The sequence below is a fragment of the Legionella sp. ST3F1 genome, from assembly GCF_048553315.1.
Taxonomy (GTDB): domain Bacteria; phylum Pseudomonadota; class Gammaproteobacteria; order Legionellales; family Legionellaceae; genus Tatlockia; species Tatlockia donaldsonii.
In genome coordinates, this window is the sequence record NZ_JBLZIO010000023.1 from 1 (window position 1) to 57,671 (window position 57,671).

The window sequence follows — 57,671 nt, forward strand, 5'->3', positions numbered from 1 at the left end:
AGCGTAATCAGGGTTATCCTTTCTAACATTAAACTACTCAATTGGTTTAAGCATCAGCCGATTTTTGGATAATCGCCCACTACACTCATAGATTGAGATAAATCAACCTTGATTGCGCTTCGCTCCATCAAGGCTACACCAGCTAAACCTACTCAACGCTATCATCACCAAAACTCATTCTCCCTTCAGTTTTCAGTCAATCCCATGCTGTTTAGTGAAAAACCTACATGAACCGGGGTCAATCCCTTGACCCCGGTGTGTTGCAAAAACACGTTTTAAAGTGTCAATTTATAGAGTTATTCCCAGATAACTTATTACAAGGCAATTTGCATCATTACAGCAGGGTAGCCTCGTTGTGCCCACAAACGACTTAGCTACGCAAACACCTGAAATTGAATTTACAAGCCTATATGAAAATGCCAGAATACCTCCTCAATCACCATCTGACTTTATTGAAGTACGCTATGGAAATCGCATTTTTTGTTAGTAGTGTCGGTGATACCAATCTAGCTTTAAAAACCATTGATGTCCTAACGCCGAAGGGGCAAGGAATTACTCTTATTTCATTGACCAAGGCAGCACAACAACAAGTTAGCAGCACCAAAATTCCACCCTCGGTAAAAACAATAGCGCTTCCTGAGCTTCTCCAATTGGATAATTTTGTTGAAGGGCGATTAACTCAAGAACAGCTCGATAGGATTGTGAGCCACCTGCAAAAACAGGAAGTCGATTATGCCTATATAGGGGTACCCTCTGTCGACAATGAAATACCCTTTCAATTGGCTGAATCGGTCAATATGCCCGTACTCATGGCTTACGAATTTATGTTTAAACCGGATAACCACTGTTTATGGAAACAGGTTCCCACTTTAAGTACCCGCTCCAATGTTAAATGGGCCCTCCCTTTGGATATTGCCAAAGACGATTTTCAAGTTCCGAGCAATCGATTGTTTGTTACTGGGCATTTAAGCATTGATAATGCCTATGCCACATCAAACACTTCCAGTAGCAAAACTCCACAAGAAATCAGAGAAATTTTAGACGTATCGAAAGACCAATCATTGGCTTTTATCAGCAGTACTACCCAGCCAGTAGCAATCGATGCAGCCTTTTTTGATTGCTTATTAAAAGAGTTAAAATGCCATCCAACTATGCAAGTGCGTCTTGGCCTTCATCCGGGTATACAAGATTTGGACGCTTATTTACAAAAGATCCTTGCAATCTATAAAAAGCATCCTGAGATAGCAGCTCAATTTAAAATTATTTTACCCGATAATATTGCGAGTCGAATTCAAGTCCCCGGGTTGACCATTGGGAATCCTGAATACCAAGCAGCCTTTCTAAGAGTTAATGTGACAGGCTCAGAAGCGGCGTCAGCTGCAGGACGCATCGCGCAAGCGGTGCCTGGTGCACTGCTCAATCAGGCTGTCCTGGAGGGTAAACCAACTTATTCACATTTGGGTAAGCCCTATTTACCACAAAAGTATTTCTCAAATTCCATCGCCTCCTTTTTTACCGCCAAAGTCCAGCCGCCTCGTTTAAAAAAGGATCTTGGATTAGATGAAAGAACAGCGCCTGAAATATATGCCGATATCATTATGCAAAAATAATTAGAAGGCTCGCGGGCGCGAGCCACCTAATTGGTATTTCCAGTTAGAGGGCTATTGGTAAATGCTTGTTTAGAGTCGTACATCTCAAGAAGCCGTTGCAATGCATGAGCAAGATTTAAAACAGCATCCTAAAAATGTTTAGACATTGTACGCTTTGGCTAACGTGTTACGACAAGGAGGAAAGAGCAAAGAAGCGGCTCAGCTCCAAGAGGGATGAATGAAGCATGGAAACAGCCTGCATACTTTTTTATGCTCGAAAATTACTCATTGTGCAATGTTTAATTCGACCAGTTAATTGCTGATATGCTATAGTTCGCTCCAATTTGGGTTGATGGTATTAATCGCTTTTTATGATAAGTACTTGGGATGCGCCTTTCCTTTATTTAAAAGAACCATCTACCTCCTTTTTTTCTATGCAGGAGGTGTCGAGTTACCTATGGAGCTCCTTAGAATCAGGGGTTATCCGAGACGCCAGCCTTAATTTTCTTAAAGCTGTACAGCAGGGATGGGCTTATAACAATCCTTATGAAAAAAACATTGCCGACATACTCGAGAACTCGAATAATTCTGCTGAGCAAAGACAGACCAACTATTTTTGGCGCAGTAAAAAAGCGCATCTTTCTTTAGAAACTTTTGCAGCGCTGGATGGTATTGGCAACTGGGAACAGCAGGCTCGTCTTATTAGCATTCTCCTCGACGTAATCTATAAAAACGTTCTAAATGGCCTAACTCTTGGCATCGACTTTCGCGAAGTATTTCTTGTTACTGAGGGGGGAACACCGCCGCCTCACTTTCGTCCTGGTATCGATGAGTGTGTGACAAGCGTAGCTGACTATAAAAAAAGAACAGAACGACTTCCTTACCAAGTAGCAAAAGCTATTTTTGAGAAGTTTAAACCACTCCCAGCCAACAAAGGGCAAACACACGATCACTTAAATCAAACCATTGTTGACCATTATTCAAGTGGTTTTCATTCCCCTAACAAGAAGCAAGGATATATTAATTACACTACCCCTTTAAAAGATTATTGTTATTTCAATTCAGCGCTAAGCGGTTACATTCATTTTTCCCTTCAGAGTAGTCATGATAATGCCCCTCCAGTTATAGCGCTTGCTAACCCTGCGGGTGCCAATGAGTTACTACCTTTCTTGCAACGCTGTACGACCTACGATATTCGTGAAATAACCATTGTACTTAAGGGAGACCAATATAAAGAGCAGGCTGAGCGTCAACAAGTTTTTGAAAAAACGTTAGAAGCGGTGAAAAACAGTAAATGTCAGACCTTGGTACAAGTCGTTTTAATTACCAAAGACAATATCGATGCTAATCTGCTTGCCCTAAGGCCCATTGCGCAAGACAAAACAGCACTCTTTCAATCTTTACCCCAAGAAGCGGGCTATTATTTATCGTCCAGCCATATTGCATCGGCGACTTATAGAAACATTCAGGCGTCAAGCACAGAGTCCGGAAAATGGTTTAAAGCGCTTAATAATTATAAGCAAAAATACGAAAAAGAGTCGAACAAGCAGGTTCAACCAGGGGCCTATATCCTTGCCCGCGAGGCAAGTGCAAATACACGTAAGTCGAAGACGCTTAGCCGGGAACAACTCAAATCCAAGGTTCGCTTATCACTGACACATCAAGAATCCGTCGCCCAAACGCAAGCCGTCAATGAGCAAGTGCAGGAAACCCACTCACAAGCCGTCAATGAACAGGTGCAAGAAACCCACTCACAAGCCGTTCATCAAGAATTAGATGAATCGATGGCGTTCTCTTCAACATTTAATTCTTCATGGGATTTAAAAGTTAATTTAGATGGTTTCTGTAAACGACTGGCGTCTTTTGCAAAAAGCACTCTACCACATTTAATAGAGCAAGAGGAGTCATTTAAACAAGCGGGCTACCTTACCGAATTTTATCTCAAACACCATAGTCGCCGTCATTTTTATGAACAACTCGCCAACGATGAGAACTTTCGTTTACGCATAGCTGCCAAATTTTTTGGTACCGCATTGATAGAGCCTGACAGCCAATCTGACGCCATCCCCAGGATTAAATTGCCTCGCTATGCTGTAGATAATATGGAAGAATACGTCGCTTCAGCATTGCTATATCACGCTGAATCCACTCTTGATGGGTACCTCGCAGCAGATTGTCAAGTTAAGGAAAGTTATTTTTTTGGCCGCACAATTTACGCCATTAAACTAAAGCCAAATGACAAATACCTTCCTGTAAACCCACCGCTTGTTTTCCCCAAATTATTGTATAATTCCCAGTCACCGTCGGGTATCGCAGATGACCCGTTATTACCATCCTATCCAGCCTTGCTAGCTGAAGAGGACATAGCCTCTCTCAGGGATGAGCAAAAGCTCGAACTCATCGGTTGTGCAGAACGCTTGCTGAAGATTTTTCACCCCCATCCTCCCTTGAGTGAAGTTGAGATCCAGGATCTGGAAGAGCAATTACTCGTTTTAACACGTTTTTATTTCCCAAATCATAAGGAAGAAATCGAACGTTTAGAACAGTTTATTGCGAGCTTTGCAGTACACAATGAAGACAACTTAAAAATCCTTCTACAGATTATTATTCGCAAGCATAAGCAAGGCTTGGAATGCTTTTTTAAATTATTGTCATTTTTGGAAGAGCGCTCCCTATTACCCTATTTTTATAAAGTACATTTTCAATATGCAACAGACATTTCCTCGGTCGAACAACTTATTGCAAACGGCTCTTATGCCATTTTTCTAAAATTGGCAGCAGAAACCCCTGTAGGAAAATCACCACTAACCTGGCCCGCTTTTCAAACTCTCGGCCATCATCTACTGATATATACGGCACAAAATAATATTAGCTTTGATCGGGTCACACTGCACAAGTTAGAAGGTTTGTGGAAACGTCTTTATATAAAATTTATGGCCTACACGGGAAATGAAGAGGAAGCGCAAAAACTATTAGCCCTTCTTGCAAAACAGTTAATCAGTGAAAACGGTTTATCCATTGCTCCTTTCACAACTATTCAAACCTTTTTCATCGGCTTGGAGAATTTACTTGACCACGCAATGGCCAAGCACGTTTTAAAAGAACAGATTGACGAAATCAAAGGAGTGTCCCTATTACCCATGGACGCTCCTTACGCCTATACCTGGAACGGTTTTCAAGTGATTTCCGGTGAAATGAATATTCATTCTGCGGCAATTCATCCAATAACAAAAACCTACGCCGTTTCGAAGACTGAATTATTAGACGCTATTGTGAGCCACCAACCCGGTGAGCAGTACCTTAAAGTAGCGGTGTTTCGCTACCTCGGAACCCAACCTTTGCGAGAAAACCTTGTTTTTTATCGCAAATTGCAACAAGTAATGACCCAAAATGCGGTAGACGATAAGGCTATTTATATTGCAGAGCTATTATGTGCCTACTATGTTGCAACAACCACAGGAGGTCATTATCGCAGCAATATTGAACCAGCAAAATTCTCTGCAAACTTTATAAATTTTTTGCGAGACAATGGTTTTGATAAACGATTATCTTCAATACACATTGCTGCCTGCATCCATGAATTTTCTTTACATTTAAGTGAAGCGCAATCGAATGAGATAAATGGTGTTCAGAGTTTATGGAGTATTTGGCGAGACGATCAGGTGTCTGCATTTAGGATAGCTAATACGCCAATCCCGGAAATCTTTTTAAGAAAATTTCCTGCAAAAAAACTAGGGTATTTTTTATTAACTCAGAAAGAAAATCTGGAAAAATCCCTGGGCGCACTGGAGGACTCCAGCCGCATTGTACATTCCCTAATCGATGCCTGGCTCAGCGAGTTAGACATTTCTGAAACATACCGACCCTTGATTGGGCCTTGCCTAAAAGCGTTATATCCAAAAATGGATATGAAAATTTTGCTACGTGACATCAATAAAATTACAAGCCTTTTACATGCGCTAAGCGCCATTGCAAATAACAATCCTAACCATTTAATTTTTCTTGCGTTTGATCAATTTCTGGAAATAAATTCCAATGTGGATGCGTTCTTATCATTGGCTGAACTGACTGCTGTCGAACTGACAAAGCACCAAGGACAACTAGCTAAAAGTAGGCTAACGACGAATTTTTTACTCGCCCTTAGAAAAAAGCCGCTGCTTTATGGCGCATTACCCCAGGCACAGAACTTAGTAAGCCTTCTTCTGGAGACTTGTTTAAGTATCGATGCCAAAGTGAATCCAGCATCCTTTTTCAATCTTATGGAAACCTTGTTGCCGCTTGGCTTGGAAGAAGCGCAGCAAATATTCACTGCACTTATCCCCTTGGTTAGTAATGAGGAAGGCCTCGATTTTCTAAATGCCCACCCATATCTAAGCGCTAACCAGCTAAACGATATCACTCAGTTTCTCAAAAAGGCTAAACCTGCTTCGTTAGCCCTGAAAGTGCTCGATGGACTTTATCAACAAAATCCTGCCCATGAGCTTACTGAACTAATAAAATTCCTGGAAAAAAAGCCTGAAGATGAAATTCACTCCTTACTGATACTTGGCCATGCTATTTCCCAGCAAACAAAACAACCTTTGCTCACTGAATTGCAAAAACTGGCAGAACAACATCCGCGCGGCTTAAAATATTTAGCGCGGCTGCATAAATCACAATTAGTGAATGCTGAAGAAATGTTGGAACTATTGGCCAAGCCTTCTTTGGAACAAGCCATAGCAGTGTTTCACCGCGCGAAATATAAAGAGAACCTGCAAAGATATCAGTATGATCCCGCCGCTGTAAGAGCAAAAATTGCGCAAATAAAACTCAAGTCTCATGAAACCGATGAACCGCTGCCGTTAAGCGACGAACAACAAGAACTGCTGTGGCGTGACTACCAGCTCGTTATGTCGTATATGGCAGAAAAACCGCTTAAGTTAAATATTAATGGGGTTCTTAAAGAGCTTACCATTAATGACTTGAATGACACGGAATTCCAACATTTATTCAAAGCATTACAAGATCAAATCAGCAAGGGAATAAACGTTCATCGTAATCAGTTACTGTTGGTTGCCTTGAGTGCCGAAGCGATTTATCGCACCACCTACAAATTTCCACGCGATACTCAAATCTTAACCTTGCTGCAACGCATACATTCTCCCAATAATATTATTCATGAAGTTAAAACGGGAGAAGGTAAAAGTATTATTGCTGCCATGCATGCTGTTTTATTGGTGGGGTTAGGTAAAACAGTCGATGTTGTCACTGAAAATAATGAATTGGCAAAAAATGCGCTGGAAAAATTTTCATCCTGTTATCACTATTTAGGGATCCCTCATGGGGAAACTATTATCACCGCACAAAGTGCGCATGCTAAATACACTGCTAACGGGATTAATTATTCTACCGCATCGAATCTTTCTTTATTCCGCATGCGGATGGCATTGGCAAAGAAAGTCCTGCCTAATAATCCCGCGTTGGTTGCTGATGAGATCGATGCTGCTTTAACCTCTACAGTGCTATTTCGCCTGGCTGCGTCGTTAGATCCTTTATTAAATGATACGGAGTCCTGGACTCAACTTTATAAATTGCTACTTGAATTTGTCAAAGAAAAAGATATCTACCTTAATAATCCCTGCGCTGAAACAGATGATATTGCTAATTTAAGAAATTATTTTATTGCCAAAAATCCTCGTAGTACCTTTGTCAATTTTACCCAAAAAATTTCCGATGAGTTATTAGACGCCATCATTGAATCCGCTACCATAACTCATGAACTAGAGGAAAAAGAAGACTTCTTTACAGTAAAAATAAAAGAGAAAAGTGACGTACATTCTTATGCAGCGCCTATTGTTAGTAGCAGGCCTGATCCCCATGTTAGCTATTCTGATTATATACAACAGCTTTTGCATACCCTGCTTAATAATAAAGCTCCGCCACCAGCCCATCCATTTATCATAGAACCGAGTATAGAAACAATTATTGTTAATGCAGCCAAAATTTTCTTTGATTATTATCGTTTACATGGCGGCCCTATAGTCGGCTTAACAGCAACTTCCGGTCCTCGTGTCGATCGCACTGAATTTTATGAGCAGCAGGGGTTAGTGGCTTACCGTTATCCAACTTTTTATCCCGATCAGTCAGAGGACCTGGGATTAATCACTGCGTTTGGAACAGAAGATCATCTTAATAAAACGTTTGAATGGCTTACACAGCGTAAACAAAAAAACCCGGCGCAACCGATTTTATTAATTACGCGCTCCCCCCAAGCGACTGATCAGTTCCGGGATTTCATAGCAAGGAATACTGACTGGAAAGTACAAAGCTATCATGGTTATGAAGAAACAGGGAAATCAGAAGAAAATGTAATCTATACAGCCGGGCTGGATTATTTTCTGACTGCAGCGAACCAAAGTCTGGCTCGCGGCGCCGATGTGGATCCCGAGAATGAAAATGGCATATTGGTCGTTAATGCCTGTACCGATTTGACGCCGAGTGAATTAGAACAAATTCAAGGCAGAGCAGCACGCAATGGAAAAAAGGGACAGTACATTTCCATCATTGATGCGCAAAGCATAGGCCAACCTTCGGACTCCCCAGAGACATTGGCGGCAGCTTTTAAGAATCATCAACTACAGATTAGCGTTAAGCAACACCAAGAACGCGCAAAAATGCGTTTATTAGAAGAAGCACGTTATTTAATGGTTGACCAACTGCTCCAATGTCGACAAAACGCCGATAAAATTTTGGCACCTCAATTTGGGGAAGACCATTCTATCGTTGACTATCAACAATTACTGCACGCATTAAGTAGCTTGAACCGCAATGCTGAAAAGCATTATGCAGAACTGTTAGAACGCCATCCCGTAATAGACGGCGATGTGGCTAATGAATTTTTAGAAGCCAGAGCCAGAGATTATCAGCAAGTGCTGGATTGCTGGCTGCCGGAAAATAGAATTAGTGATATAGAATTCGTTGAGCCCTCCGTCCCTCTCAACACATTGCCAACCCTGGTACCTCAATTACCAGGGGCAACGGTCGATCAACTCCGAATTTTTGCTGATCTTTTCCACCGCAAATGGAAACAGGACGGCCATCAGGTAACCCAACAAAATTTCGATACCTTGGATCAATTCGTTGAGATTTTCGATCCCTATTTTAAAAAGGAACTCAGTCTCAAAGAAACGATTGGCTCTGTTTTAGATGAAAAAGGGCTTCTCAGTGAGGAGCAAGTTGAGGCTCAAATAGTTCTTATTAAAACCAGCCTGAATGAAATGTTAGAGTTTGCGCAAACGATTCCCGTTATTGGCCGCTTTGTCCCTGACGAGCGGATAAAAACCTTTGTTGCCGACTATCTTAATAAAACTAAAATCCAAATTCGCGAGAAAAAATGGGATGAAGTCAGTCTGCCAACAATCGATCTTTCTACGATAACGAGCTGGTTTTCAGGCATCAGCAGCACACTCACGGCGGGTTCTTTATTTATGGGTATTATAGGGGGACCAATACCCTTTATTGTTAATCGTCTTATTGTACCCACGGTTTTTGGATGGATAAAAAATGCTCTTAAACGACGATTTGCCGATTCAGAATGGCTTGTTGCACAAATACTTGTTGGGCTTGATGACATTAGCAAGGACTTATCGGAAACGGTTAATGCGCTTGTTTCCCTGGCCAATGAAGACGATATTAAAGTAGGCCAACTCATCGATAAAGTTGGGCCTCTAACAAAAAATAAAGCACTTCTATTGGCCTTATCAAAATATTTAGAGCTAACTGGCAGGCCAGAATACATTCCATGGGTACAAGCAATCCCTGGTATATGGCCGGTATTGGAAAATTATCGTGACTCTAAAGTTGATGCCTTACTCAACGTAAATACCTTAATGGTAATCTTACAACATGCCTCCCATTCAGAACTCGTTTTGAACGCGTTAGAAGATAGTCCTTATAAGTCAAGCCTGCAAAGGATAACTCAATTAAACCCTATCTTCATAAACCAACTTGGCAGCTTGGCCCTTCCTGATTTGATGAATTTGCTGAAATTAAGTGCCCATCCTAATTTCTTTGCTTTGTTGGAGAAACTCCCCGCAGAAACCACCTTAGTGCAATTACAGCAATGGCTTGAAGCAACGCCAGAAAAACTTCCTGTAGAAACGGAGGAAGCGCTTAACGAGTTACGACACTATCAAACAAACCATGAACGGCTTTCTGAAGAAAATAAACATAACCTGCTTAAGTTGCGTCAAACATATCACTTAACTTTAGATAAATTTAAACTTGGTTTGGAAAAATTAAAACCCAGGTTTAAAGAGAAGACCCCTGCACCTGTGCAGGAAATTAAGGTTGACCCGCCAACTTTCCATGCGGCTCTCTATATTGGATTTAAATATACCGCCGTATTAACCATTGCAGCAACTTCTATCATTTACAGTGCTTTGTATCTATCTGCCATAGCTACCTTTGGATGTTTCATCATTGCTGGGTGGCTAACATTTCCTTATTTTAAAGATCTGTTTTCTACCAGCCAGCAACCAACGCTTCCATTAGAGGCAAGCAAGTTGGAAGAGATTCTATTTCTTTCCTTTGAGGAAAATCCGTTAACAGCAGATCTCCCTACTCCATCCGCCGGATTAATTCCTAATGAAATAGTCAGTAAGGAAGAGCAAGGATCAGCCGGTGAAGCACAGGTATCAGCGGGCGAGACCTTAGCGAGTATTGTCGATTCAAATGGATTACAAACACTTGTAGAAACAACGACATTAGTAAAAACACATCCTCGTAAAGAGTTGTCAGCAGGCACCTCTACCCCACTCGCCGTCTGGATTCCTGATGGAATACCCGAGAAGGAAGAACGAGTGGCAACCAGTGAAAAACATCCTCCTATCGGAAATTTAAAATGCGGCTTTTTTAACCCCTTTCAAAACTTGGCCATGCGTCCCATAAGCAGTGAAAATGCACCGCCTATTCCAGTAGTTCCATAAAAATAAAGTAACGTTTTAGCTGAGCTACCCTTGTGCTCTACGCTCTGTCAGAGCTAACATAGTCCCTATCACAACCAGAGAGATTCTCAAATGAAAAAAATAGCTTCTTTGCTAGTCAGTTTATTGTTAATAACAGAAATGATGTCTGCACACGCAGAAACAGCGATTATTAAAACCTCTGTAGGGACTATTACCTGTGAATTATTTACCAAAGAAGCACCCAATACCGTAGCAAATTTTGTCGGCTTGGCAACGGGAACAAAGGAATTTAAAGATGCAAAGACAGGTGAGATGGTTAAACGCCCTTTTTACAATGGGTTAACTTTTCACCGCGTCATTAGTGGTTTTATGATTCAAGGTGGTGATCCTCTTGGCAATGGCACCGGCGGACCCGGCTATCAATTTGATAATGAAAATACAGAGGCTAGTTTTGACAAGCCTGGTGTACTTGCGATGGCTAACGCAGGACCCAATACAAACGGCAGCCAATTTTTTATTACCGTAGCACCAACACCTGACTTAAAAGGCAATTACAACGTGTTTGGTCAGGTCATTTCGGGACAAGACGTTGCTGATAAGATTAGCAAGGTACCAACCGATTATCAAAATAAACCTGTAACACCAGTGGTTATTGAAAGTGTTAGCATTCAAGAATAATAAAAATCAGAAGACCACTGTATTATCCAGAGATAAAACAATTCAAGATCTTGCCTTTATGCTATAAATCAATGGAGTCTGGCTCCATTGATTTATAGTGGCCTTTCAACCCTGTTATGAATCAAGCAATTTTTCAACCATTGCAAGAATTTCATCAAGAGAAAGATGCTGGGTGCTGTTCTCTATGGCAATAAAGTTATGCTGCGATATCGACAACATATCACTGAAATCTTTATCACTCGTACAGTCAATTGGTAACAGGTAGTAATTATTTTTTAATTCGCTGTTTAAAAGATTATTCAGGTGCCCTGCCCCCACAATCATGATATTAGCCTCTTTAAGCGCTGTCACGTCGCTAATCCAGCTTGCTTCACGGACTTCAATACCGAATTCCTGCTCTGGGATTTCGTGATAGGGATAAGGGGATAATTGGTTTTTATAGTGTAAGTTACCCTCGAGATCTTGCACATGCATAGCAAGATTCTCCTGAGCAAAAACCATGAGCCGCTTTATTTCATTAACTTGAGCATCCCAACCGTATTTTTCATGATAGATATTAATTGTTTCAACTGATAAATGTTTAATCCCCCTATTGGAAGCAATTAGCAGGATGATTGTATGCAGTAAAAAAGATTCCTTCGAGCCGTGTATTTCAGTCAATAGTATTAATAGCGGTTTATTCACCTCTAATGCTTGCCGCTCAGCCTGTTCAATCACTGGTTTAATTTCCTGGTAGATGCTCTGCAAGGTTGTTACCTCGAGGGGTGGCAGGAATAATTTTACATAATCCTTTTTGACTGCTTGATAGAGGCTGTTGTCAATTTCGTTATCAGCTAAATTTTTTTTTATAAAACCCGCAATCTCTTCCGCCGGGATTTTTAGATAAGAACCGTCATTATTCAACACTGTTAATTCTGGTAAAGCATATTTAAGAGTAAATACGCAGTTGATGAGTTTTCTTTTTTCAGAATTGTTTAAATATCTATAAGCCGTCCAGGCCTGATTTTCTTCGAATTTAAAAGGATCATATAACCCTTCATGAAAACAGGTTTTACGATCATGCAATGTATAGGTTTCAGGATTTAAGTGCTTTCCTGGAGTGCCAACAACCTCATATTTGCCTCTTAAATCAAGACGAAACTTTGTATTCCCAACGTTATTACTCACAAACTCTTCAGCCACAAGATCAATAATTTTAATTGTTTTTGCAGCATTTACGAAATGAGTGAACTCCTCAGAATTTATACCACCAAAAGGTTGAAAATAACTTTGTATATCTCTAGACAGCAGTAATTTTTTAACGAGTATTTCTTTAATGTCATACCAAATATTGTTAATTAAAATTTGATCATTTCTATACGGTTCTTTCTTTCTTCTTAAAAATTCCAGTGCAACATTCTTGGTAAGAAAGAATAAAATCATAAGGCATTTTGCAGTTTTGTTCGCTGTTATTTCCTTGATCTCGTCTTCATTTAACTCATGCATACCCGCAGCTCGTTTATTCGCCGCTTTTACAAAATTTTCAATCGTGGCGATAGTTTCATGAGTACACTTCGCTTCCTGAGCAATCCCTGTGAGCTGCTCCAAATCAGTATTCCTAAGTCTATTCATACTCGACATCCTTATAAGTCTCGATCAACGAAGATAGGACTTGATTGATTCATCAAGAGTGATGCAATTTTATAGATTTCCAACAAACTAAGTGGGCTTTAATTCATTGTCAATTTGATTGTGATCTAAAGGGGATTGCAACACCACTTCCGTGAATGGATCTTCCGCATTTGCCAAATTATAGGCAAGTAATGGCGGAGCTTCGTGCTGATGTAGCTCTACAAACTTTTGTGCTTTAGTATCAGAAATATATCTACCACCAGGGCCAGCATCATTGCGATAAGAAAAATACTCGCTGTTTGGTATTTGTTTATTAGCTGTCGGTGTAACACCTTTCGCTATTCCATGCTCTCGTAGTTCATTTTCAATTCTCTGCATGATATCGATCCATGCATCAGTATTAATATGCTTATGTTGAAATTGATAAATTGTAAATTGTTTCCCCGATACCTTCTCGATGGGTTTACTCTTTAAAACATCAGGAGCAAGAATTTTGGCGGACATTTTATTTTCCATCAGGATAGGATAAATAATTGCCCACGCGGCGGAAATTTGACCTGGATCAACAGAAACATGTAATTTCCACCCCGTTTCAACCTTTTTTCCAGCAAATATGGAACGTTTCGCAGCCACCGCCAGCCTGTTCTTTCCATTATTATGGTCAGGACTACATTTGAAATAAATGTAACTCTCCAAGGAGTAAAGAAAATAGTTATCGATCTTTTTTCCAATATTGTCTGGCAGATTTTCGTAGAGGAACGGATCTTGGTGAGGCGTTTGTTCTTTATGGAAAAATGCTGGGGTAGAGGTAGAGGCTTCAAGGTTAACTGAACCAGTGCTAGAGCTTGCCAGCTCTTTTAAATTTCTAACAGCTTTTCTCTTGCTCAATAATGGCTTATTGCCAGAGCTGACCTTAGTCGTTCCCATGCTGGCTTATCTTTTTAATAGTATATCCACTAAGTATAAATAATGATCAGATTACATTCAATGGTTGTTCAGCATAACGCATAGAATCACTGGAAATCGCTCTGATGTGGTTTTGATTTAAAGGTTTATGGCTTGAGCTTCTCGAATGCAGGCTCAGCTTATCTGCACCTATCGCTCCTGCGTACCAGGCAAAAATAATTCAATATGAACTCCAATGGAACATTGCGAACACAAATCGAGCTGATTATAATATATACTGTTTTCCCATTTATTGGACTCATCTATGGCCAGAGAAAAAATACCAGGTTTCTTTCATCCCGGTTCCAAGCAGCCGACGCTTATTCTAAGTAATTACATTCATTACGATGGTATAGGGGATTTTAGCCATCTGTTGGATATCATGGAAGCATTGATGCCTTTAGCTGCAAAGCTAGGTATTAAAATCGTACCGCTGGTGATCTGCCTGACTGAGAGGAAGCAAACAGTAATTGATAAAATTGCGGAGCGGTGTCCTGGTTTACGGCCTTTTATCTTTACTGCAGACACTATCAGTCCTCCTGAATTGCCAACCCTGTTCGCGGAATTTGTAGGCAATAATATAAAACTTCAAAACAAGCTTCGCCGGGCATTAAGTATTTTCCAAATTGCTACTGCGACAACCAAAGAACAAAAAGATCTGCTATTAAAATTTTGCCAACCAGGCATTCCTGTTGTGAATATCAGCGAACAGTGTGGATTACGGACTAGTGCCCAGTTTAGCGCTATTAGCCCGATTGATGAGCGAGATTACGCTACTCCCAATTTAAAAAATATTAATGATCGATGGATGGGTTTGGAGAAACAAACTTACTGCTACGGAGTGAAAATCAAAGCACCACTTTCCATGAGTAAAGCAGACGCTATCCAGGCTTTAGAAAATACAGATTTTAAACGGGCATTGTTGGGACATGGGGATTCCCAGGAAGCCCCTTCTGAAGAAACCATCACAGAATTTCTGCGTGGCAATCAGCTAATACCAGCTTATTTACAATCAAAAATAAGTATTATGAAGTTTATATTTTTCTGCCTTGAACAACCAACGCTAGCTGGCCAAGGCGATATCACTTTCTATATTAATAATTATGAAAATTTATTTACACCGCGGGGTAATCCGTGGCAAAAAGTTGAAGCCAGTGCCCTTATAGAAATGCAAGAGGAGGGAGCCAGACTCCCAAGCTTTGAATCGTTTTTAATTAACGCCTCTTATAATCCTAAATTCAAGAATTTATGTTTTTCTAACTTAATAGATTTAGGTTTTACGAGTATGGAGATAAATTTGAATGGCAAGAGTCGGACAATTGTTTTAAATTCAGATGAGCTTGCTCCTAAAAGAACAGTTAGAATTTTGACCGATTTTAAATTAAACGATCATGATTATGATCATTTATTCCATATTGCCAATTCGGTAGTTGGCGTCTCTGGAGATAATACGCTTGAAAAAGCGCTTTCCCATGAGAAATTACCTGTCCTGCAATCAGAAAATAAATATCCATTCGAAAGGAGTATGCGGGCCTTGGGTCAACTGGCCCATGATTATCTCCCTGATGTTTCAGCAGCAGTTCAAGAAGATTTAGAGCGCTTTTTTGGCAGAAAAAATATGCGATTTGACCACGCTTCCCATTGGTCGGAACTCCTGGCAGTGGATATCCCTACTTTATTAGCCCATTGGCAAAGAGCCACCCCCGAATTACGACTTAAAAATAATATCTACACTCATTTGGATCATATCTTCTACGAAGCTCTTTTGCATATGTCTGCAGCGACAGGAGACATCACCCTGCTGCATGGAATTTATGAGCAGTTCCCTGACATTGATTTTACTATCCCTAATAAACACGGTAAGACAGTCGAGATCATAGCAACAGAAAATGGTCATGAGGGTTATCTGCAGGAACTAGAGCACCTGGCTGGTGTACAGAGCGGAAAACTTATGGAAATGAGTAAGAGAAAGTAGCAGTATAGACTGAAGAGCTGGGGACATGTCTCGCAGGTATTAAATATAATCTGACTGTGATTGTATTGATTTCGGGCTAACCTTATTCATATCCGGGATTTGGTTTTAGGTAGAAAACATGAAAAAGGGAATTAAAAAGCTTACTCTTCTATTCTTTCTCATCGCACCCGGTTTTTTATTTGCCAATGATTGTCCTTGTTGTGAAGACGAAATCAGTCAATGTTATTCCGTTCCGAAAAAAGCAACGAATATCCATATTGAAATAAAGTTTCATCAAACTTCAATGACAGCCCGTTTATTTGCAATTGAAATGTGTGGAAAACCGTCCGAAATTTCGGGGAATAATCCAACAATAGCTGGAAGAATAACAACAGGGAAATTGAAGTTGGTTCTCTGTGATGGGACTAAATTAGCTTCAATGTTTGTGTTGGAGATTAAAAATGATTACAAGAGCCATTGCATCGTTACAGACGCAATTTATTGCCAGGATAACCCTACTCCAGCACCCTATCGGTCTTCGTAAGACAATCTATTTAAAAAATTAACATCCCTTAACCTATTTTTGAAGTCTTTTTAGAATCCTGTGATGACGCCACAAGATCGCTGACGAATGAATGATTCTTTGATTGCACCACCAAATGAATCTATAGTTAACTAACAAACATTTTTTGATCATAAAATACAATTTTTAACATAATCAGCCGGTTAAAAATCAAATGAGGTTACGATGGAAAGCAAGCGAGAGATCGACGAAGAAAGATATATTATTCCGAATAAGTTACACGCGGTTTGGCTTGGTAAAGTTCTCGATAAAGAAGATCGATCTAATATTCTTGCCTGGAGCTCAAAAAACAAAGATTACGAAAGCAATTTATGGATAGATTCATCAACGTATGCTCCGGAGGCTAAACCCGAACTCATGGAGCTGCTAAGCTGGGCTAAAAAGAATAACATTAAGCTCTGTGATGTTAATCCCAATCCGCCGTGGAAAATTAAACATGCCAATTACATTCGTCGCCCTGATGTCTATGAAAGAATGATCTACAGACCGTATTACGATGATGAGATCGCAGGCCAGTATCCGAATTTTGCGGCAGCCTCTGATATGTTAAGAGCAACCATTTTGGATACTGATGGCGGAGTCTATTACGATGCGCGCGATATGCCGCCAGGTAAACCTTTACCCAAACTATTTAAGGCCAAAAATGATTTCTTATTTCATAGTTATCTGGGTACTTATAACAATGATTTGTTAGCGGCTGCTCCAGGTTCAGTCGACCTTCATAATTACATGGAATCAATAAAAGAAAATTATAGGCGTTTGTATAAAGGTTCGCCTCCGTTACTCGAAGCACACCGTAATCCTAATCGAGAAGCTGTTAGCTCAGGATTTAGTGCACGAAGAAGTTCTACTATCAACGTATCGGGTCCCCTGGCACTGGTAAATTCCCTCAAGAAAGCTTATCGAGACTGGACAGATGCCTTACATCTTTGTAGCTTTCCTCAAGCGTATTATACTCAACCTCCTACTCAGGACGTCAGTTGGTTTGACCCTAACTTACTAGAAGATGAGAGGCATATACTCATTATTTTCGGCAATTCTATTAAAGACCACCTGGCAGATAATTTTCTTAAGACTAAAATTCAATCCTTATCCAACCAACCCATGTTTCAAAACTCAGCATTGAAAAAAGCATTAACACAGCTTCAGCAAGGCTTATTGGCTTTTGATAGTTCTCAGATGACACTCACTGAGCTTTATAAAACCTGTATCTCTGATATAGAACGCAGTAAACACTATCAAGAATTAAGCCCCAAAGACAAGGCACTGTTCGAAGATATATCGGGGACTATAGGAAGGTGTATGGTGTCTGCCAGCAAGTTCATTGAATTGGGTAAACATAAGCAACTGGATGCAAAAACAGTCTTTGAAATGCTCAGCCGAATTGGCCCTCACGCCAAAGTAGATATGTCACAACGCGTCGATCTGAGCCAATTTATAACTGATGTACTATTAACAGAAGATGGTAATCCGAATTTAACAGCACTCGACGGATACGGTATTAAGTATACTCCTCCAGAACAGGAGCCGAACCAGACTACCATTTCTAACATCTAGCTGGTTGACTCTAATTAGGATTGATACCGCATTTTCTCAGATTACTTTCTGAGAACCACAGCCCCAGCAATACAAGCACCTACGGCCGCTACCCCGAGTACTAGCGCAGGTTTGAAGAAACTGAAATGATTTGGTTTTTGCTCCGCTCTCTGTGCTTGGAGCTCTTGCAGCATCGTTGGGCCATTGGGCGGGCTTGCGTTCACAACAACGCCTTTTCGCGCTTTAATGGTAACCTTAGAAAATGGAATATTGTCTTTTGTTACTTCCAAGGTGTAATCACCGGGTGGGACATTGGGAAAAGCAACGCCGCCATCCAGTGAAGTCGCTTCAAGTGTTCTAATAAAGGGGTTGGTTTTATGGATAACAGGGAATATACCAAAATAAAAAGGCTTTCTATTGACATCCGGTGATAAAGTGACTTTAACGCCTTCAACACCTTGTGGAATATCATCCAGCGTGGTGTTTGGAGGTGTAATGGTTGCAGCAATCTGGCAAGCTTGTGGATCTTCAGTCACACCCATGGCGAAAGAAAGGAAGGTATAAGCCAGGTTTGAAGGGACCTGAAATGAAATGTTCTTTAAATAATTTTCATTATTTATCCCCTCTGGCGGGGGTATCAACGTTGCTGTTTGTGTCGTCCTATAGCCAGACCAGAAAGACCCTGGCTTCTCAAAACGCAAAGTAATGGCCTCCCCAACAGGCCATTCAAAGGGCCCGAATCGTCCATTCGCATCCGTCTTAAATGTTATCGCTTCATTTTCAACAACAGTAATCGTTGCATCTGCGATAGGTTCACCGGAGATAAATGAACGGGCAAACCCAGAGATTAGGACAGTACTCATCATAATTCCTTTTAAAATGATATTGAAATCAATACGGTTAGGTATTATTTACACTGTAAATATTTCCACCGAAAATGTAAATCATAGACCCGAATACGAACCCGGGGATCACAACTCAACCAGCATTCATCCTCATTTTTTTGAATGATTAAAAAAATTTATCTGTGTTATTTTTTGATACAATCAACTCCTGATAAGATCGCTATGTTTTGAAAGAAACCTGTCAGTACTTGCGTAATTAGCCCTCAAAAGCGCTCTCAAAATCTGCTGAATCAACTTTTTAATCAGGAGTTTACAACTTGAATTCTTCATTTTATTTTAAAAAAAATACTCAACTTATTATTAATACAGCTATTTTCTTATTTTTATTAAGTCTATCCGCTGTTGCAAAACCCCCGCATGACTTTCAGCAAGCCAAGCGTCAAGCTACAGCGATTTTTGATTCTCACCGTGAAACACTCTATTGTGGCTGCACTTACAATCAGCAACATCAAATTGATCTGGCAAGTTGTCATATGAAGGCAGCACAGACCCATAAACGTGCTGCTCGTGTTGAATGGGAGCACATGATGCCAGCTGAAAATTTTGGCAAGCAATTCAAATGTTGGCGAGAAGCCCTCTGCAGCAAAGATGGTAAGCCTTATAAAGGACGACGATGTTGCGAAAAGATAGATCCTGATTTTAAGCAAGCCGAAGCCGAACTCTATAACTTGTGGCCAGCTGAAGGAGTTGTCAATCAGGCGCGTTCTAATTATCGCTACGCTGAACTGGCAGGCAATGCCGATTTTTTAGGCTGCTCTTTTAAAATTGATAGAAAATTACGTCAAGTAGAGCCCGATGATCACATTAAAGGAGTCGTAGCGCGTGCTAATTTATTCATGTCTGATAAATACAACATCAAACTCAGTGCTGCGCAAAGACAATTATTTGAAATATGGGATAAGCGTTTTCCTCCCGATGCCTGGGAAAAACAATGGGCATCGAAGGTGGCTACCATTGAAGGGTATTCAAATCCCTATATTCAAGTCTGGACGAGAGTAACAGCATAGATCCTAATGCTGTAAGATTCCCTGAGAGGCCATCGCGTGTTGGCCTCAACTTAATCTAAAACCGAGTTGCTTAAAGTTGAAGACCTAAAGTCATGGTAATATCATTATTATTTGGCATCATATCTCTTGCTACTGATTTAACTGCCTTTAAAGATTCAGATTCAACAAGTTGAAAGAATAAATGCTCCTTACCTACAGTAGCATAGATTTTATTAGCAAAGGTTTTAAGTAAATTTTGGATATAATCATTCCAACCAAGATCATTTTCCAAAATTGGTCTGGCAATTCTGATCGCGCTCACACATTCTGCTTGAAAATCTATTTCCATTTTAATGCTAAATTCTTCTCTAGATAACTTATCTCTGTATAGGTCTCGGCTTGATTCCAATTTCTCTAATAAGCGATGGGCTTCTTTATGTGCTCTAGCATAATAATACTGATTTACAGTAGTCAATTTTATTCTTAGTTCTGCTAAAGCCTGATCAATAGGAGCTAATCTAGTAGTCACCTCTAATTTCTTTTGGTCTTCCAAATAATTAACAACAGATTGACTCTCATATTTTCTTGCAAATTCAAGGAGTTCAAAAATAGCTTTATTAGGTAGTCCCTCTGCCTGTGGTAATTGAAAACATTGGGTTACCAAGCCCAAATCAGACGTCGAAATAACAGATTTCATCAATTCGACAAATTGCTCACTCTCTAAAGGCTTATCAACCTTTTGAATACCAAGTAATAATTGTTTTAAAAAATGAATACTCTTTTGTCTTGCCTGAATTAGCGCTTGATTTAAGAAATCATCATCATTTAAAGCAACTGTTATACTGTCTTGCACACTCCCCACAAAACCCCAACTATCTTTTATCCGCGTCCTGTTCATTTCCAGCATGGCACAGGCAACCTGGTTAGCTAAAAAACTTAATCCCTGAACGCCTTTTCCTTTTTTAGAGCCAGCCTTAAGACCACTTAAAGTTGGAACAAGAGGTAACTGTACACCACTAAAATCAGATACAACATCCCAAAACATATATCGCACAAGAGGTGGTCTGGAGGGATCTTTGGATAGTTCAAAACAATAATGCTCGCTATCATCAACAGAATTTAATATGCTAATTGGTAAACCAAATGTTATACCCAATGCATATTCAACAATAATTTTTTCAAACATTTTTTGAACAAAATCTTTGGCTTTAAACTGCTCTTGCATAGCAACAAAATTGGGGGCTTTACCAATAACCTTGGTATCCCCTTTGACATTGTAAATTGCAAGAGACTCTTCTTGGCAAAGACTTTCAAAATCTTTTGTTAAAAGGACGTTTACAGTATAAGAAGGTTTTTCTGGTTCACTAATTTCTAAACGAACAATTTCAAAGCGTTGTGTCTTTAGCCCTAACTCGCTCATTTGATCGAGCAGCATTTTTTCGCATTGAATTAAGGCATTCCAATTTTCTTCGCTACTCCATTTGTGGGGGATAAAAAAACATTGATCTTGGCCTGGCAGTTTATACACATTTTTTTCAGAACCACCGCCAACTCTCACGCAGCCTGAGCGTTTAAAAGTCTGGTTATTGAAGGTCAATGTAACATCACCCTCTTTTTGATAAAAACGACGTAACCATTCTCTCATTGATCGCCTCAAAAAAGTTTATATATCCAAAAATTTGAATAATTATAAAGATAAAAACTTAATGTTTACTTAAGAATCCGACAAATTTTTGCTTGTTATTGTTATGTAGATAAAAATGGAAGTATCAAAAATCTGTGTGTGGGTTATAATTTTGGTATAGTGCGCATAGTTGGATAGCTGCCTTATTTCCTTTTATCAGCTCGTAAACTACATTTGTATCCAGTAATAAATATATTATCAAATTCCTCAGGCCGATGCATTTTTTACTTAATTTTGGAACTTCAAAATCAATATCCACAGCACCGTGCATAGCCAGTAAATCGATAATAGTTTCTTTGGTTTCAGTAAGCTTTAAATAATCTTCTATTGCATAAAGTGCATGGGCAAGATGCCTCCTATCAGTAATAAAAACCAGTCCGTTTGCGGTGTTTTTTGCTCGCATCTTGATTAAATTCACAGCCTGAAAAGGTACTAATAGTCATATTAACACCTCATAATGTAGTAACTTACCTACATAGCCAAAGAGTAGGTACATTTTTACAAAAATAAGAAAGCTAGTGTCTAAATTTACGCTCTCATGACGACGAAACCCATCAATAACAAATATTTCAATGCTTTCCCGCAAACACGGAGCGGCATCACTTAAAAAACTTCACTGTTTTTAAATACTTTATCAATCGCTATTAAGCTTTCCAGCAAAGGTTTTATTTTGTCCAATGGCCAGCTATTTGGCCCGTCGCTAAGTGCTTGATCAGGGTTCGGATGAGTTTCCATAAAAATACCGGCAATCCCTGCGGCGACAGCTGCTCTGGCTAATACAGGGACAAATTCGCGTTGCCCGCCTGATACGCCATTATTGCCCCCAGGTAGCTGAACAGAATGGGTAGCATCATAGACCACCGGACAGGCTGTTTCACGCATAATCTGTAAGGAGCGCATGTCAGAAACTAAATTGTTGTAACCAAAACTTACGCCGCGTTCACAAACCATAATCTGTTCATTCCCCGTGGCCTTGGCTTTGGCAACAACATGTTTCATATCCCAGGGAGATAAAAACTGCCCTTTCTTGATATTCACAGGCTTATTCATTGCAGCCACTTTTTGAATAAAATTGGTCTGACGGCATAAAAATGCGGGGGTTTGTAATACATCGACGACACTGGCAACCTCTAACAAGGGGGTATCTTCATGAACGTCAGTCAATACAGGCACACCTATCTGTTGTTTGACCTTTTCTAAAATCAATAAACCTTTCTCAAATCCAGGTCCACGATAACTGTTCATTGACGAACGATTTGCTTTGTCGAAAGAGGATTTATAAATAAAAGGCAATTTTAACTGCCGGCATATTTCTTTCAAATAGCCAGCTGTTTCCAAAGCCAATGCTTCACTTTCAATGACGCACGGGCCTGCTATCAGAAATAAAGGAGAATCAATACCTACTTCAAAATCACATAATTTCATGCTTTTTCCTTTTGTCCGTGATAACTACGTGCTGCTAAAATAAACTGCTGGAAAAGTGGATGGCCATCTCGCGGTGTAGAGGTAAATTCCGGATGAAACTGACAAGCTACAAACCAAGGGTGATCATGCAGCTCAATCATTTCAACCAAGGTATTATCCGCAGAGCGTCCCGAAATCGTTAACCCATTTTCAACCAACGCATCAACAAATTGATTATTAACTTCATAGCGATGCCGATGTCGTTCAACAATTTGTGGCTTGTTGTAAATTTTATAGGCCTGGGAATTCGCATCAAGTTGGCACATCTGAGCACCTAACCGCATGGTACCACCCAGATCCGTATTTTCATCACGTAGCTTGATACTACCATCTTCTGCCATCCACTCAGTAATCAAGCCAATAACAGGATAAGGTGTCGTTTTATCGAATTCAGTCGAGTTGGCTCCTTTAAGCCCTACGACATTACGAGCATATTCAATAACCGCTGTTTGCATACCTAAACAAATACCGAGGAAAGGAATTTTTTCTTCGCGCGCGTATTGTACTGTTCTGATTTTTCCTTCAATGCCTCGTTCACCAAAACCGCCAGGTATTAAAATAGCGTCGGCAGAAGTAAGCAATTCAGTACCATGCTTTTCTATTAATTCAGCATCGATATAAACAATTTCCACTTTTGTTTGCGTATGAATGCCTGCATGCAGCAAGGCCTCATTAATCGACTTATAGGCATCATTTAACTCAGTATATTTACCCACCATAGCCACTTTGACCGTCATTGTCTGGATAGCTTGTGCGTCAACGACTCGTTGCCACTCATGTAAATCAGCCGGCTTAAGAGTCAGGCCTAATTTTTTCACCACAATCTCATCCAAACCTTGGTCATGCAGAATCATGGGAATTTGGTAAATACTCTTGGCATCTTCTAAGGAAATAACCCCTTCTTTTTCCACGTTGGTAAATAGCGCAATTTTTGCTCTGTCACTTAAAGAAAGAGGTTTCTCAGAACGACAGATCAAAATATCGGGTTGAATACCAATGGAGCGTAATTCTTTTACTGAATGTTGGGTTGGTTTCGTTTTTGTTTCACCTGAGGTAGCGATATAAGGAACTAAAGTCAGATGAATAAACAAAGAGCGCTGTGAACCAAGCTCAATTCGCATTTGACGAATGGCTTCAAGAAAAGGTAAGGATTCAATATCTCCAACAGTCCCACCAATTTCAATCATTGCCACATCAAAGTTGTCAGCACCTTGTTTGATAGAACGCTTAATTTCGTTAGTAATGTGAGGAATGACTTGTACTGTTCCGCCTAAATAGTCACCCCGACGTTCTTTTTTGATCACTGTTTCGTAAATTTTTCCGGAAGTGAAATTATTACGCTTGGTCATGGTAGTACGCACAAAACGTTCATAATGACCCAAGTCAAGATCTGTTTCGGCGCCATCGTGAGTCACAAACACTTCACCATGCTGAAAAGGGCTCATAGTCCCAGGATCAACATTAATGTAAGGATCGAGTTTAATAAGCGTGACTGTTAAACCACGTGCTTCGAGAATAGCTGCTAATGAGGCTGCAGCAATACCTTTACCCAGCGAAGAAACTACACCGCCGGTAATGAAAATATAATTTGTCATAGATGACCCCGTTTGGAATGCCGAAACCGCCGCACAAGCGGAATAAATAAGATCGCATGTAAACGGGATTTAATTTTAACAAAAGAAGAACAGAAATAACACAGATTTCCTCATCAAAATAAAATCCCTTATTTTGATAAGGAAAATCTTAATACTTTATCCTTATTACATTTCGCTAGCAGTTTAAAATCCCGGATTACAGCCTTCGGCTTTCATCCAGGCTTGTATCTTGTACCCAAGTGTCAATAGCCCACCATAGCCTGGGTGCAGGCGCAGCCGAAACCCAGGATTCAAGTTAGCAGCAAAGCACAGAAATCAATCCATAAGCACCAAGATAGTAGAAATATAAACAGTCCTACTTGGTCAAAGTATCTAGCTGATGTAAGATCTTATACATCGCAATCGCACAATCGACTGCCTCTACCCCTTTATGGCCATGTTTACCGCCAAGACGATCCCAGGCTTGCTCATCATTGTCTGTAGTCAAAACACCAAAAATGACAGGGACATTGTAATCCAAAGCCACACGCTGGCAGCCATTGCTGACTTGCTCGCAAACATAATCATAATGGCTGGTTTCACCGCGGATAACAGCACCTTGGGCAATGATCACATCCACTTGTTTTTGCATTGCCAAGCGTTTAACAACAATAGGAATCTCCACTGCGCCAGGTACTTCCACCACAATAATGTCTTTCGCTTCAAAGCCACATTCATTTAATCTTTGCAAAGCACCACGTTTCAATTCTTCTGTCACCTCGCGGTTAAAGGAGCTCACAACCAGTGCGATGGGAAAAGATTTTATCGAGCCAGAGGTTTCAGCAGTAATGTGTTTCATAAGCATCCCTATTCAACTGTCAATAAATGACCAAGTTTTTCTTGCTTGGTTTTTAGGTAATCACGATTTTCCTGAGTTGGTCGAATCAATAAAGGAACTCGTTCACTTACTTTCAAACCATATTTTTCAATGGCTTCGACCTTATGCGGGTTATTCGTTAATAAACGCAATGTATCCACACCTAAATATTTTAGAATTTGAAACGCAACGGCATAATTGCGATTATCAGCTGGCAATCCCAATTGCAAATTGGCATCTACCGTATCAAACCCTTGCTCTTGCAGAGCATAAGCCTTGAGTTTGTTAGCCAAACCGATCCCTCGACCCTCTTGACGCAAATAAAGGAGAATGCCTCCTTCGTCAGCGATCTGACTGATAGCCTGCTGTAATTGTGCACCACAATCGCAACGGCAAGAGCCGAATACATCACCAGTAATGCATTCCGAATGAATACGCACCAACGGTATTTTATTGGTTACTTTGGGCGCTTTAATAAGGGCAAAATGCTCTGCTGAATCCAGCTTATTGTGAAAAACAGTCATGGAAAAATCACCATGATTCTGCAAAGGGATCCGTGTCGTCGCGGCCTCTTCAACCAACATTTCATGGCGAATACGATACTCTATCAAATCCTTGATAGTAACCATCGGAATATCATGTTTGCGAGAAAAAGACGCTAATTCATCACGCCGGCTCATTGTTCCATCATCATTAATAATTTCACAGATGACCGCCGCAGGTTTCAGCCCTGCAAGGATGCTTAAGTCGACACTGCCCTCTGTTTGGCCTGCCCGTTCTAAAACCCCACCTGTTCTTGCCCGCAAAGGAAATACATGCCCAGGAGAAATAACTGACTCAGGTCCACTGGCAGAATCAATCGCCACTTGAATTGTATGGGCACGATCGTAAGCCGAAATCCCAGTCGATACACCACTGGCTGCCTCTATCGAAACAGTAAATGCTGTACCATAGGGAGAACGATTCTTCTGTGCCATCATAGGCAACTGCAATTTATCAATCAATTCACCCGCCATTGGTAAACAGATAAGGCCCCGACCAAAGCGAGCCATAAAATTGATTGCTTCCGGGGTAATATGTTGCGCGGCGATCACTAAATCCCCTTCATTCTCACGCAATTCATCATCCAGTAACATAATCATACGACCAGCTTTTAATGTCGAAATTGCCTGCTCAATGGTTGCAAAGGGATTTGTCATGCTTCAACCTCATTTTTCAATTGTCCTGCGATCTTGAGCTGATGTGCCACGATCCGAGTCAAATAATCAAATTCCACATTTAAACGTTGACCAATTTCTAATTGGCCCAATGTGGTCTTTACCAAAGTATGGGGGACTAACATCAACTTGATATTGTCTTCGTTCACTGCATTGATGGTTAAACTTACTCCCTCCAAAGTAATACTTCCTTTGGGCAAGAGGTACATGCTAGCACATGTTGCAAAATCACCAACAACCAGTTCTAGATAGTCACCGATTGGATTAATTGCCTTGAGGCGAGCTGTCGTATCGACATGCCCGCTCACGTAATGTCCCCCAAAACGAGCGGAAGCCAGCATAGCTCGTTCAAGATTCACCGACATACCGGCACGCAATTGCCCCAGTGTGGTGAGACGCAACGTCTCTGGTGAAACATCAAAAGCCAAAGACTGCTCATGCTCGGGGAGCACAGTTAGACATACCCCATTCACAGCAATACTTTCTCCTGTTTGTAAATCAGCAAAGGGGGATTTAATTAACAGACGATTGGCAACTTTGCCGCTAATATTAGCCAACACCTCACCTTGCTGCTCTATCAAGCCTGTAAACATGGATCCTCCTCGTGCCAATCAAGGCATGCTATCACATTGTCAGACTTCACCTGCCACGATACGGCTCGCTTGGTAGTAAAAAACACCTCTCCCTGAAAGGCAGGCGTTGTATTTTCTCCGAGTATCTCAGGAACGAGATAAAGGTAAGTTCGCTGCACCAATTTCTCACGATGCAGGGCAGAAAATAATGCGCCCCCTGCTTCAACCCAAACATCATGGTATCCCAACTCGCCCAACTGTTTGAGTACAAATTCCAAATCAAGTAATCCTTCTCTAGCAGGAATACCGTAATAACTGCAATTAGAGAAAGGGTTAGTTACTGCATAATTTTCATCATGAAAAATATGACAATGTTCAGCGCTGCTAAAAATCCTGGCATTTTTATTTAAAGACAAGCGGCTATCTAGAATTGCCAGGCGTTTACCTTTCTCTCTATCTTTTAAACGAACATTGAGTAAGGGATCATCCTGAACAATTGTTTTCGCTGTAGTTAAAATCACATCGGTATATAAGCGATGCTGGTGGGTAAATTCAGCGCAGTCTGCATTCGATAATTGACACCGTTGTCCATTGACGCCGGCAATTTTGCCATCCAAAGTCTGCGCTATCTTGGCCGTAACCCAGGGGCGTTTAGTCTTTGTCCAATAATGATAGCTTTGATAGAACGCATCAATTTCCTGTAGAGGATAATGTAAGGCTTCAATTCCATTTTTGCGTAATATTTCAGGCGTATTATTTGCCCGCACAATAGGATTAGGGTCAGAAAAACCGTAAATCACCTGTGAAATACCATGACCAAGAATAGCCATCGCACAAGGCGGCGTCTTTCCCCAATGATTGCAAGGCTCCAGAGTGACATAGAGACTGACATCCTGTAAACCTGCTGGAATTTTCGCTACAAGAAGTTGCTCGGCATGGGCAGTCCCAGCCCCTTGATGCCAAGCACGAGCAATGATTTCGCCTTTGTGGACTGCAACAGCCCCAACGCTGGGATTTGGCGCACAATTACCCCGTCCGAACCAGGCTTGTTCGAGGGCGGCCAGCATAAAGTATTTGTGCATAGTTAAATCACTACAGAAAAATGCGAAGATGATAACAAATTATTCAATTTTTGAGTAGTCTGAGGTTGATGTAGTGTCATGTAAAATAAGGTAGTAAAGTTAGAGGGAATATTGTATATATAAAAAAATATTTTTCCGCTAATTTTTTTATTTTCTCAAAAAATCATTATGTTTGAACAAAATACCAGTGATCTGCATTGCCATCTCAATGGCAGTTTTAGTCTTCCCTATCTCTATGAGGTTGCCAAGAAAAACGGTTGTTTAGACAAATATACGAGTCTTGTAGCCTTGCGGGAGGCCTATCTGAGCAAAACCCAAAAGCAACCTGAAGAAGGTTATGCCAAAGAAGATATCCATTCTATCTGGGAAATATTTGTTTTAATTCAAGCAATTATACAAACTCCCGAAGATATCAGTTTGGGTACCGTGGATGTTATCCGCAGTTCTGCGGCTAAATATATGGAGATAAGAACAACCCCAAAAGAAATGACCGATAAATCCAAGGATGATTATATCAATGCATTTGAACAAGGCTTGTTGGCTGCAGCTCAATCCACGTCTAAAAAAGCGTTTGGTTTATTGAGCCTGGATAGAACTATCCATAGTTTTTCAGAAGCACAACATTTTATTAAGCGAGTCGTTCAAAGCCCTGAAGGCGTGCTTAAAGGCATTGATATCTCTGGTAATCCGATTGCACCACGAACCTTACGAGGTAAGGATCTGGAGCAGTTAATCGAGTTGGCACTGAACTCCAAGGTTGGGTTGGCAATTCATATGGGAGAGGCCGATACGGCTGTTGAACGCGAAGATACAGATACCATTTTAACCGCTCTGGAGGCTTGGGTAAAAACCAATGCCCCACAACAAGCAAATCCGCTTTTTGGCAAAGTGAGGCTAGGGCATTGTATTTTTTTAACTCTTGAGCAGAAAAATCGAATTCGAGCATTAAATATTCCTATTGAAGTTTGCCCTACCTGTCATAGCAAACTTAACTGGCATAAAGAAAAATCGCCCCATCCAGTGACAGGGGTTTATTCTGATGTAGAACAGCCTATTGCCTTTGCAACCGATGATGAATTTGTTTTTGGTGCTGGTATAAAAACAGAATATCTCAAGGGATTAGGACTTTTCAGCAACAAGAATGAACTATCCAAAAAGCAAATCAAAGAAAATCAGGCACAATTCCGTTTTGCCTAAAAGCATCCATTTAAAAAGGGCGATTATTTTTTATCGCTCCTGTTGTCTATGGTATGATAAGTCCATGTTACTATTGTCATAGACCTTGGATGCCAGATTGTAACCAATCAACGCTGAAAGGCATTTGGTCGCCACTTGGTGAGCCGTTAATAATTGCTCAAGTAATGAGCTTGTTTAATCGAAGAGCAAGTCTATGATCTTATTGCGACTTTTTAAACGACAGGGATTTTCTTCAAGTTTCATGCGCGGCTGCTTGTGTTTTTTCCTCGTTTTTATTCAGCTATTACCAACTACAGCGCTTGCTTTTTCCCCTTATTCGACTCGTGAGCTTGAAGAGTTAGAAAAAGAATTTATTCAGATTATTAACCAGTCAGACAGTATCGAGCGCGATGCCTTAGCAAATCAGTATATTAATCATTTAGGTAAAAAACTGGCACGCTTAGCCCATATGCCTACGCCTTATTTTTTTATTGTTAAATCAAATGAGATCAACGCATTTGCCGGTCCAGGCGGTTATATTGGTATTAATACGCAATTAATTCTTGCCACGGATAATGAAAGTGAATTAGCCGCTGTTATGGCTCATGAAATTGCCCACGTTCGTCTTCATCATCTCTACCAGAGGATTGAGCATGAGAAACAGATGCGTATCCCGCTCCTTGCCTCGTTGTTAGCATCCGCTGCCTTGGGCGTCGTTAACCCTACACTAGGTAGCGGCGCATTGATGGCCTCCATGACTGGTTTTGCTCAAGATAATATTAACTTTACCCGTGCCAATGAAAAAGAGGCGGATCGAATCGGCATTGGTATGCTTATTAAATCAGGTTTAGATCCTCGCGGGATGGCTGGTTTTTTCAAAAAAATGCAACAAAACTCTCGTTATTACTACACAGCCAATATTCCTGCCATCTTAAGAACCCACCCCCTGGATGAGGAGCGTATTGCGGAGGCAGAAAACCGTAGCCAGAATTTGGGGAAAAAACAGTATACTGATAGTCTGAATTATCGTTTGTTTAAAGAATTGATTCGCGTTTCAGTCACCAACAATAACAAGCAATTGCTTGATTATTATCAAATTCAATGCCAAAAACGAACCAGTGGCCCAGCCTGTCAATATGGTTATGCATTAGCGCTACTCAATACCAATCAGTTCCAACAGGCACAGGCACGTTTAACATCCCTACTCGCTCAGGATCACGATAATCTTTTTTATCAAATTGCCATGGCACAGGCCGAAACCGGGAGCAAGCAATTTGAAATTGCGTTAAAACGACTGAGTGATCTACAAGCCAATTACCCTGAAAATTACGCGGCAATCATGGCTCATGCCCAGGGATTGCTAGCAGCAGGGAAAGCTGGGCAAGCAGCCTCTGTATTACTAAAAGGCTCAAGACTATTCAAAAGAGATTTACCCCTTTGCGAAGAGCTTGCGCAAGCACAAGCTGCATCCAGGCAAAAAAGTTATGCTTATTTTACTCAAGCGCAATGCCAGCTTTTACAAGGCCGCAGACGTGATGCTATGCGGCAGCTAAAACAGGCAAAAATACTTGCTAAAAATGACCGTTACCTGCAGGCTCGTATTAGTGCCATGATGGAGGAAGTTAAGTTTCTCTCCGAAGACTAAGCTTTAAGCGCGGTTTGATTTTCGAGCATCACAGCGATGCATACACGTCAGTAGGATAAGTAACAAGATATAGAAATAATTAGGAACGGTTTACCTTTCGCTAGCTTGTGTGCTTGGGCTTTGATTTTCGAGCATTGCAGCGGAGCATAGACGCCAGTATGTGAGCAGCGAAGCACAGAAAATCAAAGCCCAAGCGCCAAGATAGTAGAAAGGTAAACCGTCCCTTAGGGTTGAATACCAAACCAACCACCCGTATCCCCCCCAGCCCAACATTCAGTTGCTCTACAAGCATCTATCTTCTGTGAACACAGTCTTTTGAATTCGCCAGCGGCGCTAATATCCTGATTTTTATAACCGTGTGGTTGGCAGATTCGCCCAAGATAAACTCCGCGAACACGAATTTGGCCCATTACAGAAATATTTGGCCCTACCTCATAAATACCGGGACTATGCGAATAACAGGCAATATAACAACCGGGGACTTGGTTATAACTATTGTCTGTAGGTAGCATTCTTTGTATTGCGCCTGGGTAGGGATGATTGATCACACCCTCACTTTCGAGAACATACACAGGATAGGGCGAAGGTAAGAGATATTTATTGGCTGTATTTTCGCTACTGAAAGCCGCTCCAAGTAAAGTAAACAGAAAAATGCTTACTAATCCATTTAGTAATGTCTTCATGATTCGTCCATTAATCGCTTGCTACACACCCATAGCCATAGTATAGAACCGATTATTGAATAAGAAAGAAAATGGATTAGAATACCTGAAAAATAAATCAGTTGAGATTCCTGATGTCCGAATCGAGCGAATTAATTATCCGTCAAACTCAGAATTGGATTCATTCATTTATTATCAAATTCAATATCTGTCCTTTTGCTAAAAGGGAGATAAATAAAGGCTCGGTGAGATTTCAGGTCAGTTTTACTGCAAAAGAAGAAGCCGCCCTCACTGAGGTGATGTCAGAAATTGAGGTTTTAGATCAACAACGAGAACTAGAAACTACCTTGATGATTTTTCCCGGATTATTTAAAGATTTTTTTCATTATCTGGATTTTGTTGATCTGGCTGAGCAACTCCTGGTGGAGTGTGGTTACGAGGGTATCTATCAAATAGCCTCTTTTCATCCCGATTATTGTTTTGCTGATGTTGATTTCAATGATGTTTCAAATTATACCAACCGCTCACCTTACCCCATGCTCCACTTGCTGCGTGAAGAAAGCGTTGAAAAAGCGATTGATTATTATGGCGATACGTCAACAATCCCCGAAAAAAACATTGCAACCATGCAACAATTCAGTTTAGAAAGGATACAAAAATTACTGTTAGATTGTATGAACACCAAATAATCTTCCTAATCACTCGCAAAGCTTGGTTGTTTTATAGGCAGCTTTATCTATACTTTTAAGTAGTCATCCCAAATACGATGATAAAGGACATGAAAATATATCGTTTCATGATGATTCTACTCTGTATTTTTATTTCGCCATGGCTATGGGCTCAAGAAAAAGTGCTGAGAATTGCTGTTGCCATTTATGATCCCCCTTTCGTCATGCAAATAGCCAATAATCAATTCTATGGCTTTGATATTGCTATGATGGACGATGTTTGCAGGAGGATCGGCTACACCTGTCAATTTATCGCTACGCCCAACAATCTATTAATTGAAAGAGTCCGAAGCAAGCAAGCTGATTTAGCAGTAAGTTCAATTATCATTACGGTAAAAAGACTCCAACAAGTTAATTTCACCTTACCTTATTTAGTCAGCCAGGCCCGCTTTCTTGGTCCTGCAAAATTAGCGTCTCAACCTTTCGATATCAATTTGTTAGATAATAAAAAAATTGGTATTACCGATAACGCCTTTTTATCGCTTATTAAAATAATGGGAATCAAGAAGCCTAAAGTTATCTTATTTGAGCATGATAACCTGATGATTCAGGCTTTACGCTCAGGAGCAATAGACATTGCATTCGTTGATAACCCTACTGCGCATTACTGGCATATGAACTCATCGGGATCTTTAATGGCTATGGGTGAACCTGTAACTTTTGGTGCCGGGATAGGTATAGCGGTTAATCGAAATAATTTCAAGCTCTTAAGTATTATTAATCCAGCCTTACTCGACTATCAAAATAGTGAAGCCTTTAAAGAAGATTACCACAAATACCTACTTCATTTTTCTACTGACACATCCCCACAAAATGCTACTAATTTGCAATAACACGAAACAATCTATAATCAACTATACTAATTAAATAACATTTAATTTATAAGAGGAACGGTTCGATGCTTTATAGATTATTAATTAATTATCTACGTATAAAACTCATGCGAATTATTCTAAATCATGTAGCTAACCAGCTCGTAAAGACAAAATATATGAGGCAGACAGGTTTTCTAGCCACTGTAGTCAGGTTTATAGCCACTCATTTTCTGAATTCTCCGCGAGGAGCAAAATGAAAGATAAACCGCGTAGATGCCGTTACCGAAAAATAGAACACCGTAATCTATTTCACCAGTTAATTGTGACGTTTAATTACCATGGAAGAGGAGTGGCAAATGGCCCAGTATATTTATAAAGGATTTAAAGTTTTTTATGATATAAAGCCTGTATCAGGCTCTACTAATTTATATAAAGCTGATGGCTATGTAGTCTGTTGCCTGGACAAAAAAGGACTTACTCCACCTCAAAAATTTCACACAGAATATCGTACGAAAACAGAAGTGCAAAACGAAATTAGGAGACTCCTTGAAAACTATGTGGATTTTGAATGGAAGGAATTTCATGAGATGCACGGATAATTTTAATTCATTTATATCCGATATATCCGATCAATAAAAAGCAAGAACCACGCACAGGTGGTTCTTGTTGTTGACCAGGAGCTTTGCCAGCCTCCAAAGGTCATACCCTTATAGTATAGCCAATGATCCGCATTTTGTCTTAGCCCTATGAGCCATCTAAAAGATTTCTTAGTTTCAAAGCCAATTGGTTTTTTGAAAAACAACTAAATTTTTCACGTAAATTTTCAAAATGGCGTTCAACAGTACGTCTCGAAATATTCAACAAACTCGCGGTTTCATCAGAAGTTTTACCTTTGACAAACCATAATAAAATCTCTTTTTCACGCGGAGTAAGCTGTATATAATTATTTTTATCAAAATCTCCCTGAAAAGTAGTTTCCAATAAATTATTTTCCAAGAAACTATTAATCAGCCCTATGCATTCTGCGTGATTATCACTATCTATTTGGCATTTTATTAATTCATTCTTAACTGGGGCAATTTTTTCATCAAAATAAATATTAAATTTTTTAAATATTTCAAGATTATTGAGATAAACATGATTAATATCTTGTTTTTCAAGTGGAGCATCAAATGAATAAAGTTTGAATCGCTGGTTATTAATAATTTCAAGTATTCTAAATGAATGGCCATAATTAAATTGGTTCAATAATTCAAAAACCGGCAAACTATGTTGTTTATATTCCTCTTGATAGACATCAATCAGGTAAAGTCCACTTTTAGGGTAGGTTTTCAAAATACTCAGAGGAGCATTATTAACCAATTGATTATTAATGCATTTTTCTAAATAATCCCCGTTGCTGCCTACCCAAAAAAATTGACCCTGTTCATTCATCTCAACATAACTGAAATGATTAATACCCGTTATTTTAAAAAGATTTTTGCAAATTTGTTGAACAAAATCGGTATAATTAACTAATTCATAGTTATTAATGGGACCAGGAGGGATTTCAATATATTTCATGATTGGTTATGCGCATAAAATCACATATTGTATAATAATACACCATTTTGTTTGTTTTATGGTAAATCGCTTAATAACGCTACCTTCTTTATATTATATCAACTATAAGAGAAGAAGAAAAAAATATATCTAATATTATGCAGTTAGAAAGGAACTACTCGTTTAGAAATAACATATTAAACGAAAATTGTTGCTCGTTAACCTCTTCACAGAATTCATCCTGGGAACAACAATTATTTCGGATATTTTTTGATCATGCGAAATAAATTTAATTCACTTAATATTTCTATAAGACTATTACGCTAGAATTAAGTGTAATTGTTTAAGAAATAGAACAAACTAATGACTGATCCTCATATGAATAAAAAAGTTAAAACACTTGAAAATGGCCACCCTACTGGCGAGTTACTTGTAAAGTCAAAGGACCCCGGTAGACCAGGCTTAGTCAGAAGTGATTCATTCAGCAATCGCATCGCTATAAATCACTCTCGTTTTGCCAAGAGAGTCCATGACATGGGTTATGTGTACACTTTATACGCATTGTTGGATGCTGAAATCCTGGCCTATACCGGTCTTAAATGGTTTTCTGATATCTTTGCCTCTAACAAGGGTTCTGCCAATCCACTACGTGACTGGCTTTTAACTCCTAGTGGAATAGCTATTGCCTCTGTAGAATCAGTCGCGTTCATTGGTCTATCACTGCTCGCCAATAAAACCGAAGAAGATGATCCCAGAGCTTATAGACAGGCTATTATGACCTTATGGCCCTACTGCCGGAATGTCATCAGTGAATTAAAAAATGCGAACAAAGGCGTACGTAACGCACTGAAAGTTGCAGCATTATTTCACGAAACCAGCTTAAATTCCATGATGATGCCTGCCGGATTATTGGTAGGTAGCGCATCCGTGCTAAACCGCATTTGGTTCCGGCGTTTGCAAGATCAACGAAAAGAATTAAAGAGTAATTTTAAAGCGTTGTTAAAAGACATTGCTGCGCTTGAATTGAATGAAACCGAAAAGGTAGATGTCAACGTACTTAAAGAGCGAAAAGATGCTCTTCGAGACTTTGACGATAAAATACCTTACGAAATGAATGCTCAGCTAAGATATGCTTATTTATCAGCAGCTTATAATGGAATGCTAGAAGGCTTAGCCTACTATATTGCTCCACTGGCTTTAATGGGTTTTACGTCTCCGGCGTTTATTCCTGTAGCATCCGTTTGTATTGTCTTGTCATCAGCTGCCATTACTGCCCGTATTTATGAAGAATACGAATACCAACGTGGTTTAGAACTCGAAACGTTGGGAGTCAAATTACAATTAAAGAAACACGAACTGGACATCTTGAATGCTCAATTAGCTCTTTTCAAGAATACTATGGTTCCAGAGGCAGACAAAGAATCACAGCGAGTACAACAAGATGGACTCAATCGCCAATATGGAGAACTTCTTGCAGAAATTATCCGTCTCAGTAGCGAAGTGGATGCTAAAACAGCGGGCATGGTCAATCATGCGCTTCGTGGCGTAAAAAATGGTTTGGCAATTTATGCTGTTGTCACCAAAATGCTCATGACCTCCCTGATGTTCTTTAGCGCCGTGCCACCCGCTTTATTGGTGAGTAATGCAGTGATAGGGGTCGCTCTTTTAGTGGGCTCTACTATTTACTCGTTATCACAGTATTATAAAAAACAGTCGAAAGTACATGAAAATCCTAATCAGCCACACTTTGCCCTGGAAGATGCTTACTCCAAAGCCAACCGAATTTTAGCAGAATTAATTGAGACTCATACCATGGCGGCGACCCCTGGTACTGGATTTTATACGGAATGGCTTGATGTGGTTCGTGCATTCTTCTCCGGATTAAACAAGGGTCAAAAACTGATTGGTTATATTCTTACTATCTCTTTCCTCGAGGTTAGTTTACACAATGACTTCCAGGATAAACCGATTGTATTAAAGACCTCTATAGCCCTTGGAATTTTCTGCTCCGTAGTACTCTCTTTACGGGTGTATGCTCTGAATTTTGGCGCTAAAGCCGATCTTGAAAACATGGATGGCATTGAAGAAATGCCAGAGGAGTTATTGTTTTTAGAAGGCCTTGAAGATTTAATGAATGGCGAAGAAAAAGCAAAAGAATTAGAAACCAGCGATCAAACCAGTTTGAAACAGTTTTCTGAGGCTGACTCTGGTACTATAGAGATAGGCCACGAGATAGAAATGGTAAAACTGGAAAGTAGCCATGAAGCTGGTGATGATGAAATGTCCGTTTACCGTGAAGAGACTCATACTAACAAAGCGGCTATAGTCATACATGCAGGTGATAAATCAGCAACTGAATCCCTAACTGCTCAATCAGAAACAAACCCTCCTCATGGGAAAAGATCTGGTGAAAGCGACATTGATTCAACAGCAACGAAAAAGAGTAAAACAACACCAGAACCAACAACGAGTGCAACGGTACGCCAACAATCAATACGTAACATGGTTTTGAAAGGTATGAGCTTTTTTACAGATGTTGTCCACCCACTCACGCACCATAGGCATGATACATCAGAGCTTATAACCCCCCCTCGTAAGCAGTAATTCTTAAACTGGGATTATCTCTGGCGAGGGTGAGTACTATAAGCCCTCTCCAATCCCGTATTTCTTTTTTATTCGCATTAAAATTCCAAAGCTGATATATACTTAAAACCAAATCTAAAACAAGGATCATTAGGAAACCTCTATGTGGCAGCTCCTTTTAGGTTTTTTACCCTGGATTCTTTTTTCCACCTTTTATGGTCAATCGCAGAAAGAAATTCTTTTAACCCTAACAATTACCACTTTAGTCTTAATACTCACCGAATGGCGCCAACTTCTGAAAGGGTTTATTTTAAGTTGGGGGACTCTATTATTTTTTGCCACCATCTATGTGTTAACGATTGTATTTAAAATGAATTGGGTGATTCAAAATGCCTGGATGCTTTCCAATCTATCCTTAGCCCTTATCGTCTGGATTTCTTTATTAATCGGGAAACCCTTTACCTTACAATATGCCTATGAGCAAACCCCTAAACAGGTTTGGCATACAAAAGGGTTTTGGCAGGTTAATCAACTACTGACTATTATTTGGGGGATTATCCTCAGCTTTTCTACCGTAATGTATTTTATTCCCTGGGGAGCTACAACCGCCTCTGAAATCGTTTATCAGAGCCTTTCTTATGCGCCTATGATTATCGGCATTTGGGTATCCAAAAAATTACCCCTTTGGTATCGCGAACGACAATGTCGACTCCGCAATAAAGCGAATCCCTTTTTGCAAAACAATTTTGCACCTATTCATGAGGAAAGTGACTTTCATAACCTGGTCGTCCAGGGAAAAATTCCCCCTGATTTACAGGGCTGCTACATGCGTAATGGGCCCAACCCCGCTTTTGCTCCTATTTCCTATACTTTTCCATTGGATGGGGATGGCATGATCCACGCCATGTACCTCGAAGATGGGGCGATTCATTATCGTAATCGCTACGTTAAAACGAAAGGACTGTTACTTGAACAAAAGTTAGGCCGTGCAATTTATAGTGGTATTGCAATGCCGATTCCACCCGATCCACAACTGATAGGACCCAATGATGATCCTGGACCTTTTAAAAATGGGGCTTTCATCCATATTATCCAACATGCCAAGCATTATTTAGCCATGTGGGAAGGTGGGGCTGCGTATGAAATGGATCGTGAATTAAATACGATTGGTGAGTGGCTAGCCGGTACACCGCAGCCCCTTGCCGTAGGCCCTCATACACGCCTGGATCCAGATACGAAGGACTTATATTTAATTAACTATGATATTCAACCCCCTTTCCTGACTTGCCACAAAGTTAATCAGCAAGGGAATCTCATAGAAACTCGTATTATAGAAAAATCGTGTAGTACCATGATGCATGATTTTGTTTTAACAAAAAATTTCTTGATTTTCTTCGACTGCCCAGCTGTTTTCGATCTGGCAGCGATGGAGAGTGGCGGGAATGTTTTGGAATGGCGCGCTGAATTAGGTACCCGGATTGGTATCGCCTCACGACAGGATAAAGATAAACCGCCGCTTTGGCTAACTACAGAGGCTTTTTTCGTATTCCATTTTGCGAATGCTTATGAAATCGAGAACAAAATCATCATCGATTACGTTCGCCATGGTCGCTTGAATTTTGGTGTGCAAAATAAGGTTGTCAGTTCACCACCACAAATGCATCGAATGGAAATCGATTTAAGGGAAAAAACTTTTCAAGATTCGCTGCTTGCAGATTATATCGTTGAATTTCCTACAATTAATAACCACTATAATAGTAAAATTTACCATTTTATTTATGCCCCAACTCGCTTAAACAACCAACTCAAACCAGCCACTTTTAATGGCTTGGTAAAATACGATTTGGCATCAAAAACAACGACTGTTCAGGATTTTGGTGAGCAATATTCGATTGGTGAGGTAGTATTTGTACCTAAACCACAAGCACAAAGCGAAGATGATGGCTATTTGGTATTTTTTGCCTATGACGCCAAGCGCAACACGAGTGACTTTTTGATTATGGATGCTCTGGATATTTCGAAAGCTCCCCTTGCTGTGATTCAATTACCACGGCGCGTACCCGAAGGATTGCATGGCTCATGGTTTGAAAAAATTGAAAAATAGCTGTTATCTATTTATAGTGAGATCGACGAAAATCGCCTTCAATACTTATGGAGATAAGACATGTTAACAGCAAGGACTAGCGCTTTTTCCCTAAAAACCAAGTTGCAAAACTTAAATGAACTCTTAGGAAAAAAATTGTTTGCAACTGTACTTCTTAGCCTACCTGCCTTCGTGCATGCTGGCCATATCGATGGTCTCCGCGGTAATCGATACTGTGAAATTCTTTTATCTCCCACGATGTTTAAAATGGAAGTTTACAATACAATAGGGCTAAATGATTGCCCACCAAAACTATGGAATAAAATTTCGGTTAGTTCTGTTAAAGCAGAGACAAAAGCAGCCTATGTAAAACTTAACGGCCCTCGATATTGGGTAATCGACGGCATGAAAAATTCGCAGCTGGTCAATCCTCAGAAAAAAGTTATTTCTGGTCTGGCCATGCGTGAGGCCGGTGTATTGCAGTTAGGGTTATCAGATATTCTAAGCAGCGCTAAACCTTATCATGATCACGTCGTCGATCGGCAAACAACCTGGGTTTATAAAGCGGGTAAACCAGTCTATGAACTGATTGATCCCAAAGGTCGGGTTTTTGTGATGCAATCTTATAGTATTGAGAAAACGCCCCAAACTGCTGCAAGCTTAGCGCAATTGGGCTCTAAACTGCAGTTACCACAGGGTTGGAGTTACCGCACAGGCGTGCTAAAACAAACGACTGATCTAACTGCGATAAATAAAAAAGCCGTTGTAATTCAAGACGACTTTCTTAATACTTATCAATTAGCGACACACGATTTTCTAAACCCACAACAAAGTACTCATTAAAATTGACAATTGACAGTACACAACACCCATACCAAGCGTTTGTGTACTGACACTTCAAAGAGATAAGTCTAACGTAAGTACTCACAAACCAAACTGACAAGCGGTACTACTGGGAGCGTTGGTGTGGCAGTCGGGACCGCTTTAAAAAATCCCTGTGCAACAACTGCTTCGACTGGCGGTATTAAAGCAGCAAAAATAGCTCGTTCCCGCTCTTCACGTTTTACACGCTTATTATCGATAATGCCTGGAAAACCTGCTTTTACTCCTCCAACCAATCCACTAATAGCGAGATTTTCTATGTCTTGTGTAATTTCTTCCAAAAATTCTGGATAGCGGAAAAGAGCACTAAAATTAGCTTGTGTTAAAAGTCGAGACTCTTCACCAACTAACCAGTCCTCCTCTACTTGTAACCAATATAACGCTCGAGCAATTACTTCAGCCTTTTCTTTATGCTTTGTTAGAAGAGCGAGATTCGCTATGCCCTGCTCCCCTTCAAGGAGGCCTGCACGGTGTAATGTGACAATAGCACTAGCGAGATCTTTAGCCTGCTCTGGATTTGCAACAAGAACCGTATCATATTTTTTAATGAGCATCGCCCTGGTTAGCGCGACAATGCCAGCAGCAAGACTCGAGGCGTATTTCTTATGTTGAATGAGAAGATCGAAGTACAACTGTCCCTGAGGCCCACGAAGTAATCTGGCATGCTCAAGCGCAGCCATTCCCTCGGCAATCGACCCAACATGATCCAGATTTTGCATAAAACACAGGTAGTTTGCTTTGCCTTGGAAATTGGTAAGCATACCTGCACGCGCTAAAACCTGCAGAAGATTAGCAATTCCTTCAAGTTTCTCGATATCTTTCTGGTTTTCAAGAAGAAGCGCTTGATTTTTTACCCCTTCTGAACCAGAAAGCTGCCCTGCTTTTTTTAATGCATTTAATGCTTTCTGAAGCAATTGTTGTTGAACGGCCATAATTTTCTCACTTAAGTGCTGAAGTCAAAGACAAAAAAGAATAAAAAGTGGATTTATTGTATAATATTTGACAAACAAGGGCAATTAATTTTCTATTGCCAATAAAAAACAGTGAAACTGTGCTCCTCTTTTTGCTCTAAGACAAGGACTGTTTACTCAAACAACTTCACCTGCCCTGCTTAAAGAGATCCTTAGCAATGGTAAATTCAGCGCCCTGCCTCGGCCCTTTTCACAAATGACTAAGGAAACTAAACCGATTACAGTACCAAAAATATAATAAGCAGCCGGAGCAATAAAATAACCTGTTTTTTCAACTAACCACATCATCACCAGTGGCGTTGTCCCCCCAAAAATTGAAATTCCGACATTAAAAGCGGTACCAAAACCACTATAACGATATTGCTGAGGGAATAACGAAACCATATAAGCATTGAGCGGTGCATAGCTAATAGCAATTAAAACCGACATCAACACTAGCGCTTGAATAATATGGGTGATCTCACCAGAAATCAGGAGATGAAACACAGGAAAGCTGAGTAACATCATGCCAACCATACCCGTAATAATAACCTTTAAATGACCGATTTTATCGGCTATAAAGGCAATTAAAGGCTCCAGACAAGCGTCTACTACCAATGAGATAGTAATAATGAACGTCACCTGACTCAACGACAAATGAAAATAGATATGGAGGTAACTGGCAATAAAAACATAAGTACCAAAAGTCATAATGCTCACTAACCAGGCAATACCTATAATGCCAAGCATAGTGAAAGGCATTTCCTTGACAGCGGTTAAAAAGGGGCGTCTTAGCTTTTCGCTCTCATCAAGATGGGTATACTCCGGGGTTTCATGAACATGTATTCGTAAAAAGAAAACAAGGATTCCAGCTATTAATGCAACTGCAAAACCTAAACGCCAACCCCATTCAGGCATAAATGAAGCAGTAAAAAAAGACGCAGCCAAGCCTGCTAAAATCATCCCCATACTGTAAGCTGAACTGGTTAAGCAACCATAAAATGCCTTTCTACCAACCTGGGCATGTTCAACCAAAAAAATAGCCGATCCAGTAAACTCAGCACTGGCAACAAACCCTTGCAGCACGCGAAATAAAGTAATTAAAAGAGGGGCTGCCAAACCAATTAGATGATACCCGGGGATTATAGAAATCATTGCTGTCGGTATTGCCATCGCCAGAATACTAAAGGTTAGCGCCTTTTTTCTGCCATAACGATCACCCACATAACCAAAAAAAACTGCCCCCAGGGGTGCCAAAAGATAGCCTACGGCAAAGACACCAAAGGCACTGAGAAGCGCCGCATAGGGATTATCATTGGGGAAATAGGTAGTAGCTATAATCGGCGCAAAGTAGCCGAAAAGAGCGAAATCATACCACTGCAAGGCGGTACCCAAAACACCGGCCCATAAAGCCTTGATAGACGAAGTGGACTTATTCATGATTTTCTGTGAGGTTATCAATACAGGTTTTTTCGCATTTATAAATGGCCAAATCAGCCAGTTCAATAGCACCCATACTTTTATAAAAATGACTCGCTGCACTATTATTACGCTTTACCCACCATTCAACCCGCGAACAATTTTTGGCTTTTGCTTCTCCAGCCACATAAGTTAATAACGCTTTACCTATGCCCTGACCGCGGAATTCCGGTGAAACAAAAAGAGTTTCCAGATAAATGCCAGGGACAGCATTAAAACAAATATTGTGGTAAGTCATGTTATACATTGCTATCCCAACCACCGTCCCATTCACTAAGGCAACCGCAACAAAATGATAAGGATTAGTACCAAATAGCAACGCGCCCAATTGCTGCTCACTAATTTGAATCTTATCCAGGATTCCCTCATGTTTAGCGAGCTCCCTTATCAAAGAGTAAATAGTTCCCAAATATCGAGGTTGGGCTTGAATGATTGCCAACATTAAACACCCTTGGTCATGAGTTAAATGGATAAACAGGAAAAAGATATAGTACCCGTCTCTACTTTGGCAACCCCCCTTTCCAAATTTTAAAAAATGAGTTCTACCTAACCCTCTATTGTGTTTAAAATGGTTCAAATTCACCTTGGTTAATAATTAATGAATACCCTCTTCCACCTTGCCTTTCCTATCCATGATTTCAACCTGGCAAAAATTTTTTACCACGAGCAACTTGGTTTCGAACTAGGTCGAGAGTCAGAGCATGCCTTGATCATTCAATTTGGTTCGCATCAAATTGTGGCCCATAAAATTGATCAGCCCCTCCCCTCACAACAAAGTATTTATCCAAGGCATTTTGGTTTAATTTTTACCGAAAAAAGCGAATTTGATGCTTTTATTCAACGCATAAACGCCAAACAAATTAATTATGAAGTCCCCCTTAAAACACGCTTTTCCAATACAAGGATTGAACATCAAAGTTTTTTTCTGAAAGATCCAAGTAATAATCTCCTTGAATTTAAATATTATACTTACCCATCCGCTATTTTTGGTGAAAAAGATTACAAGAAAATTGGCGAAAGCTAGCACTGATGTTAGTATTTATTGACTATTATTACGACCGGTATTTCACCTGTCAGGATCAGCTTTGTTTCAATCATTGATAGAAGGTTTTCTCAAAATGAACAAAATAATTGCGCGTGGTGTTAAATTGTTATTTTCCTTTTTTTTGCTCACTTCTGCCGCGTTCGCCGAACCAGGTATTGTTGTCTTCCAAAGTGATTTTGGTATTAAAGATGGTGCGGTCAGCGAAGTAAAAGGCGTCATCTACTCCGTCGATCGTTCCCTGATTGTTTCCGATTTAACCAATGAAATCCCGGCTTACAATATTTGGGAAGCCTCCTACCGGCTTTACCAGACAGCCCCCTATTGGCCCCAGGGAACCGTATTCGTTAGTGTCGTGGATCCTGGAGTAGGTACAACGCGACGATCGGTTGTCGCCTTGACAAAAAATGGTCAATATTTTGTCACTCCTGATAATGGCACTCTAACCCTTATTGATGATGCTTATGGTATTAAAGAAGTGAGAACCATCGACGAAGCAAGAAATCGTTTAAAAGGTTCTACCACCTCTTACACTTTTTATGGCCGAGATGTGTATGCCTATACTGCAGCCAAATTGGCTGCAGGCAAGATTTCATTCGCTGAAGTTGGCCCTGTCCTGAAAGAACCAATCATCAAGCTGCCCTACCAAAAAGCGACTATTGAAAACAATGCCTTGCACGGGACAATTGTTATTCTCGATGCTCAGTATGGAAACGTCTGGACCAACATTGATAAGAAGCTGATGGAAACTTTTGGTCTTAAAGCGAGTGAACCTTATCGGGTAACCATTTATCATAATAAAGTTAAACAGTATTCTGGGGTCATGTCCTTCCATAACACCTTTGGTGAAACCCAAAAATACGCTGATTTACTTTATTTAAATAGCTTGCTTAATTTGTCACTGGCATCCAATCAAGAGTCTTTCGCCAAAAAACACCATATTGGCGCAGGTCCTGGCTGGGCTATTACCGTTGAAAAAATTAAATAAATTTAACAGAATCCATCTGATCCTGGGTCTTCGACGAACCCAGGATTGCGGCCCTGGTTAACTCGCTTAAACGGTGGAGAAAGCTAGTATGTCGCCACTAATTACCTACTCTGACCATCAACTGACTCCGTTTCTTTTCAAGGGCAACCAGATGAATGCGACTCAAAGGATTTGATCGATTCAGATTTTATTTTTGCCTGCTGAAAATAAAAACTCTCCAAATTTGGAGATAGCCGTTATTGCTTAAACAAGTTTTGGAAGGGAAAAACAAAAACCAGCCCCCCGGCTGAGGAAGATCAAGACGTGTTTTTAACTCATTGGGACTGGTCTATCTGTCTTAAGTAAATTGATTATTTCAGTGATTGCCAAAAGGCAATATGGGCACCGGTAGGATCAACAATAATGGCAAAACGTCCAAAATCCCCTGCCGGAGTGACAGGCATTTTGACTGTAGCCCCCGCATTTTTTGCTTTGGTTAAGATACTGTCGACATTATCGACTAAAATATAACCCATCCAATGGGGTGGAATCTCATTTTTTTTATCATTAGGAATTTGCCAAATCCCACCAAATTCCTTACCGCCACCACATTTAATCATGGTGTAAGTCATATCTCCCATATCATGGTCGGTAAACTCCCACCCAAGCACTTTGCCATAGAAATCTTTTGCTGCCTTCACATTGGGTGTAGCCAATTCATTCCAACAAAATTCGCCGATCTTTGGTATATCCATCATTTTCTTCCTTTTTAGTTAATCGACTTAGCAACGGAATTTAACCATAGAAGAAATTAAAAGTCTCTTGCGAACCGAATATCACTTCGCGTAATGCGTTAAGCCTTGCATATTTTGATATTTATGGCCAAAATATGATCATTATTTGCGTGCAGAAACTGCTAAATAAAAGAGATTATATATGCTTGGCCCCACAGAGATTTTGGATCAACTGACCAAAGAGAAGAAACCTACTTTCAGAGAAATACTGACCAACTTAATCAATAAAGCAAACAGGGAGGAAATTTCTACTATTTTATTAGGAGAAATACATGATAGCAGTCCTACCTGGCAGGCTATTCTCGCCAATTTAGATGTCTTATCCCGCTCTAAAAAAAGAGTGGTTTTAATTTTCGAACATCTTAACCAAGATGCAAATCCTGATTTTAAAAGAGCACTTGGCAAAGCACAAAAAGGCTCAAATAATCCTTTAAAACAGGTTGAAGCAATGCAAGAAAAAACAATTGATTCTTTCATTCTTTTCTTGGCAGTTACCAATGCCGGTATCCTCGTTTTAGGTGCAGAAAACAAGGCTAGCAATCCTTTTTACAAGCTTAAAGGTCAAATTCCCATGGAAACACTTAGGGAGATGGAAAAATTTCAAAGAAGCCCGGATAGAATCATTAAAACAAATGAAACCTTCGCTAATTTCATTAAAGAATACTGTGGGGACGATATACTACCTATTTTTGTAGGTGGAGCAGCACACCCTATCCCATTGAAACAAGGGGATCTAATTTATGATCCAGGTATCCAAGGCAGGATTCCCAAGAGTGTGGCTATCTACTTAGTCGACTCAACCACTCCAACAAGCCAAGAAAACGCGCCTTATTATGCTACCGATCGTCATTTATCGGGTGACTATGATTATCAAGTAGAAACCAATAAACAGGCGCTTTACAAAGACAGTTTTGATAGTATTCCCCAATTGGTTGATAAAATAAAATTTTTAGTAACCGCTCTTGATCAAATAATGAGAGGTCACGCCTTATTTTTTCAAGACTCTACTTTTCTTTTAAAAGAGGATACCAATGTCATTCTTTTGGCTTTCCAAGCCAGCGTACAGAAAGAAATTAATTTCCTCGAATTTGATACGCTTGTTGATCTTTTGATAACATTTAAAAAATCTCAGAGCAATAATGATACAAAACCATCTTTCTTTAAGTCTAAAGACTCTATTTACACATGGGAATTACTAAAAACAGCGATTTATCACGACCTGGCTACCTTACTGCACGATGAGATTAAACATCAAAGTATAACCAAATATGTCAATAGCACGAGCAAGTCTTTATAGAAAAGAGAATTTAATCATTCTATTTGAGTCAATATCTCTTGATTTTTAATGGATTTTTTTTCGAAACGCTACTGCATTGAGTATTGCTTTGTCGATAGGGTGCTCGAATCCTCCTGGGCTGGCTTGTACACTCCGCCGTTTCTCTTGGCAATCCTTTCATTGTAGCGAATTTCGCAAGAAGCCTGATACACCGCTATACCAACAAATAACCAAACTAAACTTGAAAATCACCATTAAGAAAGGAGGTCACATCACTTTGCCGATCTTTTATGCAAATATGGGCTATATTAATTGATAGGAAAAATAAGAATTAAATAATCCAACTCAAGGAAATCATATGAGAAAGAAGCTATTACTGCTATTCGCAGTCACTACGACTTGTTTCTCCTTACCCACGTCAAACCTGCTTTTAACCAATGACCTAAACAACAGGAATAATGTCATTGAGGGGATCATGACGCTGGTGAGTAATAAATATGTCCCCAGAGCCACGATCAAATCGTTTAATGAAACCAACATTGAAGAAATGTTGCGTAAAAAAGCGCCTACTTTGAATACAATGGTTATTAATAAGGTACTGGCAACCCTGACTTGTGCCAAAGAATATAATGTCGCACACAATAATATCTTAACGATTATTGATTATTCTCTGCCTTCCAGCGAAAAACGCTTATGGGTATTTGATTTAAACAGCGAGGAATTACTATTTTATACTTATGTGTCCCACGGTATTAAATCGGGAACCTTATTGTCCAACTATTTTTCCAACAAATACGATAGTAAAGCCAGCAGCATCGGTGTTTATACAACTGACCAAGCCTATTACGGCCGTGAAGGCTTATCATTGCGATTAGATGGCTTGGATAGGGGCTTTAATGATAATGCGTCGAATCGCTCTATTGTGATGCATGGCGGCTGGTACATGGATGAAAATTTCATAAAAAAATATGGCAGAGCGGGTCGAAGTTGGGGATGTCCTGCCCTTCCTTTACACCTTACAACACCGATTATCAATACAATAAAAGATAATTCATTATTCGTGATTTATTATCCAAGTGATGATTGGTTTTTAAAATCAAAATTTTTAAATTGCCATCATTTTTCTCCTTTACAAAGTTCATACAAACTTGAGGCAGAAGAGAAACCACCTACAGAACAACGCGAAGCAGTGCTTTTTGCCGGTCTGAGTAAACATAATGAAGCAATTGTCGTCATGGCTGCCGATCATTACGAACGGATATTCCATACTAAAGCGCCTCTGGAACGCATGCTGCGGCGTCAAATCGAGAATATGGAATACATTGCCTTGAGTAATACTGAGTTTAAAAATCTAGTCTCCAGCAATGACAAAGACAGCTTGAGTTTTATTTACTTTGTAGTTCCTGAAGTTAAGATGCAGCGGGGTTATTATGTTACTGAAATGAAAATTGTGCCGTTAGGCAGAATAAAAGAGGTCAGGCCACACATTGATTCGACCAACATCGCTGAACCAATTAAAAACTATACTGTTGATTTTGAAGAAAAATCCTCTGTTAACCTAAGGACAACTGATCAGTTTATCCGTTGGTTAGGCCTCTAATTGAGTGATAAGAAAGGCCTTGCCGGTTTACCCGGCAAGGCGATTCCCAATTAACTGTATACAACAACGCTTTCAGTTAAATCCTTAGTTCCTTTATCGGTATGGCTACCATGATTAGAGGGTTCAAGAACGGGTAATTGGACATTCGTATCATCTTCTCTCGCTAATTCCTCAACAGTCGATTGGAATGTATCTGGGACATCTTCAAGAGAAGCGCCTGGACGGTTAAAAAATCCGGCCAATTTACTCTTTTTCAGGGTACTGACAGTCTCTGTTGTAAATGCGACCGAACTCCCTTGCGAAGGGACGCTCTGAGTCATTACTGGAGCTATAACAGGTTCAGGTTGTTTTTTATTAAAAAATCCAGCTAGACTACTCTTTTTCAATTGGGTAACCGTTTCAGGGGAAAACACTTCCGTTGAAGAACGTGATTGCATAGAACTTGGTTGCAGTGAAACATGTGGAGTAGGAACATCAACCTTTGGAGCATAAAAGTCCTTCGCGAAAGCTTCACGCTTCGCACGTATAGCTTCCAATTCTTGAGACCTTCCCGCATAAATTTGCCGTGATTTAAGCACAGAGAGAGGTGTGTCTTTATGTTGACGCTCCTCAGCACGGTCATATCTTAATCCCACCATGGTATGGTCCAAGCCCTTACTCATATCTCGGCAGGTACCTTCTATGACTAGCCCTTCACGCAATTCCTCGGTATCTTCCCTGGTGTATTGGTAATAGGGGTCTGACTCAAGTTCTTTTTTCAAACCAGTACGTACTTCTTCTTGATAGCAGAGAGTATACGCTTCAATGATCCTTTCAGCATCCATTGAAGTTAGAAATTTTGGTACGCCACATAAACTTGAACCATTATGAGTAGACGCTTTATCATGTTTAACAAAATTTCTCAAATGTTGTGCAAAAAGCTCTGGAGTTACATCAGTATTAAAACGATAGTGATTGTGGTTGTGAGCAGCTTCATTAGCTGTCTGATGTTGCCGTTTAACGTGTAATGAATTGGTACCACGATAATAGCCTACACAACCTTCAGAAATTTCACGATGTGCCAAACCTGCCGTGCCATAGACCTCATTACGCCATTTCTGTGAAGTATAATCATGTTCAAGTGGAGCAACCATTGACCAGGTGATACTTTGGCGAGTGACGGAAAGATATAGACTAGCCGGTGTATACATATCACCTTTAAACGGGCCAAAAATATCACCGTATTTTTCTACATCGTCCAAGTAATCCTGATAAGCTTGAGTTGGAGCTTGATAAGACTCACCATTAGGAGATGGAACATCTATACGAAAAGGCATAATACCCTCACTTTTAGGGGAGAATAGACTAGAGGCAATAACTGCGGCCTTTCCTTACCTTCCTAATTCCATCAATCTGTTGGATGACTGCCTGCTTAAGACTAATTTCCGGTTAATAACAAAACAGGTGTCATTATATTTCACCAACCTTAATAAATTATTAATAATGAACATTCATCTCATTTTTATTTCACAATGTATTTAATTAGGGCTATTGCTCACTGCGAGATTGACTACTGATAGTTGTCTCATCAGCCCCTAAAACCTTAAAACAGCTAGAAAGCTAGTGACTACACCTTGGGTAGTGCATACTATTGACAACACTCGATAGGTTAAATTGATTTATAGGGAGCTCAGATGAGAAGAACAACGATGTGGATCCTGCTTACTTTATTAATTTTTGGCCTATCAAGCCTCCTCAACGGCTGCTCTTGGAGCCAAAAAAAACCGGTAACAACGGAAGAGGATTATGGCGGTGGCGGCTTAGGTGCTGGCAATGGCGGACCAGGAGGCGTGGGCGGTGTTGGCCGTTAATCATTTTCAAACCAATCAAAATCCCCAGTATGGCAGTGAACGGATCTTAATAAATGAGAAGGTGACTGGATTGCACGTATAAAACACAACATAGATACTTATTTAAATCCATTCAGGCGTGTTCCCTGCCTGAGTGTAGGGAACCATGTTGATAGAGCTGCCATATAAGTTTCATACTTTGCAAAGCGACTGTCGCATCGGTTAAAGGTTTTTGATTGGTTGTTATACAGGTTAAAAAATGAAGCATTTCGTTGTGATACATTTCACTAATATCCACCTTTTCTTTGCACAGCAGCTCTTCTTTGGTGTAACCAGTATAAAATTGCTTTGTATCGTTTGTACTGCCCTTCGAATACAGTGTAATCGCTGATTTATTAAAATCAGCTTCCAACATCCCTTTTGATCCATGAGCCTGGATTAAATAATCATTACGCGTGCCGCGCGCCCCCCAGGTACCAAAATAATAACCTAAAGAATTATCAGGGAATTTTAAGCAAACATTGGTTGTACCCTCTTTTTCCATCCAGGGGGTTTCCTTGTTTGTACCCAGAAAAAACCCTTCGACCGGTTGCCCCAGGAACCACATCAATAAATCGATATAATGACAGCCATGACTGAACAACTGTCCACCACCTAAAGTGACTTGTTGATTATGCCAGTGGTCCTGTGGAAATTCCGTATGCTGCTCGGTCCAAATAGACAATTGAAATAAGTCCCCACACTGTTGCTTGTCTAACAACGATTTAAATTGTTGCAATAAGGGATGAAAACGCATGCATAAAGCAACCATTAGAACGAGATTTTTTCTTCTACTGATAGCGATTAATTCTTCGCACTCATTTTGTGTGAGAGCCAAAGGCTTCTCCATCAACACATGTTTGCCTGCTTCCAAACAACGTTTGCCATAATAATGATGTAAATGATTCGGTGCCGCAATTAGAACTGCATCTGTAGCGGCAATCACTTGTTCATCAAAGGTGGTGGTCAGGAGGGGATTGGCAAAATAATTTGCCATTTTCTTTGCACTCTCTAGATTGACATCGACTAAGGCCGTCACTTCAAGTCCCTTTGCCTTAAGTGATTCACTGGAAAATCCTTTATAAAGATTTACAATATCACCACAGCCAATAATGCCAAGCCTTATCATCTTACCCTCAATCGGTTATGTTTATTTATCAACCTATTTACTGCTGACAGAATTTGACAGCACTGTCTTCTAAACTAGGTTAAACAAGCTGGATTCTGCCATATTTGCGCGACTTGAACCATCGGTTAAAACTTAGCCTTTCATTTTTAACCCATTATGAGTTTCAAGCTGATTACTGTTATCTCCCAGCGCCTGTTTATCGATAGTTATTAAGGAGAATGGTATGTCTGACAAAGAACCGTATTTAACCCACGTGCAAAATTTTATTATTTCGGGACTAAGCGTAAGAACAAAAAATGATAACGAGTTCGATCCCCAGCATGCTCAGTTACCCAAACTATGGGAACAATTTTATAATCAGGAGATCGTCAAAAAATTTCAGCAAGAGCAGAGCAATTTACCCCTATTCGGAGTCTACTCGAATTATGAAGCAGACTTTACAGGATCCTACACAGTTACTGCAGGGATAGAAATGAAGAGTAAAGAGCTTTTACCTGAATTTAATTCCGTTACTATCGAGACAGGCAATTACCTCGTCTTCGAAAATCGGGGTCCCATGCCTCAGGCAATCATCAAAACCTGGCAAGAAGTATGGCAATATTTTTCATCAATAAGACCATTCAGAAGAACCTATATCACTGACTTTGAAATATACAAAACCCCTGAAGAGTGTGCTGTATATATAGGAGTTGACTAACTATCTGAATATACTGGTAGTTTAAAGGCCTGGATTAGGGCTTCTACCTTCATCCAGACGACGGCGTACTTATAGCATGATATTCAAGCGCCACAACGAACGCAGGGAATCAAGCCATAAGCGCCCCAAGCGAAAAGAAAGGTCAGTAGTCCTTAAAACCTAAGGCTATTGGACGGTATCTCCGTATTTGTTTTCTCAAAAATTAATTCTGTAAGTTGTCGGCTAAGTTCTTTACGCAAACGCTCTTTCTCATCAAAATTATTAAATTGAATATTGGTGAAAAGAGCGCGGTAGATGTCATGGCTGTCATTAAAGGAAAAGGTACAAAGCCCATTGATCTCTCGTAATTGTTTACAGAGATATGTTAAGCCAGGGTTATCCTCTTCCAAGGGGAGACTCCTAGACAACGCCTTATCAAGTTCTGCTGCGGAAGTATAGGTTGCTAAAAGTAATAGCGAATCAAAAACTTCCAGGCGCTTGATTCTTTCTTTAACATCTGCGGTGCTATTTAACGACTTATGCACCGCATCGATAAAGTCTGTCATTCTTTCCAGTATTTCTTCCACAGCATTTTCTCCAATGCAGACAACACGCGTCTTGAATTTATCAAATCTGGCCTTTACATGCCCTATCCATCATTTCCGCTTGGATTCTGGGTGGAAGTCGCAAACAGCTTGCTCAGGTAAAGAGGCAAGGAATTTTTCTGCCATCCTATCTGCACTGATATCATGTAATAGCCGTTGTTTATGAACTTCTTTAAGGCTACCATAATGCCCATAGATTATAACTGTTGCCAACAATTCCTTTTCCATTTCGGTCGAATCTGACATTTTTTTCTTCAGCGCATCAACATCGTTCACTTCCATAACAATCTGCCCATCTGTTTCTTTTTTTACTGTTAAACAAGGTTTTTGATTTTCACCATTGAGTACAATTTGATAGCCAAAATTCATGGCGGCGAATAACGAATCAACCTGAAACTCCGCTTTTTTTAATTTTTTGAAAAATAAACTGTCATCGCTCTTTGCACCGATATTAACCCGCGCTTTATTGAAGAAAGAAGCCAATCTCACTAACGCACCTTTCTCTTCGCTAATCGTCAACGTTTTCGTGCCGTGGGTATCCACAGTCGCAATTAATGGCGGCACTGTCCCCTTAGGAATATTGGTGTCATAAAACCTGATAGTAGAATTAGGGGTACAATATTTTATTAAATTCAGACTGGCTGTTTTGTGCATGTTGATCAAACTGCTGGTGTTAACATGCCGGCCTTTATCAGCCGAACCAGCATCTTCCTGCATTGCCCGTTCATAAGAACGCCTGACAACCAAACTCATATCATCAAGACAAGCACAAACGACAATCGAATTATTATTTTTTTCCACCAGTTCCCGGTGAGACGGTTTATAAGTCACCCCATCTACAATAACATTAGCTCTCTCTACCGTTTTTGCCTTCATCCGTTCTTCGACTATTTCGCTAATGAGAAATGCACTGTCTTGGGTTCGAATAAAAACCTGTTCAATCTCTTGGCCTTCAAACTTCTCTGTAAAAGGTAAAAAGACACCGCGATAATCGTCCGTAGCCAGTGAAACATAATCCTTACGATCTTCCCGATTAATATACTGACTGGAAATGGTACTTTTACCGCTGGCTGCCGGTCCTAAAAAGACAAAGTCATGATTATCTGCCAGTGGATAGACCGTCTTTTTCTTGAGTCCATTCTGCTGAGTATAAACATCGAGATACTTATCAAGAAACTCTGTCATCGCTTTATTTATTGATTGTTTTCTTAACTTATTCTTCTCCATTTCAAAACAAGACGTGAATTTATTGCGGTACTCGTAGCTGTCTTCTTTGAGCAGGGGGTAGATTGTTGTCATTTTGGCTTTTGCCTTTTCCATGCATTCCTGATATTGGCCAGATACATCACTAATATCCAGGGTCCTCATTATCTGATGCTCATACTCCATAAGCTCCGACGTGTGTTTATCATGAATTAAAAGCTGTAGTTTTTGAGCAATCTGGTTGAGATCTTCCACATCTACCTGGTAGTCAGTAATTAATCTCGCAGCAATATGCAGCAAAAGCGCTGTTTGCATCTTTGGGACTAACACATCCGTTAACCAGGCTTCCCTGGCAACTTGCGCATGCGCTAATTGTGTATCGATATCACCAGCCATGAAGCCAGGCTGCAAGATACGATTATGAGCTTCTTGCAGTTTTCTTTCACGCTCACTCCAGCCGGTAAAGTCTTTCAGTGTTAAAACATGCCTCATGTTGTAATGGCGCTGCGCTTCCGCTCTAACTTCAGTTAAACTCGAAGAAAGAGGATTGAATGGTTTCGTAGGGAAAGTCCACGTTTTATCCCATCGGTCAGTTGCTTGCACTTCCTGGCGAAGTGTATCCAGTGATAAATGTTTGTAACCATCAATCGTCACCCCACGCCTTATTCTTACACTACTTAATTGATGAGTGGGTTTATCCTCTTTTGGACGGGTTTCACTTTTATGGGATTGAATGATATCGATCAGTGATTTCTTTTTATGCAAATGACTCGTTGGCGTTTTAAGCTGCTCTGCAGGATTAGGTAATTTAACGGAACCACTGTAATTGGGATTGTGTTTGACATTATAAAATTCAATACCAGCTTCCAGTACTTTTCTGGTGAAATCACTAACACCATGAATTTCCCCAGTCAGATTTCCTGGAATCACATCCAGGATCGTATTATTCCTATCGTAAATAATCGTCATTACATAGTCGCTGGGATTAACGTGCGTAAAAGCAATTTCGCTCATTTTATTTTTACCCAGAGGATCTAAATAAGAATGGGAATGGAATGCTTCTTTCCCGCGTAATATATAGATGATCTTAACGTCTCTATCGCCACCATATTGAATTGCCACATCGAGTTTATCAGTTGCCGAACGTGTTCCATCAACCCCTGTAGCCGCCAATGAATTGGCAGCCGTTGCCGAGCGTACCTCATGTTTCTTGATGTTATTCTCTTGTCCAATGAGTAAATGACTATCAGCAGAAAATTCGCCGCCACGCGTAAATTTTTTAGCAAATACCCTCGTCTCTTCTATGGTATTGGTTAAATTTCCTCCCCTAAAAGACAGGGGGGCTTCATTCAACTCTAATTGATCATTGTCATAACTACGAACCGTATAATAATGATGAGTATTACTCTTTAACTGTGTAGAAACATGCTCTTTCATTTGCTCCCGAAATACGATTAAAGGTGGAATACTTCCTTGGTCATCCACCAGAATCTTTATCATTTTTTTATTGGTTACCTGGCGAACCTGGACAGTAGAACTGCTCTTAATGAGCGCATTGACTAAATCAACCAAATTGAGCCGCAAGGAGTCAGAAGAATCCATTTGATCGCTAAGATACCGAACCACTTTATCGTTCGTAGAATTGAAAATCATTTTTCTAACAAAATCGTCAAAATTTCCTTCTGTACTTGGAAAAATATCACCTGATTTGATTAAAGGCGTCTTGCCATAATATTCTTTTAGCCAGCTTAAATGCCCAACCAGTTTAAGTAATTTTTCATCTAACGCCTTATCTTTTTCATTGGGCTTCGTATCTAATGAGGCAATCAATTCAACAATCTCTCTCATCAAAAGAGAAACTGAATCAACTTGCTTTATAAATTCCTCATCTTTTGCAAAGGGTTCTTTTGCCTGGTGAGCAAAACGCTCCAAACTGCTAAAATAGCGTAGACAAGCTCCTTCAGTGATATGACTTTTTAATCTGGGTAAATTACCCTGCTGCAACCATTGGTAGATACAAAATTTATTGGCTTCATCGTTAACCAAATCGACCGCAGGTAAATGTGACAGAAATAAATCATGATGTGTATCACCAGCTAAATATTCCATTCCTTGAGCCTTTAATGAGGCCGTACTATGAAACGCCATAGTACTTGTGTGCCCTCTCTCTGCTGTTATTCTCAGAATCAAGGGTAACGCATCTCGCAACTCGTCTTCGGAAGTATTTTTATCAAGGTGAAGGCTTAATCTTTCCGGGCGAATTGAAGCGGTAACTGTCTCACCATCCGGAGCTATCACAGTATAATAGAGCTGACCATCAATGATATCAAGGTATAAAGTATTCTTTTCCAATACGCCCGAAGGAGGGTATTTTAAACGTAGATCGCAGCTAATAGCCGTAAAAAAATGAAGCAATGTCTGTTTGCTAATCTCTTGTGGAGCCGGAACTTGATCGACGTTCGTTCTGTTTCTATTGAATTCATTGGCCAGGTTTGTTGTGAATGATTTTAAAAATTTATCGTACAAAGGATTATTAACCAGGAAATCAATCAATTCGTTATAGTCATCGCTGTCTTTAATTTTTTCAAAATTAGGAAAATTTTTGGTTAATTTATCCTGCTCAAGTAAGAAAGCACTATAAACCTTGTCAAATTGCTCAACGGTGGTAATACCTGCTAATTTTAATTCTTCGCGAGTCAATTGAGTCAATTGTTTGCCGGTGAGGCGTAAAGCCAATTTTTGCGTGAACAGCGAATAATCAGGATTAGTATTAAGAATATCCAATACGGCGTCTAAAGCGGCCGCATTAAACAGGTCCGCAGAGCCCAGTTGTTCAATCACCTCTTGTTTTATCAACACACCACTCTTTTCGGCATCCTGCAGAATAACCAAGGCTACCTCTGGCGCAATATTGTCCCATTGATAGGGTTTCCCATCGCGGCCTTCCTGGTAAGAATAGCTCGTAGCCGATAGTTCAATCGCTTGACGCAAAGTATGGTGATACTGATAGCGTGGAATATCGGATGGATCTATGGCGCTAAAATTAACCCGTTTTTTTGTATATAATTTTGGCATTCCGGACTCTTTGACACATCAACTCTCTTTGATAACTTTTAGCACACAGAGATTAATATTTTCTTAAGAGGCATGAATTATTTACAAAAATAGCCATCTAGTTGACGGAAGTTATCGTATTATTTATTCCTTATTAAATATGCTCAAAAAATATGCTTTTCACTACTATCAAAAGCCTGTAGAGTGATGAAATACTTTTATTGGTTTGGTTTGCTTCTTGATAGAGTACTGGATTGTGTTTCTGTAGGGTCGGAGGGACCCAGTAAAAAATGGATAAAGAATGAATAAGACTATTACTAATGAAGCATTTAACATCATTAAACAATTTAACCATCTCAATGCTTCACGGGCACCCATGACTGCCTTTTTACCCATTGTCGATGCAGACAACCTTCTTATCACACTTCGTGGCAGTGACATTGTTTTTAAAGGCATCGCGGGTTTTGCTGATCACCAAATTGGTAAACTGATTTATTTCGATCAGAAATTTGATTGTGAATTGCAAAAAAGCCAAATTCAGGGAAATAAAGTCATTATTGAAACAAACGGCAGTTGGTATGCCAGAACCTGGCAATCCCCTGCCCCCTACAGCCAACAATTGATTGCCGATTTAAGTCATACTTGGGAATTGGAGAAAAAAGACAAACACTCAACTTATCTAATTGTGACTCATATTTGTGAAACTTTTT

General features: G+C 40.0%; 43 protein-coding genes (1 of these 43 running past the window's edge). 22 read left to right on the forward strand and 21 right to left on the reverse strand.

The genetic code is table 11. The annotated features are described in order from the left end of the window. Window positions 1-464 precede the first annotated feature (464 nt). The 3 genes from ACN4Z1_RS13720 to ACN4Z1_RS13730 all read left to right on the forward strand — a co-directional run bounded on the left by ACN4Z1_RS13720 (window position 465) and on the right by ACN4Z1_RS13730 (window position 11,212). Window positions 465-1,610, forward strand: a complete 1,146-nt coding sequence (locus tag ACN4Z1_RS13720; RefSeq protein WP_419423049.1) for a hypothetical protein — start codon at window positions 465-467, stop codon at window positions 1,608-1,610. Window positions 1,611-1,960: 350 nt separating this feature from the next. Then, window positions 1,961-10,555, forward strand: a complete 8,595-nt coding sequence (locus ACN4Z1_RS13725; protein ID WP_228364229.1) for a preprotein translocase subunit SecA — start codon at window positions 1,961-1,963, stop codon at window positions 10,553-10,555. Between the two features lie 90 nt (window positions 10,556-10,645). Further along, on the forward strand, window positions 10,646-11,212 hold the full coding sequence (locus tag ACN4Z1_RS13730; protein WP_228364230.1) for a peptidylprolyl isomerase: 567 nt from the start codon (window positions 10,646-10,648) through the stop codon (window positions 11,210-11,212). A gap of 114 nt (window positions 11,213-11,326) precedes the next feature. On the opposite strand, the gene ACN4Z1_RS13735 is transcribed toward ACN4Z1_RS13730, so the two are convergent. Then, complete coding sequence (locus ACN4Z1_RS13735; protein WP_228364231.1) at window positions 11,327-12,823, reverse strand: hypothetical protein; 1,497 nt, start codon at window positions 12,821-12,823, stop codon at window positions 11,327-11,329. 87 nt (window positions 12,824-12,910) lie between these two features. Beyond that, window positions 12,911-13,750 (reverse strand): hypothetical protein, encoded by an 840-nt coding sequence (locus ACN4Z1_RS13740; RefSeq protein WP_228364232.1) that lies wholly within the window; start codon window positions 13,748-13,750, stop codon window positions 12,911-12,913. A 283-nt stretch (window positions 13,751-14,033) separates the two neighbouring features. Between ACN4Z1_RS13740 and ACN4Z1_RS13745 the strand changes: the two genes are divergently transcribed. The 3 genes from ACN4Z1_RS13745 (at window position 14,034) to ACN4Z1_RS13755 (ending at window position 17,862) form a co-directional block, all read left to right on the forward strand. Beyond that, complete coding sequence (locus ACN4Z1_RS13745; RefSeq protein ID WP_228364233.1) at window positions 14,034-15,743, forward strand: hypothetical protein; 1,710 nt, start codon at window positions 14,034-14,036, stop codon at window positions 15,741-15,743. A 118-nt stretch (window positions 15,744-15,861) separates the two neighbouring features. Then, on the forward strand, window positions 15,862-16,266 hold the full coding sequence (locus ACN4Z1_RS13750) for a hypothetical protein (RefSeq protein WP_228364234.1): 405 nt from the start codon (window positions 15,862-15,864) through the stop codon (window positions 16,264-16,266). Window positions 16,267-16,470: 204 nt separating this feature from the next. Next, the gene (locus tag ACN4Z1_RS13755) at window positions 16,471-17,862 is read left to right on the forward strand and encodes a glycosyltransferase (protein WP_228364235.1); all 1,392 of its coding nucleotides are present in this window, start codon (window positions 16,471-16,473) and stop codon (window positions 17,860-17,862) included. Window positions 17,863-17,903: 41 nt separating this feature from the next. Here the strand turns inward: ACN4Z1_RS13755 and ACN4Z1_RS13760 are convergent, their stop codons facing one another. Next, entirely contained in the window at window positions 17,904-18,704 is an 801-nt protein-coding gene (locus ACN4Z1_RS13760; protein ID WP_228364236.1) for a carboxypeptidase regulatory-like domain-containing protein, read from the reverse strand. 299 nt (window positions 18,705-19,003) lie between these two features. On the opposite strand from ACN4Z1_RS13760, the gene ACN4Z1_RS13765 reads away from it, so the two are divergent. Next, window positions 19,004-19,753 carry an endonuclease gene (locus tag ACN4Z1_RS13765; protein WP_228364237.1) on the forward strand — a complete coding sequence of 250 codons (750 nt, stop codon included), beginning with the start codon at window positions 19,004-19,006 and terminating at the stop codon, window positions 19,751-19,753. 70 nt (window positions 19,754-19,823) lie between these two features. On the opposite strand, the gene ACN4Z1_RS13770 is transcribed toward ACN4Z1_RS13765, so the two are convergent. The 8 genes from ACN4Z1_RS13770 to ribD form a co-directional block, all read right to left on the reverse strand. Beyond that, window positions 19,824-21,377, reverse strand: coding sequence for a hypothetical protein (locus tag ACN4Z1_RS13770; protein ID WP_228364238.1), 1,554 nt, complete (start codon window positions 21,375-21,377; stop codon window positions 19,824-19,826). Between the two features lie 124 nt (window positions 21,378-21,501). Next, a complete protein-coding gene (locus ACN4Z1_RS13775) occupies window positions 21,502-21,819 on the reverse strand; it encodes a hypothetical protein (protein ID WP_419388219.1) in 318 nt (105 codons plus the stop codon). A 200-nt stretch (window positions 21,820-22,019) separates the two neighbouring features. Further along, window positions 22,020-22,841, reverse strand: a complete 822-nt coding sequence (gene kdsA / locus ACN4Z1_RS13780; protein ID WP_228364240.1) for a 3-deoxy-8-phosphooctulonate synthase — start codon at window positions 22,839-22,841, stop codon at window positions 22,020-22,022. Next, window positions 22,838-24,475, reverse strand: a complete 1,638-nt coding sequence (locus tag ACN4Z1_RS13785; protein WP_115221034.1) for a CTP synthase — start codon at window positions 24,473-24,475, stop codon at window positions 22,838-22,840. The genes kdsA and ACN4Z1_RS13785 overlap by 4 nt, the downstream gene beginning before the upstream one ends. A gap of 355 nt (window positions 24,476-24,830) precedes the next feature. Then, a complete protein-coding gene (ribH, locus tag ACN4Z1_RS13790) occupies window positions 24,831-25,313 on the reverse strand; it encodes a 6,7-dimethyl-8-ribityllumazine synthase (protein WP_228364241.1) in 483 nt (160 codons plus the stop codon). Window positions 25,314-25,321: 8 nt separating this feature from the next. Then, window positions 25,322-26,530 (reverse strand): 3,4-dihydroxy-2-butanone-4-phosphate synthase, encoded by a 1,209-nt coding sequence (ribB, locus tag ACN4Z1_RS13795; protein WP_228364242.1) that lies wholly within the window; start codon window positions 26,528-26,530, stop codon window positions 25,322-25,324. Beyond that, window positions 26,527-27,141, reverse strand: a complete 615-nt coding sequence (locus tag ACN4Z1_RS13800; RefSeq protein WP_228364243.1) for a riboflavin synthase — start codon at window positions 27,139-27,141, stop codon at window positions 26,527-26,529. Before ACN4Z1_RS13800 ends, ribB begins: the two co-directional genes overlap by 4 nt. Beyond that, window positions 27,126-28,202 carry a bifunctional diaminohydroxyphosphoribosylaminopyrimidine deaminase/5-amino-6-(5-phosphoribosylamino)uracil reductase RibD gene (gene ribD / locus ACN4Z1_RS13805; RefSeq protein ID WP_115221030.1) on the reverse strand — a complete coding sequence of 359 codons (1,077 nt, stop codon included), beginning with the start codon at window positions 28,200-28,202 and terminating at the stop codon, window positions 27,126-27,128. The genes ACN4Z1_RS13800 and ribD overlap by 16 nt, the downstream gene beginning before the upstream one ends. Window positions 28,203-28,370: 168 nt before the next feature. On the opposite strand from ribD, the gene ACN4Z1_RS13810 reads away from it, so the two are divergent. Further along, window positions 28,371-29,399: a hypothetical protein gene (locus ACN4Z1_RS13810; protein ID WP_228364244.1), complete on the forward strand. Its 1,029-nt coding sequence runs from the start codon at window positions 28,371-28,373 to the stop codon at window positions 29,397-29,399. Window positions 29,400-29,640: 241 nt separating this feature from the next. Further along, window positions 29,641-31,023, forward strand: a complete 1,383-nt coding sequence (locus ACN4Z1_RS13815) for a M48 family metalloprotease (protein ID WP_228365050.1) — start codon at window positions 29,641-29,643, stop codon at window positions 31,021-31,023. Between the two features lie 224 nt (window positions 31,024-31,247). Here ACN4Z1_RS13815 and ACN4Z1_RS13820 read toward each other — a convergent pair whose 3' ends face one another. Continuing rightward, entirely contained in the window at window positions 31,248-31,706 is a 459-nt protein-coding gene (locus ACN4Z1_RS13820; RefSeq protein WP_058444733.1) for a hypothetical protein, read from the reverse strand. A gap of 113 nt (window positions 31,707-31,819) precedes the next feature. On the opposite strand from ACN4Z1_RS13820, the gene ACN4Z1_RS13825 reads away from it, so the two are divergent. The 3 genes from ACN4Z1_RS13825 to ACN4Z1_RS13835 all read left to right on the forward strand — a co-directional run bounded on the left by ACN4Z1_RS13825 (window position 31,820) and on the right by ACN4Z1_RS13835 (window position 33,827). Next, window positions 31,820-32,374, forward strand: coding sequence for a DUF1415 domain-containing protein (locus tag ACN4Z1_RS13825; protein ID WP_228364245.1), 555 nt, complete (start codon window positions 31,820-31,822; stop codon window positions 32,372-32,374). Between the two features lie 89 nt (window positions 32,375-32,463). Then, a complete protein-coding gene (locus ACN4Z1_RS13830; RefSeq protein WP_228364246.1) occupies window positions 32,464-33,246 on the forward strand; it encodes a transporter substrate-binding domain-containing protein in 783 nt (260 codons plus the stop codon). 338 nt (window positions 33,247-33,584) lie between these two features. After that, the gene (locus tag ACN4Z1_RS13835; RefSeq protein WP_228364247.1) at window positions 33,585-33,827 is read left to right on the forward strand and encodes a hypothetical protein; all 243 of its coding nucleotides are present in this window, start codon (window positions 33,585-33,587) and stop codon (window positions 33,825-33,827) included. Between the two features lie 145 nt (window positions 33,828-33,972). On the opposite strand, the gene ACN4Z1_RS13840 is transcribed toward ACN4Z1_RS13835, so the two are convergent. Next, entirely contained in the window at window positions 33,973-34,791 is an 819-nt protein-coding gene (locus tag ACN4Z1_RS13840) for a helix-turn-helix transcriptional regulator (protein ID WP_228364248.1), read from the reverse strand. A gap of 357 nt (window positions 34,792-35,148) precedes the next feature. Here ACN4Z1_RS13840 and ACN4Z1_RS13845 point away from each other — a divergent pair, with 357 nt between their 5' ends. The 3 genes from ACN4Z1_RS13845 (at window position 35,149) to ACN4Z1_RS13855 (ending at window position 40,279) form a co-directional block, all read left to right on the forward strand. Continuing rightward, window positions 35,149-37,374, forward strand: a complete 2,226-nt coding sequence (locus tag ACN4Z1_RS13845; RefSeq protein WP_419388218.1) for a hypothetical protein — start codon at window positions 35,149-35,151, stop codon at window positions 37,372-37,374. Between the two features lie 142 nt (window positions 37,375-37,516). Then, the gene (locus ACN4Z1_RS13850; protein ID WP_228364250.1) at window positions 37,517-39,457 is read left to right on the forward strand and encodes a carotenoid oxygenase family protein; all 1,941 of its coding nucleotides are present in this window, start codon (window positions 37,517-37,519) and stop codon (window positions 39,455-39,457) included. Window positions 39,458-39,517: 60 nt separating this feature from the next. Continuing rightward, entirely contained in the window at window positions 39,518-40,279 is a 762-nt protein-coding gene (locus tag ACN4Z1_RS13855; RefSeq protein ID WP_228364251.1) for a hypothetical protein, read from the forward strand. A gap of 68 nt (window positions 40,280-40,347) precedes the next feature. Here ACN4Z1_RS13855 and ACN4Z1_RS13860 read toward each other — a convergent pair whose 3' ends face one another. The 3 genes from ACN4Z1_RS13860 to ACN4Z1_RS13870 all read right to left on the reverse strand — a co-directional run bounded on the left by ACN4Z1_RS13860 (window position 40,348) and on the right by ACN4Z1_RS13870 (window position 43,189). After that, window positions 40,348-41,250 carry a hypothetical protein gene (locus tag ACN4Z1_RS13860; protein WP_228364252.1) on the reverse strand — a complete coding sequence of 301 codons (903 nt, stop codon included), beginning with the start codon at window positions 41,248-41,250 and terminating at the stop codon, window positions 40,348-40,350. 156 nt (window positions 41,251-41,406) lie between these two features. Continuing rightward, window positions 41,407-42,708 carry an MFS transporter gene (locus ACN4Z1_RS13865; protein WP_228364253.1) on the reverse strand — a complete coding sequence of 434 codons (1,302 nt, stop codon included), beginning with the start codon at window positions 42,706-42,708 and terminating at the stop codon, window positions 41,407-41,409. Next, the gene (locus ACN4Z1_RS13870; RefSeq protein ID WP_115221017.1) at window positions 42,701-43,189 is read right to left on the reverse strand and encodes a GNAT family N-acetyltransferase; all 489 of its coding nucleotides are present in this window, start codon (window positions 43,187-43,189) and stop codon (window positions 42,701-42,703) included. Before ACN4Z1_RS13870 ends, ACN4Z1_RS13865 begins: the two co-directional genes overlap by 8 nt. 156 nt (window positions 43,190-43,345) lie before the next feature. On the opposite strand from ACN4Z1_RS13870, the gene ACN4Z1_RS13875 reads away from it, so the two are divergent. Together ACN4Z1_RS13875 and ACN4Z1_RS13880 are read left to right on the forward strand one after the other, a co-directional pair. After that, complete coding sequence (locus ACN4Z1_RS13875) at window positions 43,346-43,771, forward strand: VOC family protein (RefSeq protein ID WP_115221016.1); 426 nt, start codon at window positions 43,346-43,348, stop codon at window positions 43,769-43,771. A 94-nt stretch (window positions 43,772-43,865) separates the two neighbouring features. After that, on the forward strand, window positions 43,866-44,777 hold the full coding sequence (locus ACN4Z1_RS13880; protein ID WP_228364254.1) for an SAM hydrolase/SAM-dependent halogenase family protein: 912 nt from the start codon (window positions 43,866-43,868) through the stop codon (window positions 44,775-44,777). Window positions 44,778-45,127: 350 nt separating this feature from the next. Here the strand turns inward: ACN4Z1_RS13880 and ACN4Z1_RS13885 are convergent, their stop codons facing one another. After that, on the reverse strand, window positions 45,128-45,511 hold the full coding sequence (locus ACN4Z1_RS13885) for a VOC family protein (protein ID WP_228365051.1): 384 nt from the start codon (window positions 45,509-45,511) through the stop codon (window positions 45,128-45,130). 181 nt (window positions 45,512-45,692) lie between these two features. Here ACN4Z1_RS13885 and ACN4Z1_RS13890 point away from each other — a divergent pair, with 181 nt between their 5' ends. Both ACN4Z1_RS13890 and ACN4Z1_RS13895 read left to right on the forward strand, forming a co-directional pair. After that, window positions 45,693-46,847: a hypothetical protein gene (locus ACN4Z1_RS13890; RefSeq protein ID WP_228364255.1), complete on the forward strand. Its 1,155-nt coding sequence runs from the start codon at window positions 45,693-45,695 to the stop codon at window positions 46,845-46,847. A 337-nt stretch (window positions 46,848-47,184) separates the two neighbouring features. Beyond that, window positions 47,185-48,426, forward strand: a complete 1,242-nt coding sequence (locus ACN4Z1_RS13895; RefSeq protein ID WP_228364256.1) for a murein L,D-transpeptidase catalytic domain family protein — start codon at window positions 47,185-47,187, stop codon at window positions 48,424-48,426. 50 nt (window positions 48,427-48,476) lie between these two features. Here the strand turns inward: ACN4Z1_RS13895 and ACN4Z1_RS13900 are convergent, their stop codons facing one another. Next, the gene (locus ACN4Z1_RS13900; protein WP_228364257.1) at window positions 48,477-49,742 is read right to left on the reverse strand and encodes a hypothetical protein; all 1,266 of its coding nucleotides are present in this window, start codon (window positions 49,740-49,742) and stop codon (window positions 48,477-48,479) included. A 357-nt stretch (window positions 49,743-50,099) separates the two neighbouring features. Between ACN4Z1_RS13900 and ACN4Z1_RS13905 the strand changes: the two genes are divergently transcribed. Continuing rightward, window positions 50,100-50,276, forward strand: a complete 177-nt coding sequence (locus ACN4Z1_RS13905) for a hypothetical protein (RefSeq protein WP_228364258.1) — start codon at window positions 50,100-50,102, stop codon at window positions 50,274-50,276. 112 nt (window positions 50,277-50,388) lie between these two features. Here ACN4Z1_RS13905 and ACN4Z1_RS13910 read toward each other — a convergent pair whose 3' ends face one another. Then, complete coding sequence (locus ACN4Z1_RS13910; RefSeq protein WP_228364259.1) at window positions 50,389-51,423, reverse strand: Gfo/Idh/MocA family protein; 1,035 nt, start codon at window positions 51,421-51,423, stop codon at window positions 50,389-50,391. Window positions 51,424-51,646: 223 nt separating this feature from the next. On the opposite strand from ACN4Z1_RS13910, the gene ACN4Z1_RS13915 reads away from it, so the two are divergent. Further along, on the forward strand, window positions 51,647-52,120 hold the full coding sequence (locus ACN4Z1_RS13915; RefSeq protein WP_228364260.1) for a GyrI-like domain-containing protein: 474 nt from the start codon (window positions 51,647-51,649) through the stop codon (window positions 52,118-52,120). Between the two features lie 152 nt (window positions 52,121-52,272). Here ACN4Z1_RS13915 and ACN4Z1_RS13920 read toward each other — a convergent pair whose 3' ends face one another. Both ACN4Z1_RS13920 and ACN4Z1_RS13925 read right to left on the reverse strand, forming a co-directional pair. Further along, entirely contained in the window at window positions 52,273-52,686 is a 414-nt protein-coding gene (locus ACN4Z1_RS13920; protein ID WP_228364261.1) for a hypothetical protein, read from the reverse strand. 69 nt (window positions 52,687-52,755) lie between these two features. Continuing rightward, window positions 52,756-56,982 (reverse strand): hypothetical protein, encoded by a 4,227-nt coding sequence (locus tag ACN4Z1_RS13925; RefSeq protein ID WP_228364262.1) that lies wholly within the window; start codon window positions 56,980-56,982, stop codon window positions 52,756-52,758. A gap of 280 nt (window positions 56,983-57,262) precedes the next feature. Here ACN4Z1_RS13925 and ACN4Z1_RS13930 point away from each other — a divergent pair, with 280 nt between their 5' ends. Continuing rightward, a protein-coding gene (locus ACN4Z1_RS13930) for a hypothetical protein (RefSeq protein WP_228364263.1) crosses the window boundary here: on the forward strand, window positions 57,263-57,671 show its 5' portion. It continues 59 nt past the right edge of the window; 409 of the gene's 468 nt are visible here — the first part of the coding sequence; its start codon is at window positions 57,263-57,265; its stop codon lies beyond the right edge, outside the window.

What these genes read in the sequence shown, in the direction of transcription:
- ACN4Z1_RS13720 (WP_419423049.1), top strand. Translation starts at nt 465, where the DNA reads ATGGAAATCGCATTTTTTGTTAGTAGTGTCGGTGATACCAATCTAGCT.
- ACN4Z1_RS13725 (WP_228364229.1), top strand. Translation starts at nt 1,961, where the DNA reads ATGATAAGTACTTGGGATGCGCCTTTCCTTTATTTAAAAGAACCATCT.
- ACN4Z1_RS13730 (WP_228364230.1), top strand. Translation starts at nt 10,646, where the DNA reads ATGAAAAAAATAGCTTCTTTGCTAGTCAGTTTATTGTTAATAACAGAA.
- ACN4Z1_RS13735 (WP_228364231.1), bottom strand. Translation starts at nt 12,823, where the DNA reads ATGAATAGACTTAGGAATACTGATTTGGAGCAGCTCACAGGGATTGCT.
- ACN4Z1_RS13740 (WP_228364232.1), bottom strand. Translation starts at nt 13,750, where the DNA reads ATGGGAACGACTAAGGTCAGCTCTGGCAATAAGCCATTATTGAGCAAG.
- ACN4Z1_RS13745 (WP_228364233.1), top strand. Translation starts at nt 14,034, where the DNA reads ATGGCCAGAGAAAAAATACCAGGTTTCTTTCATCCCGGTTCCAAGCAG.
- ACN4Z1_RS13750 (WP_228364234.1), top strand. Translation starts at nt 15,862, where the DNA reads ATGAAAAAGGGAATTAAAAAGCTTACTCTTCTATTCTTTCTCATCGCA.
- ACN4Z1_RS13755 (WP_228364235.1), top strand. Translation starts at nt 16,471, where the DNA reads ATGGAAAGCAAGCGAGAGATCGACGAAGAAAGATATATTATTCCGAAT.
- ACN4Z1_RS13760 (WP_228364236.1), bottom strand. Translation starts at nt 18,704, where the DNA reads ATGAGTACTGTCCTAATCTCTGGGTTTGCCCGTTCATTTATCTCCGGT.
- ACN4Z1_RS13770 (WP_228364238.1), bottom strand. Translation starts at nt 21,377, where the DNA reads ATGAGAGAATGGTTACGTCGTTTTTATCAAAAAGAGGGTGATGTTACA.
- ACN4Z1_RS13775 (WP_419388219.1), bottom strand. Translation starts at nt 21,819, where the DNA reads ATGCGAGCAAAAAACACCGCAAACGGACTGGTTTTTATTACTGATAGG.
- kdsA (WP_228364240.1), bottom strand. Translation starts at nt 22,841, where the DNA reads ATGAAATTATGTGATTTTGAAGTAGGTATTGATTCTCCTTTATTTCTG.
- ACN4Z1_RS13785 (WP_115221034.1), bottom strand. Translation starts at nt 24,475, where the DNA reads ATGACAAATTATATTTTCATTACCGGCGGTGTAGTTTCTTCGCTGGGT.
- ribH (WP_228364241.1), bottom strand. Translation starts at nt 25,313, where the DNA reads ATGAAACACATTACTGCTGAAACCTCTGGCTCGATAAAATCTTTTCCC.
- ribB (WP_228364242.1), bottom strand. Translation starts at nt 26,530, where the DNA reads ATGACAAATCCCTTTGCAACCATTGAGCAGGCAATTTCGACATTAAAA.
- ACN4Z1_RS13800 (WP_228364243.1), bottom strand. Translation starts at nt 27,141, where the DNA reads ATGTTTACAGGCTTGATAGAGCAGCAAGGTGAGGTGTTGGCTAATATT.
- ribD (WP_115221030.1), bottom strand. Translation starts at nt 28,202, where the DNA reads ATGCACAAATACTTTATGCTGGCCGCCCTCGAACAAGCCTGGTTCGGA.
- ACN4Z1_RS13810 (WP_228364244.1), top strand. Translation starts at nt 28,371, where the DNA reads ATGTTTGAACAAAATACCAGTGATCTGCATTGCCATCTCAATGGCAGT.
- ACN4Z1_RS13815 (WP_228365050.1), top strand. Translation starts at nt 29,641, where the DNA reads ATGCGCGGCTGCTTGTGTTTTTTCCTCGTTTTTATTCAGCTATTACCA.
- ACN4Z1_RS13820 (WP_058444733.1), bottom strand. Translation starts at nt 31,706, where the DNA reads ATGAAGACATTACTAAATGGATTAGTAAGCATTTTTCTGTTTACTTTA.
- ACN4Z1_RS13825 (WP_228364245.1), top strand. Translation starts at nt 31,820, where the DNA reads ATGTCCGAATCGAGCGAATTAATTATCCGTCAAACTCAGAATTGGATT.
- ACN4Z1_RS13830 (WP_228364246.1), top strand. Translation starts at nt 32,464, where the DNA reads ATGAAAATATATCGTTTCATGATGATTCTACTCTGTATTTTTATTTCG.
- ACN4Z1_RS13835 (WP_228364247.1), top strand. Translation starts at nt 33,585, where the DNA reads ATGGCCCAGTATATTTATAAAGGATTTAAAGTTTTTTATGATATAAAG.
- ACN4Z1_RS13840 (WP_228364248.1), bottom strand. Translation starts at nt 34,791, where the DNA reads ATGAAATATATTGAAATCCCTCCTGGTCCCATTAATAACTATGAATTA.
- ACN4Z1_RS13845 (WP_419388218.1), top strand. Translation starts at nt 35,149, where the DNA reads ATGAATAAAAAAGTTAAAACACTTGAAAATGGCCACCCTACTGGCGAG.
- ACN4Z1_RS13850 (WP_228364250.1), top strand. Translation starts at nt 37,517, where the DNA reads ATGTGGCAGCTCCTTTTAGGTTTTTTACCCTGGATTCTTTTTTCCACC.
- ACN4Z1_RS13855 (WP_228364251.1), top strand. Translation starts at nt 39,518, where the DNA reads ATGTTAACAGCAAGGACTAGCGCTTTTTCCCTAAAAACCAAGTTGCAA.
- ACN4Z1_RS13860 (WP_228364252.1), bottom strand. Translation starts at nt 41,250, where the DNA reads ATGGCCGTTCAACAACAATTGCTTCAGAAAGCATTAAATGCATTAAAA.
- ACN4Z1_RS13865 (WP_228364253.1), bottom strand. Translation starts at nt 42,708, where the DNA reads ATGAATAAGTCCACTTCGTCTATCAAGGCTTTATGGGCCGGTGTTTTG.
- ACN4Z1_RS13870 (WP_115221017.1), bottom strand. Translation starts at nt 43,189, where the DNA reads ATGTTGGCAATCATTCAAGCCCAACCTCGATATTTGGGAACTATTTAC.
- ACN4Z1_RS13875 (WP_115221016.1), top strand. Translation starts at nt 43,346, where the DNA reads ATGAATACCCTCTTCCACCTTGCCTTTCCTATCCATGATTTCAACCTG.
- ACN4Z1_RS13880 (WP_228364254.1), top strand. Translation starts at nt 43,866, where the DNA reads ATGAACAAAATAATTGCGCGTGGTGTTAAATTGTTATTTTCCTTTTTT.
- ACN4Z1_RS13885 (WP_228365051.1), bottom strand. Translation starts at nt 45,511, where the DNA reads ATGGATATACCAAAGATCGGCGAATTTTGTTGGAATGAATTGGCTACA.
- ACN4Z1_RS13890 (WP_228364255.1), top strand. Translation starts at nt 45,693, where the DNA reads ATGCTTGGCCCCACAGAGATTTTGGATCAACTGACCAAAGAGAAGAAA.
- ACN4Z1_RS13895 (WP_228364256.1), top strand. Translation starts at nt 47,185, where the DNA reads ATGAGAAAGAAGCTATTACTGCTATTCGCAGTCACTACGACTTGTTTC.
- ACN4Z1_RS13900 (WP_228364257.1), bottom strand. Translation starts at nt 49,742, where the DNA reads ATGCCTTTTCGTATAGATGTTCCATCTCCTAATGGTGAGTCTTATCAA.
- ACN4Z1_RS13905 (WP_228364258.1), top strand. Translation starts at nt 50,100, where the DNA reads ATGAGAAGAACAACGATGTGGATCCTGCTTACTTTATTAATTTTTGGC.
- ACN4Z1_RS13910 (WP_228364259.1), bottom strand. Translation starts at nt 51,423, where the DNA reads ATGATAAGGCTTGGCATTATTGGCTGTGGTGATATTGTAAATCTTTAT.
- ACN4Z1_RS13915 (WP_228364260.1), top strand. Translation starts at nt 51,647, where the DNA reads ATGTCTGACAAAGAACCGTATTTAACCCACGTGCAAAATTTTATTATT.
- ACN4Z1_RS13925 (WP_228364262.1), bottom strand. Translation starts at nt 56,982, where the DNA reads ATGCCAAAATTATATACAAAAAAACGGGTTAATTTTAGCGCCATAGAT.